This is a genomic window from Wenjunlia vitaminophila DSM 41686 (assembly GCF_000380165.1).
Classification (GTDB): domain Bacteria; phylum Actinomycetota; class Actinomycetes; order Streptomycetales; family Streptomycetaceae; genus Wenjunlia; species Wenjunlia vitaminophila.
Genome location: NZ_KB904670.1, coordinates 1 through 56,049 on the forward strand (window position 1 = coordinate 1; position 56,049 = coordinate 56,049).

A 56,049-nucleotide genomic window follows, 5' to 3' on the forward strand; every position below is an offset into this window, starting at 1 on the left:
CCAAGAACACCTGGCGCCAGACCTGCCACGACCTGGGCATCAGCCCCCGCTGGACCAAACCCTGGCGACCCCAGACCAACGGAAAGGTCGAACGCTTCCACCGCACCCTGCTCGACGAATGGGCCTACCACCGGCCCTACACCTCAGACCGCGAACGCCAGGCAGCGTTCCCCGACTGGCTGGACTGGTACAACTACCACCGACCCCACACCGGCATCGGCGGCCNCCCACCAGCCACCCGCGTCACCAACCTGCCCGAACAACACACCTAGCGGTCGCGGAGCGCCTCGACGGCGCGGTCGAGCAGACGGTGGACCGAGACGTCCGTCACGTCAGGCACCCGCGCGTATGCGAACCACCGCAGCTCCAGCGACTCCTCGCTGATCGCCTCGACCGCCCCGGGCGGAGCCACCGCTGCGTACTGCACGTCGAGGTGCCAGGCGCAGGGGGTGGTGTGCCGGTCCAAGGACACCGGACCACCGGGCAGCAGGGTGAGACCGCTGATCCCGGACTCCTCGGTCGCCTCCCGCAGCGCGGCGGCGCCCAGCGAGGTGTCGGCGGGCTCGCAGTGCCCGCCGGTCTGCAACCACATCCCGAGCTTGCGGTGGAGCGTCAGCAGCACCTGTCCCCGCGACGGGTCGACCACCAGGGCACTGGCGGTCAGGTGCCCCGCCGAGCACGCCTTCCACATGCCGTCCGGGTGCTCGGCGAGGTGGGCCAGGTAGTCCAGCCGGAGCCGGTCCTGCTGGCCGTCCGGCGCTGACCACTCCTTGAGCACCCGTTCGGCGTCCGCGTGCAGCGCCGGCCGGTTCACCCGTTGCCGCCGTCGCCCGGCCGTCCTCCGTCGCCCGGGGTGTCGCCGCGGTCGTCGTCCGTGCCCGGGCGTCCTCCGTCGGACCCGTCCCCGGGGTGCCGTTCCTTCCCGCTGCCCGCCGCCTCGCCGAGTATGCGGTCCAGTTCGGAGAAGTCCACCTGCTCCCGGTGGACGAAGCCGTCGGGGTCGTCGAGGTCCTCCGCGGTGGGCAGCATGTCCGGGTGGCCCCACAGCGCGTCCCGGCCGTCCGAGCCCCTGGCGTCGGTGAGCGAGGCCCAGAGCCTGGCCGCGTCCCGCAGCCGCCGCGGGCGGAGCTGCAACCCGATGAGCGTGGCGAAGGTCTGCTCCGCCGGACCTCCGGCCGCCCGCCGCCTGCGCAGGGTCTCCCGCAGGGCCGAGGCACCCGGGAGGTGCGGCTGCGCCGCCGCGTGCACCACGGCGTCCACCCAGCCCTCCACCAGGGCGAGCGCCGTCTCCAACCGGGCCAGCGCGGCCTTCTGCTCCGCCGTGTCCTCCGGCTGGAACATGCCCTTCTGCAGGGCGTCCTGCAACGCCTCCGGGTGGGCGGGGTCGAGCTGCCCCACCACGTCCTCGAGGCGGGCGGTGTCCACCTTGATGCCCCGGGCGTACCCCTCGACGGCGCCGAACAGGTGTGCCCTCAACCACGGCACGTGGGCGAACAGCCGGTGGTGGGCCGCCTCGCGCAGCGCCAGGTACAGCCGGACCTGGTCCTCGGGGACACCGAGCCCCTTGCCGAAGGCCGCCACGTTCACCGGGAGCAGCGCCGCCTTCCCCGCCGGCCCCAGCGGCAGGCCCACGTCGGTGGAGCCCACCACCTCGCCGGCGAGGGTGCCCAGCGCCTGACCGATCTGCGAGCCGAACATGGCCCCGCCCATGCTGCGCATCATGCCGAGCAGCGGGCCGGCCATGGCCTGCATCTCCTCGGGCAGCACGCCGCCCATGGCGGAGCTGACCCGCTCGGCGACCGGGTCCACCAGCTCCCGCCACGCCGGCAGGGTGGCCTCCACCCACTCGGCGCGGCTCCACGCGACCACGGTGCCGACTCCGGACGGCATCGAGGTGACGCCGTCGAGCCACAGGTCGGCGAGGCGCATCGCCTCGTCCACCACGGCGCGCTCCGCGGCGCCCACCGAGGCGTCCCGGACGCCGTCAGCGGTGCCCGCGGCCACGGTCTGCCGGGCGATGTCCTTGGCCATGTCCCAGTTCACCGGGCCGCCCTCGTAGGAGAGCATCTGGCCGAGCTGCTGGAACGCCGCCCCGAGGTCGCTCGGGTTCAGCGAGCCGAACATCGCGGCCAGGGGGTTGTCGCCGCCGAACGGGTTGCCCCCGAAGGGCGAACTGCCGAAGCCGAAGGGGTTCTGCGGCTGGCCGCCCTGCCCGGAACCACCCTGCTGCTTGCCCTCGTCCCCTTCCTCGGGCTCCTCCGGTGGGACTCCGAATCCGAATGGGATGTCACTCACGGGCTTCCTCGGCTCTGTCGGTCTGTGGACGGGACGGGCTGTCGGTGGCTGCGCTGCGGAGGAACTGGTCGGTCGCCCGGGCCGCGGTGTTGCCCGCCCGTGTGGCAACGCTGTTCTCCGGGTCCCAGCCTAGACACCTCGCGGCGTCAGGGACCTGGTTGCTCGTCCCTCGAGGCGTCTCGTGCAGGATGGGCGTTGCGCATCACACACAAGAATTAACCGCGGGAGACACCCGGTGAGTTCCCAGCCCCGTCAAGTTCGCTCACGGCAGACCGGCAGTGCCGCGTCCCACAGCCGCCCGGTGGTAGCCATCACCGGCGCGGCCTCCGGGGTCGGCCGCGGCCTCGCGCTGCGCCTGACCGAGTCGGAGGAGGTCAAGAAGGTCATCGCCATCGACGAACGCCGCGGCGACGTGCCAGGTGCCCAGTGGCGGGTCCTGGACGTGCGGGACCCGGTGATCGCCGAACGGCTCCGCGGCGCCGACGTCGTCGTCCACCTCGCCCTCGACCTGGGCCTCGAGTCCGACCCCGCCGCCAGGACCGCGTACAACGTGCGCGGCACCCAGACGGTGCTGACCGCCGCCGCGGCTGCCGGTGTCCGCCGCGTGGTGCTGTGCACCTCGGCGATGGTCTACGGCGCCCTGCCGGACAACGACGTCCCGCTCGCCGAGGACGCCCCGCTGCGGGCCACCGAGGAGGCCACCGCCGTCGGTGACCTGCTGGAGATCGAACGCCTCGGCCGGCGCGCCCCGCGGGCCCACCCCGGGCTCAACGTCACGGTGCTGCGGCCCGCCGTGATCGTCGGCGGGGTGGACACGGTGCTGACCCGCCACTTCGAGGCCCCTCGGCTGCTGGTGGTCGCCGGCAGCCGGCCCTGCTGGCAGTTCTGCCACGTCGAGGACCTCGTCTCGGCGCTGGAGTTCGCCGCGCTCGGCATGGTCGAGGGAGAGATGGCGGTGGGCTGTGACGGCTGGCTGGAGCAGGAGGAGGTCGAGGAGCTCTCCGGCATCCGGCGCATGGAGCTGCCCGCGTCGATAGCACTCGGCGCCGCCTCCCGGCTGCACCGGCTCGGTCTCACCCCGGCACCGGCGGGCGACCTGGCGTACACGATGCACCCCTGGGTGGTCTCCGGGAACAAGCTGCACGAGGCCGGGTGGCGGCCGTCGTGGACCAACGAGGAGGCGCTCGCCGAGCTGCTCGACGAGGTCGCCGGGCACCACGCGGTCGCCGGCCGTCGGCTGGGCCGCAAGGACGCTGCCGCCTCCCTGGGCGCCGCCGGCGCCACCGTGGCCCTGGTCGGCACCGCCGCCCTGGTCCGCAGGGCCCGCAAGAAGCGCCGGTACTGACCGGCGACCGGCTCCGGGACGCCCCTGACGGTGCCGCGTCACGGCGGTGCGCCATGATGGCGCCATGTCCCTGGACCTGTCTGACAACGGTGACCCGATCCGGCTGCTCGGCATCAGCGACCGGCCGCTCTCGGTGGACCAGGTGTTCTCCGCGGTCGGCGACGCGGCGGCGGGCGGTGTCGCGTTGTTCGTCGGTGCCGTCCGCGACCACGACGGCGGCCGGAGGGTCACCGCGCTCGAGTACTCGGCGCACCCCACGGCGGAGCGGGAGCTGCGCCGGGTGGCACAGGAGGTGGCCGCCAGGTACCCGGTGCGCGCCCTGGCCGCGGTACACCGGGTGGGCGAGCTGGTGGTGGGTGACCTCGCCGTGGTGGTCGCGGTCTCCTGCCCGCACCGCGCCGAGGCGTTCGAGGCCTGCCGCCGCCTGATCGACGACCTCAAGGCGGAGGTGCCGATCTGGAAGCGCCAGACCTTCGTCGACGGCGAGCAGGGCTGGGTCGGCGTCGAGTAGCGGGCTGCTCACCGAACGGTGCGATGTGACCGCCTGGACGGGCCGTTCGGCGTAACCGACGTGCGCGTCTCGCCGTTGTCCTATTGGGTTGGTAATCAGGTCATATATGACCGACTGTGAAAACAGTTGCCCTTTGCTGTACACATTGCGTGATCAGGAGGCCCAGATGGCGGCGCTCGCCTGGTTGATCATTCCGGTGGTGGCGGCCCTGCTGGCGGCCCTGTGGGGCGGCTGGGCCGCCCGGAACCGCGGCACGGGCGACGCCAGGTCGCTCGCCGGCTTCGACCGGTTCCGGGAGACCATGGAGCGGGCCCGCCAGTCGGAGTCGGACGCGGCCTGACCCCGGCGCGCTCCCGGCCCGCGGGGCCGGGCGGCCGGGACGTCCCGCTACTGTCGTGCCATGCCACGCCGCACCGCGACGATGCTCGCCTCCACCCTGCTGTTCATAGCACTGCTCTGCGCGGGGGTGCTGATGCCCGTCCCCTACGCGGAGCTGGGCCCCGGGCCCACGGTGAACACGCTGGGGGAGCACGACGGTGAGCCGGTGCTCAAGATCTCCGGCCACAAGACCTATCCGGCACGCGGCCACCTCAACATGACGACCGTGCGGGTCACCGGCGCCGACTACCGGATGAACATGGTCGAGGCCGTGGTCGGCTGGCTGGGCCACGACAAGGTCGTGGTCCCGCACGACACCCTCTACCCCGACGACAAGACCCCGGAGCAGGTGGACCAGGAGAACGCCGAGGACTTCAGTCTCTCCCAGGAGAACGCCAAGGTCGCCGCGCTGCGCGAGCTGGACATCGAGGTCGGCACCCGGGTGATCGTGGACTCCGTGGTCAAGGACGGCCCCTCGGACGGCAAACTGCACGCCGGCGACGTGATCAGGGCCGTGGACGGGCAGAAGGTGGACCGCGCGGAGGACATCCGCACGTTCGTCACCAAGCACAAGCCGGGGCAACAGGTGGTCTTCACGGTGGTCCCCGCCGGAGTCGCCAAGGGCAACGACGCGAACCGGGCACCCACCCGCGACGTGACGGTGACCGCCACCAGGGCCAAGGACGACGGCCGGGCGATGGTCGGCCTCCAGGCCGGGGTGGAGCACACCTTCCCGTTCACCATCGACATCAAGCTCGCCGACGTCGGCGGCCCCAGCGCCGGGCTGATGTTCGCCCTCGGCCTGATCGACAAGCTGGAGCCGGGGGACCTCACCGGCGGTGAGTTCGTCGCGGGCACCGGCACCATCGACGAGGACGGCAACGTCGGGCCCATCGGCGGCATCCAGCTCAAGACCATCGCCGCCCGCGACGAGGGCGCCACCTACTTCCTCACCCCCGAGGCCAACTGCGCCACCGCGGCCAAGGACGTGCCCGGCGGGCTGACCCTGGTGAAGGTGGGCACCCTGGACGACGCGCTCGCCGCGCTGGAGGACATCCGCGAGCACCGCACCGACGAGCTACCCTCCTGCGAGGGCTGAGCCCGGCCCGCCTCCGGCCGGGGACCACCTCGCCCCGCGGCCGTCGACGCCCTCCGGGTCACTCGCTGAAGGTCGCCTCCAGCGCGTCCGCGAGCCCGGGGACCAGGTCGGACCCGGTGAGCACCTCGGTCGGCGAGTCCCGGTCGCGCAGCCGCAGCGCCGACTCGCGGCTCCCGTCGCGGAGCACCGCCACGGTCATCCGGACCTCCTGCCGCGACGGGTGCGCCGCCACCCACTCGGTCAGCTCGGCGTCGTCGATGCCCTGGGGGACGTCGGTCTCGGCGCCGGCGGGCAGCATCAGCCGCTCCACGACCATGGCGCACCCGGAGACCGCGTCGGGCCACGCGATGGTGGCCAGGAACTCGTCCAGCGGCACCCCGCCGGGCAGCTCGTCCTGCTCCACCGGCGTCAACGAACCGGGCCGTGGGTCACCGTCGAGACCGAGCTGCCTCGCCAGGTCCGGTTCCTTGGTCTGGAGCTCAGCGGTGTTGACCAGGGCGAACAGCCGTGCCGGCTGGTCCCAGCCCAGGCCGGAGGCGTAGTCGTCGATCTCCAGGACCGCGCGCGTCAGGGGGGTGGCGGCGATCGGGTCGCCACCGTCAGTGGGCATGCTGCCGCTTCCGAGGTTGGACATGCTCCGTATCCTGCCTGGCACGGCCCCCGAGCGCACATTTGGTTGCGGTGCTCGGGAACTTGAGTAAAGGGTGGGTAAGTTCCACCGTTGGGTGCCGGGCCCGGTGCCTGTTTTGTTCTGTTGACTGATGTCTCGAGGTGCGCACCTTGGTGTTCCAGATGCCGGACCGCGGCGGCTCTCCGGGACCGCGGTTCAGAGTCGGCCGGCCGTCCCGCCGGGTCCGGACGTTGTTGATGACGTTGGGCGTGCTGGCGGTGCTCGTCATCGCCTTCGTCATCTTCGCCGGCTTCTGGACGGACTGGCTGTGGTACGACTCGATCAACTACTCCTCCGTCTACACCACGATGATGTGGACGAAGATCGGGTTGTTCTCCGTCTTCGGCGTGCTGATGGCGCTGGCCGTGGGTTTCAACATCTACCTGGCCCACCGGTTGCGTCCCCCGCTGAGTGCGATGTCGGTGGAGCAACAGAGCCTTGACCGGTACCGGATGGCGGTGGCGCCGTACAAGACGTGGCTGCTGGTCGGGATCTCCGCGTTGGTGGGCCTGATCGCCGGCGCCTCGGCATCGGGTCAGTGGCGCACCTGGCTCCAGTGGGTCAACTCCACCGACTTCCACGTCAAGGACCCGCAGTTCCACAAGGACGTCTCGTTCTACACCTTCGACCTGCCGTGGTACCGCTTCCTGCTGAGCTTCGGGTTCGCCGCGACCGTGCTCTGCCTGGTCGCCGCGGCGATCGTGCACTACCTGTACGGAGGGCTGCGGATCACCAGCCCCGGCGCCAGGGCGACCGCCGCCGCCACCAGTCACCTGTCGGTGCTGCTCGGTGTCTTCGTCGCGCTCAAGGCCGTCGCCTACTGGCTGGACCGGTACGCCCTGGCCGTGAAGTCCAGCGGGTTCAAGGCCACCGACGGCTGGACGGGCCTGCGGTACGTGGACGCCAACGCCTACCTGCCGGCCAAGACGATCCTGTTCTGCATCGCGATCGTCTGCGCCGGGCTGTTCTTCGTCACCCTGTGGCGGCGGACCTGGTCGCTCCCGGTGATCGGCTTCGGCCTGATGGTGCTCTCCGCCATCCTGATCGGCGGACTGTACCCGGCCATCGTGCAGAAGTTCCAGGTGCAGCCGAACGAGCAGGCCAAGGAGGCCCCGTACATCGCCAAGAACATCAAGGCGACCCGCGAGGCGTACGGGATCGAGGACACCGACGTCAAACCGTACAAGGGGGAGAGCGCCGCCTCGCAGAAGGAGCTCCGGGCCGCCGCGGACACCACCGCCGCCCTGCGCCTGCTCGACCCGAACGTGGTCTCGCCGACGTTCCAGCAGTTGCAGCAGGTCCGCGGGTACTACCAGTTCCCCAAGACCCTGGACGTGGACCGGTACAAGATCGGGGGCAAGGAGCAGGACACCGTCGTCGGCCTGCGTGAGCTGAACGTCGGCGGCATCACCGAGAAGAACTGGGTCAACAGCCACTTCAAGTACACGCACGGCTACGGCATGGTCGCGGCCAAGGGAACCACGACGCAGAGCGACGGCGACCCCTTGTTCACCGAGCGCAACCTCCCCCCCGAGGGTGACCTCGGCGAATACGAGCCGCGCATCTACTTCGGCGAGGAGACCACCCAGTACTCGATCGTCGGCGGCCCGACCAAGGAGATCGACTACTCCGACAACAGCGGCGAGAAGAGCTACACCTACCAGGGCAAGGGCGGCGTCAGCCTGGACAACCCGCTGACCAAGGCCGCCTACGCGGTCACCTTCAACGAGCCGCAGATCATGTACTCGGGTGCGATCGGCGAGGGTTCGCGGATCATGTACGACCGCACCCCCAAGGAGCGCGTGGAGGCGGTCGCGCCCTGGCTGACCATCGACCGTGACCCGTACCCGGCCGTGGTGGACGGCAGGATCCAGTGGATCGTCGACGCGTACACCACCACCAACGGCTACCCGTACGCGTCCAGGACCACGCTCGGCGACACCACGACCGACTCACTGACCGAGGGTGAGCAGCGGGAGTTGCTCACCCCGGACAACCAGGTCAACTACATCCGCAACTCGGTCAAGGCGACGGTGGACGCCTACGACGGCACCGTGAAGCTGTACCAGTGGGACACCGAGGACCCGGTGCTCAAGACCTGGATGAAGGCGTTCCCCGGCACCGTGGAGAAGCGGGACAAGATCAGCCCCGAGCTGATGGAGCACCTGCGGTACCCGCAGGACCTGTTCAAGGTGCAGCGGGAGCTGCTCACCCGGTACCACGTGACCAAGCCGGAGACGTTCTTCAGCGGCAGCGAGGCGTGGAAGGTCCCGGCCGACCCGACGATGGGCGACACCGTGGGCGCCAAGGACCTGCCGCCGTACTACCTGTCCATGAAGCTCCCCGGCCAGGATGCCCAGGCGTTCTCGCTGACCTCGACGTTCGTGCCGAACCAGCGGGAGAACCTGTCGTCCTTCATGGCGGTCAACGCGGACGCCTCGAGCAAGGACTACGGGACGATAAGACTGCTCAAACTCCCGTCGAACTCCACGGTGGACGGCCCCAAACTGGTGCAGAGCCGGTTCAACTCCAAACCCGCCATCGCGGACGAGATCAACATCCTGGCCCGTGGTGACTCCGAGGTGCAGTACGGGAACCTGCTGACCGTGCCGTTGGAGGGCGGACTGCTGTACGTGGAGCCGGTCTACGTCAAGGGCACCGGCACCACCCGCCTCCCGCTGCTGAAGAAGGTGCTGGTCACCTACGGTGAGGAGACCGCCTTCGAGGACACCCTGGAGAAGGCGCTCAACGTCGTGTTCGGCGTGGAGAGTCCCACCACCCCCACCGAACCGGAGAAGCCCGGCGAACCCACCAAGCCCACGACGCCCACCGACCCCACGGTGCGGCAGGCACTGGCGGACATCCAGAAGGCGATCGACGACGCCGAGGAGGCCAGGAAGAACGGGGACTGGAAGGCGTTCGGCGAGGCCCAGGACGACATCCAGGACGCGCTGCGACGAGCCCAGGACGCCGAGCGCAGGGCCGGCAACCAGAAGAACGGGGCGGAGGACACCTCCCGGGAGACGGAGAAGGCCACCCCGCCGCGGAGCCAGAAAGAGGAGTGATCACACCCCACCCCGCGTCGTGCTACGATGGTGTCACAACGACGCGGGGTGGAGCAGCTCGGTAGCTCGCTGGGCTCATAACCCAGAGGTCGCAGGTTCAAATCCTGTCCCCGCTACCAACCGAAGGGCCCACAGTCAGTGACTGTGGGCCCTTCGCCTTTCGGGCCCTCCGTGTCGCTGCACCGGCCCTGGCGCGCCGGCGTTGCCCACCGCGGCCTCCCGTGCGGCCCAGCCCCACCGGTCCCCAACGGCCATGGCCTCTCGTCGTGGTGATCCGGGGTTCCCCGTGGCTGGCGTCCCACCCGCTCGTTGTTCCCGTAGACGCCAACTGTCCGCAGAACGCGATGAGTTGCCCCGAACCGGGTAGGCGGTGGGGGGCGGGTTGGCCTCCCCTCAGTCGAGTCGGTGGTGACACGAGGTTTGGTCTGTCGTTGTGTCGGGAAATCGACAAAACGCTGAAGTGACCTCCAGGGCTGGGGTATACCAGATGTACGCGGGTTGCAGGTGGTGCGACGATGGACTCTATGGGGGACAGTGCGAAGCTTTTGAACAAACGTCTGGTTAGTAGAGGACAGGTCACGCGGACCCTTCTGAGGGATGGTGCCGCGCACGCGGTCCTGTCCGACGTGACCGGCCGGGTGCCCGGCGCGCGACGCCCGGGTGACGACCGGCTCCCCGAGTCCGGGCCCCTGATGGACCGGGGCGACGAGGACACCGAGGCCAACCCCCTGGAGTCGATGGCCTTCGAGGACGTGCTGGCACTGCGCGAGGAGGCCGAGCTGGAGTGCCGCTACCGGCGGGCGGTGACGGCGGGCGACACCGCCGCCATGAGCCTGCTGGGCGCGATGCTGCTGCGTCGCGGAGACCTGGAGGCCGCCGAGCCGCACCTGAGGAACGCCACCGCGGCCGGTGAGCGGGCCGCGGCCAACAACCTGGGCGTGCTGCTGCACCAGCGTGGCCACGCCGAGGAAGCCGCCGGCTGGTGGCGGATCGCCGCCGTGGCCGGAAGCGCCGCCGCGGCCCACGCCCTCGGCCGCCACCTGAGGGAGCAGGGGGACGAGCCGGGCGCCGAGTACTGGCTGCGGCAGTCCGCCGAGCAGGGCCACGCCCTGGGTGCCTACGCGCTCGCCGACCTGCTTGAGCACCGGCGGGACGTCGGTGCCGAGCGGTGGTTCCGTGCCGCGGCCGAGCGCGGCCACCGCGAGGCCGCCTACCGGATCGCCCTGATCCACACCGAGCGGGGCGAGCCCGAGCTCGCCGAGACCTGGTACCGGCAGGCCGCGGCGCGAGGGCACGGCCGGGCGGCGCTTCGCCTGGGCAGCGCGCTCGAGGAGCGGGGGGAGCTGGACGAGGCCGCCCGCTGGTACCTCCAGGCGGCCAAGGAGGGCGAGTCCGGTGCCGCCTGCGCGCTGGGCTTCCTGCTGCGCGACCGCGGCGATCTCGCGGAGGCCGCCGAGTGGTGGCGGCGGGCGGCCCTCGACGGGGACGGGAACGCCGCCAACGCCCTCGGTGCCCTGCACGCCCAGGCCGGCGAGCCGGAACAGGCCGAGCGCTGGTACCGGACGGCGTTGGACGCCGGTGACCACAACGGCGCGTTCAACCTCGGCCTGTTGTGCTCCGCGGCGGGCCGCACCGCGCAGGCGGAACAGTGGTACCGACGCGCGGCGTACGCCGGCCACCGGGAGGCCTGCAACGCGCTGGCCGTGCTGCTGTTGCAGCGCGGGGACCCGGCGGGCGCCGAGCCGTGGTTCTCCAAGGCCGCGGAGGCCGGGAGCGTGGACGCCGCGTTCAACCTGGGCATCCTGCACGCCGGGCGGGACGACGGGGCCACCGCCGTGCAGTGGTACGAGCGGGCCGCCGCGGCGGGCCACGTCGAGGCGGCGCTACAGGTCGGCATCGCCGCCCAGCGCGACGGCGACCACCACGTCGCCGAGCGGCACCTGCGCCGGGCCGCCGGGGGTGGCTCGGACGACGCCGCGTTCCGGCTCGGGGTGCTGTTGGAGCAGCGGGACCCGGTGGAGAGCGAGGAGTGGTACGAGCGCGCGGCCCGCAACGGCCACCGGCGGGCCCAGGTCCGTCTCGGCATGTGCGCCGCGCGCCGCGGTGACGTGGTCGAGGCGGCCCGGTGGTACCGCCAGGCCGCCGCGGCGGGCAGCAGCAACGGCGCGTTCAACCTGGGCGTGCTGCTGGCGAGGGAGGGCAGCGAGGCGGAGGCGGCGCAGTGGTGGACCAGGGCCGCCGACGCCGGGCATGGCCGGGCGGCGCTGCGGCTCGCCGTGCTCACCGCACGCCAGGGCGCACTGCAGGAGGCGGAGTCCTGGTGTGCCAGGGCCGCGGAGTGCGGGCCGGCCGAGGTGGCCGAGCGGGCCGCCCGGCTCCAGACGGCGCTCCACCGCGACCTGAGCGCGTGAGCCGCAGGCTGCCGAGCGCCGGCGTCGGGCCGCCCCCGATGCCGGCGGTCGGCAGCCGTTCGGCCCGCGGTTTGCGGTGCTGGCCGTGACCGCGTAGGGTTGAACCAACGACGCGGGGTGGAGCAGCTCGGTAGCTCGCTGGGCTCATAACCCAGAGGTCGCAGGTTCAAATCCTGTCCCCGCTACCAACCGAAGGGCCCACAGTCAGTGACTGTGGGCCCTTCGTGATCCTGTGCTCCCCTCCGTGCCTCCCGCTTCCGGGACGGCCCCTGGCCGTGAGGGGCGCGGCCCCCTCGTTCGTCATCGATCAGCCACGCTGGGTGCTGGTTTCTGGAACGCTCCTGGGGTAGGTCCATCCCGGCTGGATTTCCGGGGCCTTTCGGAGCGGGTGCCACAGGAAGAGCTGATCGCCGGGGAGTCGAGTGTCCGAGGGAGACGGCGTGCTGCGCGGACGGCTGGGGAGGGCGTTCGGGAAGGAGCGGGGGAGCGGGCCGATGCCCTGGCGGTACCTGGTCCTCGCTGCGGCCGGCGGCCGGGCAGGGGAGGCGGACGAACTGCTCGGTGCCCTGCGGACGGCGACGGGCACGGAGCGCGCCGCCGGGCTGCGGGCGCTGGTGGAGGCGCCGCCGGGGCTGTGGCCCGTCCTGGACCAGCGCACGCGGGCGCACCACTGGTTCGGCGGTGGCCCCGACGACCTGTTGGGGCTGGTGCTGCGGAGCATGGTGCGCGACGGGCGGGTTCGCGAGGACGCGGTGCGCGGGCTGACCGGCGTGCCGGGCCCCGCCGCCACCTGTGCCCTGGCCTTGCGCACCGTGGACTGGGTGGTGCCGGTGCGCCAGCGGGCGAGGGAGGCGCTGCGGGCCAGACTCGACCCGGACGAGGTGGTGGCCGCGGCCCGGTTGCTGCTGCGGCTGGGCGGCCGGGTCCGGGCGGGTGACGTCCTGGAGGAGTTCCGGGCGGCCCTCACCGTGCCCGCCCAGCGGCGTTCGGTGCGCCGCCTGGCCGGCGACACCGACCGCCGGACCCGCAGGTTCGGAGTGGAGCTGGCCCTCGAGCTCGGCGAGTACGTGCGCGGGGACCTGGTGCGCACCGCGCTCCACGACCGCGACCAGGTCTGTAGGCGGCTCTGTGCGCAACGGCTGCTCGAGCTCGACCCGGACCAGGCGGGGCGGTTGATGTGGGCCCGCTCGGCCGCGGTGCGGGAGCTCGCGGTGGACGCCCTGCCCGACGACGTCCCGGCGACCCGGCTGGTGGCCCCGCTGGCGGACCGTTCCCGGATGGTGCGCGCCCAGGCCCGGTGGAAGCTGTACAAGCGCGGTGAGCCGCCCGTGGAGGTGTACCGCAGGCAGGTGCGGCGGTGCGGCCGGACCACCCCGGCGCACCTGGTGGCCGGTCTGGCGGCCGGCCTCGGGGAGTGCGGGGACGCCTCGGACCTGCCCCTGCTGGCACGGCTCGCCACCCGCGAGCCCCACCCGTGGGAGCCGGAGGAGCGCGGCCCCGTCTGGCCACCGGTGGTCCGTCGGGCAGCGGTGCGCGCCGTGGGCCGGCTCGCCAGCCCCGACGACCGCTGCCGCCTGCTGCTGCCGCTGGTGGACGAGCCGGAGCCGAGCGTGGTCCGTGAGGTGCTGGACGCGTTGCGCCCGGTGGCCGGTGCGGTGCCCGTGGGGCCGGTCCGGGCCGCCGTGGACCGGCCGGAGCCGGCGGTGCGCCGGGCGGCGTTGCGCCTGCTGCGGGCCGCGGGGCCCTGGCAGCGGATGGAGATCGACCTGGAGCTGGCGGCCGGCCGCCAGCCGGAGGCGGCCGCGGAGGCCAGGGACGACCTGCGCGCCTGGCTGAGCCGGCAGGTCTACTCCCGCCCGGACCGGGACCGCCTGCCGCGGCTGCGGCGGCTGCTGGGCGACGCCGACCTGCCCGAGTCGATGCGCCGCGTCCTGGCCGTGGTCCTGCGTTAGCCCCGCCGGGCCCGTCCCCGCCACCGCGCCGCTCCCCGCGGTGTCGGTGTCGGTGGCGGCGGCTAGGTCGGGACCCGGACGCCCAGCCCGGACGACGGACCCCGACCGAGGTGACCAACCGTGCGCACACCGCTCCCGTCCACGGACTGCCCGCTCGTCGTCCGCGGTGCCCCCTCCGACGACCACGCGTGGCGGGATGTCCGTGCCGCGACGCTGACGCCGGACGAGCTGGGTAACGTGGCCCGTGTGGAGTTCCTCGACGACCCGGTCCACACGGACGTGCCCGGCGGCACGGTGCTCGCCGTGGCCGACCGCGCCACCATGACCTCGCCCGGTCTGCCGCTGCTCGTCACGGACCCGCGGGACGAGCCGGGGCGTCCGGCGGCGGCCGGGTGGTTCCCGGACACCGAGACCAACCTGTCGATATCCCCCGTGTCCCCGTGTCCTTCGTGGACTTCGCGGACTTCGTGGACTTCACGGACCACGTGGGGTCGGTGACGGCCGAACGGCGTCGTGCCCCGGACGACTGACGCGGGGTCGGGCCCGGAGCCCGGCGGAGCTCGGGCCGGGGGTCAGCCCCGGCAGGACGGGCACAGCCCCCGGTAGGTCACCTCGACCTGGGAGACGGCGAAGCCGAACCGCTCGTCGTCCGGCAGGTCCGCCAGCGGGTTGCCGCGAGGCTGCACGTCGCGGATGGTTCCGCACCGGGAGCAGATCAGGTGCTGGTGCGGGCGGTGGGCGTTGGGGTCGTAGCGCTTGGCCCGACCGTCGGTGCTGACCTCCAGGACCTCACCGATGCTGACGAGCTCGCCCAGGGTGTTGTAGACGGTGGCTCTGCTGATCTCCGGGAGCCGCTCCACCGCGTGGGCGTGCACTTCGTCCGCCGTGTAGTGCACGTGGTCCCCACTGAGGACCTCGGCGATGATCCGCCGCTGGGCGGTGAGCCGCCAACCGCGCTCGCGAAGTCGTTCCAGCAGGTCGGTCATGCGTTCCAGCCTAACAGCGTTTGGGTGATCTAGGCCTGATGTGGTATGGGATTGGTTCTGGTATTGACTTGGACATTGTCCATTGTAGGATCTCATCTGCCGTTGGCCAAGAGAACCAGGGAAGGTCAGGGAGGCGCACGTGACGGTGCAGGAAGACAAGGCGGCGGGAGCGCTCACCACAGAGGCGGGCGCGCCGGTTGCCGACAACCAGAACAGCGAAAGCGCGGGCATCGGCGGTCCGGTCCTGGTCCAGGACCAGCTCCTGCTGGAGAAGCTCGCCCACTTCAACCGTGAGCGCATCCCGGAGCGGGTGGTGCACGCCCGCGGCGCGGGCGCCTACGGCACCTTCACGGTGACGGCGGACGTGACCAAGTACACGCGCGCCAAGTTCCTCTCCGAGATCGGCAAGCAGACCGAGGTCTTCCTGCGCTTCTCCACGGTGGCGGGCAACCTCGGTGCCGCGGACGCGGTGCGTGACCCGCGTGGCTTCGCGCTGAAGTTCTACACCGAAGAGGGCAACTACGACCTCGTCGGCAACAACACGCCGGTGTTCTTCATCAAGGACGCCATCAAGTTCCCCGACTTCATCCACACCCAGAAGCGCGACCCGTACACCGGTTCGCAGGAGCCGGACAACGTCTGGGACTTCTGGGGACTGAGCCCGGAGTCCACCCACCAGGTGACCTGGCTGTTCGGTGACCGGGGCATCCCGGCCTCGTACCGTCACATGAACGGCTACGGCTCGCACACCTTCCAGTGGAACAACGAGGCGGGCGAGGTCTTCTGGGTCAAGTACCACTTCAAGACCGACCAGGGCATCAAGAACCTGACGGCCGAGGAGGCGGCGAAGCTCGCCGGCGAGGACCCGGACAGCCACCAGCGGGACCTGCGCCAGGCCATCGAGCGCGGCGAGTACCCGTCCTGGACGGTCCAGGTCCAGATCATGCCGGCGGCCGAGGCGGCGAACTACCGCTTCAACCCGTTCGACCTGACCAAGGTCTGGCCGCACGCGGACTACCCGCCCATCGAGATCGGCAAGCTCGAGCTCAACCGCAACCCGGAGAACATCTTCGCCGAGGTCGAGCAGTCGATCTTCTCCCCGGCGCACTTCGTCCCCGGCATCGGGCCCTCCCCGGACAAGATGCTCCAGGGCCGGCTGTTCGGCTACGGCGACGCGCACCGGTACCGCGTGGGCATCAACGCCGACCACCTGCCGGTGAACCGCCCGCACGCCACCGAGGCGCGCACCTACAGCCGGGACGGCTTCAACTACGACGGCCGGCACGGCGGGTCGAAGAACTACGAGCCGAACAGCTTCGGCGGCCCGGCCCAGACCGGCCGCCCGCTGTGGCAGCCGATCCCGGTCACCGGGGTCACCGGTGACCACGTCGCTCCCTCGCACGCCGAGGACAACGACTTCGTCCAGGCCGGCAACCTGTACCGGCTGATGTCGGAGGAGGAGAAGGAGCGCCTGGTCGCCAACCTGGCGGGGTCCATCTCCCAGGTCTCCCGGGACGACATCGCCGAGCGGGCCATCAACAACTTCCGCCAGGCCGACGCCGACTTCGGCAAGCGCCTCGAGGAGGCGGTGCGCACGCTCCGCTCCGCCTGACGCCCGAGGCCGAGTGGCGACCGCGGTGCCGCCAGGAGCAGCGCCGCGGTCGCCCGCCGGTCCGCGTCACGGCTGGGTGTGCCTCCGGCCGACGGCGTGGCAGGAGGTTGGTCGGGGGGCGGGTCCCACGTCGGACCCGCCCCCCGGCCGCTGTGCTCCCGGACGGCGCGGGCGGGGCTGCGTTCAGACGACCACGGCGGTGACCGGCTGGCCTGGGCGCTGGTGGTCGGTCCAGCAGCGGATGATGTCGCGGACCGAGACGATGCCCGCGGGACTGTCCTCCTCCAGCACCACCAGGTGCCGGAAACCCCCGTGCATCATGGCGCTCGCGGCGCTCTCCAGCGTCCACTCGGGGACGGCGAAGACCACCTCGGTGGTGACGTGGGAGCCGGCGACCTCCCGGTCCGGGTCCTGGCCCCGGCCGACCGAGGTCAGGACGTCGCGTTCGGTCAGGATTCCTATCCCACAGGTGTCGGGATCGAGCACGACGGCCGCACCGACCCGGCGGGCCGCCATCAGGCAGGCCGCCTGTCGCAGGGTGTGCGTCGGGCCGATGGTCAGCACCACCGTGCTCATGGCGTCGCGGACGAGCATGGGCTGGGCCACCTCCTGCGGCTGGGGAGAGCCCTCGATCTCCCTGTGACGCGGGCCCTTCCCATTGGCACATGCCGCATTGAGAAGCCGTTCACAAGTTCACAAGGGCAGGGATTTCCCATGTTCACACGCCCGCTGGACGGCAACAAGGCCCTGGGCTCAGTTCAGGAAGGTCAGCAACTCCTTGTGGAGCAGGCCGTTGGAGGCGGCGGCGTTGCTGCCCCCCGGGCCCGGAACACCGTCGAGGTCGGTGAAGAGCCCGCCTGCCTCGGTGACCACCACCGAAGGGGCGGCCATGTCCCACAGGGAGAGCTCCGGCTCCGCGCAGATGTCCACCGAGCCCTCCGCGACCATCATGTACGGCCAGAAGTCGCCGTACCCGCGGGTGCGCCAACAGGCCCGGCTGAGGTCCAGGAAACCGCCCAGTCGGCCCTGTTCCTCCCAGCCGCTGATCGAGGAGTACGCGAAGGAGGCGTCCTCGATCCTGCTCACCCTGGACACCCCCAGACGGCTGGCCGAGGCCAGGCTGCGGCCGGTGAACGCGCCCGAGCCCAGGGAGGCCCACCAGCGGCGGCCCAGCGCCGGGGCTGAGACCAGGCCGACCACTCCCTGAAGACCGCCCTGGGCAGGGACCAACAGCGAGATGAGGGTGGCCCACACGGGCACCCCGCGAACGTAGTTCTTGGTGCCGTCGATCGGGTCGATGACCCAGCGCCGGGCCCCCTGGCCCCGGCTGCCGAACTCCTCCCCGAGCACCGCGTCGCGGGGCCTGGCCCGCTGCAACGCGCTGCGGATCAGCTCCTCAGCCGTGCGGTCGGCCTCGGTGACCGGCGTCATGTCCGGCTTGGTCTCGACCTTCAGGTCGGTGGCCCGGAAGCGCTCCATGGTGGCGGCGTCGGCCACGTCCGCCAGCACATGGGCGAGGCGCAGATCATCGTCGTAGTCCGGCATGAGGCGAACAGTAGCGACAGGTCAGGCACCCGGCCACCAGGGTGGGCCGGTAGGGGGAGTACCTGCCAGTCGGTCGATTAACCCTTGACGGAGCCTGGCGTCGCGTCAAATTCTGTTTCGAACGGCCTTGCGTGAGCGCTGGAGATGACCATGCCTACTGCACGCGAGACACTCTTGGACTCCGCCCTGTCCGCGTTGGCCCAGCGGCCCTGGTCGGCGGTGCGGATGGTCGAGGTGGCCCAGTCAGCCGGGGTGTCCCGGCAGACCCTCTACAACGAGTTCGGCAGCAAGGACGGCCTTGCCAGGGCCCTGACCCGGCGTGAGGTGGACACCTTCCTCACCGGGGTGGACCTGGCCCTGGCCGGCGCGGAGCGGTCCGGAGCCGACGCGGGCGACTGCTTCGCCGCGGCGGCCGAGTGGACCCTGCGCAACGTACAGAGCAACCCGCTGGTGCGCTCGGTGCTCACCGGGGGCCGGGAGGACCGGCTCACCCTGGTTCCGGGGACGGTCCCGCTGGGCCCCACCGACATGGTGGCGGCGTTACGCAACCGCGCCGTCGGAGCCCTCGAGCACGGGTTCCCCACCCTGGAACTCGCCGAGATCGGTTCCGTCTGCGAGGCCGCCGTCCGGCTCACCGTCTCCTACGCGGTGGCCCCGGCGGGGACCATGGACGAGGCGTGCGCGGCGGTCGCGGGACTGGTCCGCGGCCTGCTCTGGCAGGGGTGGTGCGATGACGGGACGTAGTGTGTCCCCCATGGCGAAGGCACAGGACCAGCGTGACGGCAGGGACGTGTCGGACGACGAGTTGATCACTTGGTGGGGGCTGACGGTGGAGGCGTTCACCCGCACCTCCCGGCTGGCCGTCGCTGACCTCGGGGTGGACGTCTCGGTGCCCGGGCCGTGGTTCGACGTGCTGCTGCGCCTGCTGCGGACGCCGGGACACCGGATGACCATGACCCGCCTCGCCCACGAGGTGTCGCTCACCTCCGGCGGGTTCACCAAGTGCGCGGACCGCCTGGTCGCCGCGGGACTGATAGAGCGCCAGGGCTCCCCGGAGGACCGGCGGATCACCTATGTGGCGCTCACCGAGGAGGGGCTCGCCACGGCGCGCGAGGCGAGGTCGTGGCACGTCCGGTCGTTGCGGCGGTTCTTCCTCGAGCCGCTGGGGACGAAGGACGCGGAGCGGCTCGCCGAGTTGATGCGCAGGCTCAGGGACGCCAACACCCCGCCGGCGCCCTCCTGAGACGCCGGGGCCCCGAAGGCCGGGACACCCAGCCCGCGGACCCGCTCGGCGGGCGGGCCGGGCTCAGTGCGTCGAACCGCTCAACTGCAGGCCGATGACCCCGATGATGACCAGGCTGATGGAAATGATCTTCAGGACGGAGACCACGTCGTTGAGGAACACCATGCCGTAGATGGCGGTGCCGGTGGCTCCGATCCCGGTCCACACCGCGTAGGCGGGCCCCACGTCGAGCTTCTTCAGGGACAGGGTGAGGAGCCCGAAGCTGGCCAGCGCGAAGCTGGCGAAGGCGATGGTGGGCCAGAGACGGGTGAAGCCGTGGGAGAGCTTGAGGCAGACGGCGAAGCCGGTCTCGAAGACTCCGGCGACCACCACGAGCAGCCATGCCATCGGTCGGGCCTTTCGCATCGGGACTGAAGTGCAATGGAATCGCAAAGCCTAACGATGATCACACGGAAACCGGCGTGCGCGCCCGCCCCGGGAGCGGGTTCTTCCCTGACGCCGGGTCAGTCGCCGTCGCGACGCTCCCGGGTGGCCAGCAGCCGACGCAGGGACTCCAACCGGGTCGGTTCGGCGTGCCCCTCGGCCACCCACTGGTCCAGTGCGCAGTCGGGCTCGTCGTGGCTGCACGACCGGGGGCAGTTGGCGGTGCCCGGCTCCAGGTCGGGGAACGCGTGGACCAGCGTTGCGGGCTCCACGTGGTGCAGGCCGAAGGAGCGCACGCCAGGGGTGTCGATCACCCAGCCGGAGTCGTCGGGCAGGGCCAGCGCCAGCGCCGACGTGGTGGTGTGTCGGCCCCGCCCGGTGACCACGTTGACGGCCCCGGTGGCCCGCTGGGTCCCGCCCGGCACCAGTGCGTTGACCAGTGTGGTCTTGCCCACCCCCGAGTGGCCGACGAACACCGTGACCCGGCCGGTCAGCCGCTCGAGCACCGCCTGGGCGCCACCGGTCCCCAGGGTGTCGCGACGGGTCACCACGTGGGCCACCCCCAGCGGCGCGTAGGTGCGCAGCAGCGGTTCTGCCGGGGCGAGGTCCGCCTTGGTGAGCACGAGCAGCGGCTCCAGACCGGCGTCGTAGGCGGCGACCAGGCAGCGGTCGATCAGCCGGGGGCGTGGCTCGGGGTCGGCCAGCGCGGTGACCACGGCGAGCTGGTCGGCGTTGGCCACCACCACCCGCTCGTACGGGTCGTCGTCGTCCGCGGTGCGGCGCAGCACCGAGTCCCGGGGGTGCACCCGCACGATCCTGGCCAGCGAACCCTCGCTGCCGGAGAGGTCGCCGACCAGACCGACCCGGTCGCCGACCACCACTCCCTTGCGGCCCAGCTCCCTGGCCTTCATGGCCGTGATCTGCCGCCCCCCGACCAGACAGGTGCACCGCCCCCGGTCCACGGTGACCACGAACCCCTCGGCCGCGTCCTCGTGCTTGGGGCGGTTGCGGGTGCGCGGGCGGCTCCCCCGACGTCCCGGTCGTACCCGGACGTCCTCCTCGTCGCTCTCCGGCCCGTAGCGTCTCATGGTGCGGACTTCACGCCCCGGGGGTGGCGGGAGAGCCGCTCCGCTCGAGCATGGCGACCCACAGGTCGGGGAACTCCGGGAGGGTCTTGGCGGTGGTCGCCACGTTCTCCACCTCCACGCCGGGTACGACCAGGCCGAGCACCGCCGCGGCGGTGGCGAGCCGGTGGTCCTCGTAGGTGTGGAAGACCCCGCCGCGCAGCGGGCGGGGCCTGATGCGCAGGCCGTCAGCGGTCTCGGCGACGTCGCCGCCGAGCTCGTTGAGCTCCTTGGCGAGGGCGGCGAGCCGGTCGGTCTCGTGCATCCGCAGGTGGGCGATGCCGGTCAGCTCGGACGGGGAGTCGGCGAGCGCGGCGACCGCCGCGATCACCGGTGTCAGCTCGCCGACCTCGTGCAGGTCCGCCTCGATGCCGTGCACCCGCCCGCTGCCGGTGAACCGCAGGCCCTGCTCGGTCAGGGCGCAGGCGCCGCCCATCCGCGTGAAGACGTCCCGCAGCGCGTCGCCCGGCTGGGTGGTGTGGGCCGGCCAGTCGGGGATGGTCACCCGACCACCGGTCACCAGGGCGGCGGCCAGGAACGGCGCCGCGTTGGACAGGTCGGGCTCCACCACCAGGTCGCGGCCGAGCAACGCGGAGGGGGCCACCCGCCACACGTCGGGCTCGCCCCCGGACTCGGGGGTGTCCACCTTGGCGCCGGCCGCCCGCAGCATCTCCACGGTCATCCGGATGTGCGGCAGCGACGGCACCGGGCCGCCCACGTGCCGCACCTCCACGCCCTGGTTGAACCGCGGCGCGCTGAGCAGCAGGGCGCTGACGAACTGGGACGAGGAGGAGGCGTCCACCTCCACCGAGCCCCCGTCCACCGCGCCGCCGCCGTGCACGGTCAGCGGGAAGGTGCCCCGGCCCTCGTCCTCGATCCGGGCGCCGAGGCCGCGGAGGGCGTTGATCACTCCGTGCTGGGGGCGTTCCCTGGCCCGGGGGTCGCCGTCGAAGTGCACGGGGCCGTCGGCGAGCGCGGCCACCGGGGGCAGGAACCGCATCACCGTGCCGGCGTTGCCGACGTCCACGCGGGCCGGTCCGTGCAGTGCGGCGGGGATCACCCGCCAGGCGTCGCCGGGGCCGGCTCCCGCGCCGCTCGCGCTGTTGGGCACCGTCTCGATCCCGACGCCGAGATCCGCCAGGCCCTGGGCCATCAGCAGGGTGTCGCGGCTGCGCAGCGGCCGGCGCACCCAACCGGGTTCCGCGGCGAGCGCGGCCAGGACCAGAGCGCGGTTGGTGATCGACTTGGAACCGGGCACGATGACGGTCGCGTCCACGGGGTCGGACGCGATCGGAGCGGGCCAGTGCGGGTTGTGCGCGGGGATGCCGGTCATGTGCCACCACCTTAGTACCCCTCGGTAGGGGAAAAATCGGGAGGAATACGGCTATTGCCGCTTGGGGCTGCCGCGGTGGCCGTGGTTGGTCCGGACCCGCCGGGCAGCACTCACCTGGTCTACCACTGCTGTGTCTCCGGTACGCAACGAGCCGCGCGGCCCGACGCCCCGCCCAGCCGCCCGCGTCCCAGTGTCAGAGGCCCAGCAGCCAGCGTCCCCCGCCCAGCAGGCAGACCACGGCCACCGCGGCGAACGTCGCCACCCACACCCCGCCCGGCACGTGGGTCAGCCGACCCAACTGGTCGGCGTCGGAGTCCGTGGCCTGCCCCTGGCCGCGCTTGCGCTGGAGCTCGTGGACCGGCCGGGCACCGGCGAGCAGGAGGAACCACACGGCCGCGTAGCCGAACGCGGCCTGCACCCGGTCCGCCCCCAGCCAGGAGACCAGGAAGAACACCGTCCCGGTGAGCACCACGACCAGCGCTCCGTACGCGTTGCGGATCATCACCAGCATCCCCGCGAGCAGCCCGATCGCGGTCCACAGCAGCGCGGTGACGTGCCCCGACGCCAGCAGCCAGGCCCCGCCGAGACCGAGCAGCGGCGGCGCGGTGTACCCGGCCGCGGCGGTGAGGATCATGCCGAGCCCGGTAGGCCGGCCGCGGGAGACGGTGAGCCCCGAGGTGTCCGAGTGCAGGCGTATGCCCTCCAGCCGTCGGCCGCTGAGCAGCGCCACCAGGGCGTGGCCGCCCTCGTGGGCGATGGTCACCACGTTGCGGCTGACCCGCCACAGGCCGTTGGGCACGATGGCCCCCATGGCGATCAGGGCGGTGGCCATGACCAGCCAGGAGGGGGGGTCGGGCTGGGTGCCGACGACGCGGTCCCAAAGCTCGGAGATGCTCGTGGTTTCCATGGCCACCGTGTTATCACCCGCCTGGCCCCCCGCGGGACCGGCGGAGTGGAACGTCACTCCCGGTTCCGGCGGGAAGATCGTCGGACGATCGACGTCCGGCCGGAGTTTTTGGCAGGGTGGCTCCCATGTGCGGTCGTTATGTGGCAAGCCGTGGGCCGGAGGAGCTCGGGACCCTCTTCGACGTCGCGTTCCGGGCTCCGGAGGAGACCCTGGAACCGGACTGGAACGTCGCGCCCACCAAGAACGTCTGGGCCGTGCTCGAGCGGCCCCTGAAGGCCCCGGGCGCGACGTCCGACCCGGTCCGCCAGCTCCGGGTGCTCCGCTGGGGGCTGGTGCCGTCGTGGGCCAAGGGCCCGGAGTCGGCGGCGAAGATGATCAACGCGCGGGCGGAGACGGTCCACGAGAAGCCGTCGTTCCGACGCGCCTTCGCCACCCGGCGCTGCCTGGTGCCCGCCGACGGCTACTACGAGTGGCACACCGAGCCCGACGAGTTCGCCCACGAGCAGCGCGGCGCCCGCAAACGGGCCCGCAAGCAGCCCTACTTCATCACCCCGGCGGACGGTTCGGTCATGGCCATGGCCGCGATCTACGAGTTCTGGCGGGACCGGACGCTCCCTGACGACCACCCCCGGGCGTGGTGGTCCACCTGCGCGGTGCTGACCGTCGAGGCGGAGACCGAGCCGTTCGCCGGCGCGGAGCCCGCCCCCGGAGAGGGCACCGGCGCCGTTCCAGGGCCCCGAGACCCCGATCACCAGGACGCCGACCACGGTGACACCCCTCGGGCGGGCGCGGCCCCGGGCGCCCCGCGCTCCCTCGCCGACATCCACCCGAGGATGCCGCTGACCATCCCCCAGGACCGCTGGGCGGAGTGGCTGGACCCGGCCAACGACGACCCGGAGGCCCTGCGCGAACTCCTGGTCCCGCCCCCACCCGGGCTGATGCGGGCCTACCCGGTGTCCACCGAGGTCAGCCAGGTGCGGAACAACACGCCCGAGTTGATCGAGCCGCTTGCCCAGCGCACGGTGGAGACGCTGTTCTGATCCCGTGACCGCACTCGACCCCCCACGACTCGTCCCCACCCCCGCGGGCGACGCCCGGATCACCTCCGCCCCCGCGTCAGACGCCCGCGCCGTGCTGGCCCTCGGCCACGGGGCCGGAGGCGGCGTCGAAAGCCGTGACCTGCGGGCGCTGGCCGCCGCCCTGCCGGCGCACGGGGTGACGGTGGCCCTGGTGGAACAGCCCTGGCGGGTGGCGGGGAGGAAGCTGGCCCCGGCGCCGAAGACGCTGGACGCCGGGTGGACGGCGGTGTGGGGCGCGCTGCGTGCCCAGGGGCTGCCGGTGGTCGCCGGAGGGCGCAGCGCCGGGGCCCGGGTGGCCTGCCGGACCGCGCGGGAGCTGGGCGCGGTCGCGGTGCTGGCCCTCGCCTTCCCGCTGCACCCGCCGGGCCGGCCGGAGCGCAGCCGGGCCGGGGAACTGGCCGCCGCCGGGCTGCCGACCCTGGTGGTGCAGGGCGGGAACGACCCGTTCGGGCGTCCCGAGGAGTTCGTGGCGGAGTTCCCCGGGGAGTTCTCCGAGCGGCCCTCCCCGGGGCCGGGGCCGGGCGCCGGGGGAGCCGCCGGCGGCGTCGCGGAGCGGGAGCTGTTGGCGGTGCCGCACGCCGATCACGCCTTCGCCGTGCCCAAACGGGCGCCGCTGGACGAGGCCGCGGCCCTGCGGGTGGTCACCGACGGGGTGGCCGACTGGCTGGAAAGGGTCCTCCGGGGCGTCTGACCTGGTTGGGCGCGGCCCGGGAATGCCGCCGGGGGGCGTGGCGTTCTCCGGCTGTCGGCTCGTCGTCGTTCCCGGAAGGCCCCCTGGATGGTTTCTGCACCTTGCCAGCCACGCGCGCAGGTCTCACCCCTGACCTGGACCCAGTGGTCCGCCACCGGGCGGTCAACGGTGGGCGACCTGACCGCACGGCCTATATCCTCCGATTCGAGCGGACCCGTGAGGGGTTCCGGTTCGGTGATCGAGGAGGTGGGTCCGGTCGTAGGGACCGACGACAGCACGCAGGCCGAGGAGTCCTCCGTCGAGCGGAACGCCCGTTTCGAGCGGGACGCCCTCGGCTTTCTCGACCAGATGTACTCCGCCGCGCTGCGCATGACGCGCAACCCCGCCGACGCGGAGGACCTGGTGCAGGAGACCTACGCCAAGGCGTACGGCTCGTTCCACCAGTTCCGCGAGGGCACCAACCTCAAGGCGTGGCTCTACCGCATCCTCACCAACACCTTCATCAACTCGTACCGCAAGAAGCAGCGCGAACCCCAGCGCAGCGCCGCCGAGGAGATCGAGGACTGGCAGCTCGCACGGGCCGAGTCGCACATGTCCACGGGACTGCGCTCGGCCGAGTCGCAGGCCCTGGACCACCTTCCGGACTCCGACGTGAAGGAGGCGCTCCAGGCCATCCCGGAGGAGTTCCGGATAGCGGTGTACCTCGCCGACGTGGAGGGCTTTGCGTACAAGGAGATCGCCGACATCATGGGGACACCCATCGGTACGGTGATGTCCCGGCTGCACCGTGGGCGACGCCAGCTCCGCGGCATGCTGGAGGACTACGCCCGCGAACGCGGACTGGTCCCCTCGGACAATGGCGGGCGGGAGCCGGCGGGCCCGCGGGTGGGGGTGGCCGCGGGCGGACCCCCACCGCACGACCGGAAGGGCTCGGGCACATGAGCTGCGGAGATCCGCACGAGACAGAGTGCGCCGAGGTACTCGACCACCTCTACGAGTACCTGGACAACGAGATGTCCGACGATGAGCGCGCCAAGTTCCGGGAGCACTTCGACGAGTGCCACCCCTGCCTGGAGATGTACGGCCTAGAGCAGGCCGTCAAGAAACTGGTCAAGCGGTGCTGCGGTTCCGACCAGGTGCCGCAGGACCTGCGGAGCAAGGTGATGGGCCGGATCGACGCCATCCGGTCTGGTCAGACGGCCGGCGCCGGCTCGTCGAGGGACGAGGAGGACCCGGCCTGCCAGCCGGAGGCCGCCGCGGCCCAGCCCGACCGGAAGCCCGCGGCGGGCCAGGCCCCGGCCTGAGGAGCGCCGTCGCCCCACCACCACGCCGGCGTGGCCCCGCGCCACCCGGATTCTCACCCTCGGTAACCACGTGCGTGCCACGGCCCCGGAGCCCGTCTCCGGGGCCGACGTGTGTGCGGGCACAACCCGGGGAACCCGGCACAACCTGTGGACAACGCCGTAGGTGAGGAGCGCCGGTGGAGCCGGCCGTGGTTGGATGCGCTCACAGGCATCGCGCGGGGGACGCGGGGCAGGCCGGAGAAGAGGTCGGTGGACAGCAGTGGCAAGCGAGGTGGACCGCCAGGCAGCGGTGGGACCGCACGGCTCCGGTGACCCGCTGGTGACCCCGTGGACGACCGGCGCGGCCGGGTTCCGAGCACGCGGCCGGAGCCCCGGAGCCGGCGGCGAGCCGGGGTCGGCCCGGAACGACGTCGTCCAGGACGGGGATGTTCTGGCCGTCACCGGCTAGGGCAGCATCCCAGTAGCAGTCTCAGCCCGTACCGGCGGCATCGACCGGCGGTACCCGTACCCAGCCAGGCGGAATCGTGAGGATCTTCGGCAGAGCACGGCACCGGCCGTCCGCCACGTGGCGGCAGGCCACCGACCGCGCCTTCACGCTGATCCGCGACGGACGGTACGAGGACGCGGGCGCCCTGCTCACCCGCGCCGCCGACCTGGAGCCGTGGCTCTCGGAGTCCTGGTTCAACCTCGCCCTGCTGCACAAGTTCCGGCACGACTGGGAGCAGGCCCGCGCCGCCGGGCTGCGGGCGGTGGCCCTGCTCGACCGCGGCACCGGGGCACCCGACTGGTGGAACCTGGGCATCGCCGCGACCGCGTTGCAGGACTGGCCGCTGGCCCGCCGCGCCTGGCAGGCGTACGGGCTGCGGCTGCCGGACCAGGTCGGCGGGGAGGGGGCCGCCGTTGACGCCCCGCTCCAGGCGCCGTTGGGCAGCGCGGCGGTGCGGCTCTCCCCGGAGGGGGAGTCCGAGGTGGTCTGGGGGCGCCGGCTCGACCCGGCGCGGACCGAGGTCCTGAGCATCCCGCTGCCGTCCTCCGGCCGGCGCTGGGGCGAGGTGGTGCTGCACGACGGGGTTCCGCACGGGGAGCGGGTGGTCAGCCGGGGCGCGGTCTACCCGGTCTTCGACGAGATCGAGCTGTGGGCGCCCTCCCCCGTCCCCACCTACCTCGTGCTGCTGGAGGCCGCGACCCGGGAGGACCGGGACGCCATGGAGCGGTTGGCGGCCGACGCCGGCTACGCCGCGGAGGACTGGTCCTCCTCGGTGCGGCTGCTCTGCCGGACGTGTTCGGAGAGCCGGATGCCCGCCGACGACCGGCACTTCGAGCACCACGACCCCCACGACCAGGGCGAGCCGGGGCACCCCGGCCGGCTGAGCCACCGCAGCGCCAGCGGGCCCTGGGTTCCGGAGCGGGAGTGCGGCATCGCCGCCCCGGCGGGCCTGGTCCGCGGGCTGCTGGACGGCTGGGTCGCGGACAGCCCGGACAGCAGGGCCTACCGGGACCTGGAAGAGGTCTGCTGACCCGCGGCCCCTTTGGGACACCGGCCCCCTGCCGCCGTACCCTGGACGACGACATCGTCACCTTGGGTAGAAGAAGACGCAGGAAGGCCTGACCGAGACCATGGCGCAGCAGGAGCAGGACGAGACCGTCGAGTCGCGGTTCGTCGACGACACGACCGGTGCCGAGGAACTGGTGGCGGCCCACCGCGCCCGCGGCACGGCGCGGCCCATCACGGTGGTCGGCAACCCCGTGCTGCACCGGCCGTGCCGGACGGTCGAGACGTTCGACGACGAGTTGGCCGTGCTCATCGACGACATGTTCAAGAGCATGGAGGCCGCCGAGGGGGTGGGCCTCGCGGCCAATCAGATCGGTGTGGACCAGCGGGTCTTCGTCTACGACTGCATGGACGACGACGGGGTGCGGCACGCCGGCCACGTGATCAACCCGGTGCTGGAGGAGCTGGACCCGGCGCTTCGGGTGCTGGACGACTCGAACGAGGGCTGCCTGTCCGTTCCGACCGCCTACGCCCCCCTGGCCCGTCCCAACTACGCGGTCGTGCGCGGCCAGGACGTGCGGGGCAAGGACATCGTCGTCGAGGGCAGTGGGTACTTCGCCCGCTGCCTCCAGCACGAGACCGACCACCTCAACGGGTACCTCTACATCGACCGCCTCTCCAAGCGCGAACGCAAGGACGCCCTGCGCCAGATGGCCGAGGGCACCCCGCGCTACGCCACGGTGCCCAACGACTGATCCGCGGCGGGGCCCGGCGCGGGCCGGAGCGGACGTGGGGTGGGCCTCGGTGGCCCACCCCACGTTGTGTGTCCGCCGGGTTCAGCAGCAGCGGAAGCCCTTGCGCGGGTCGGCTTCCCGTTCGTCGGTCCGGTTGCGTTCGAAGTCGCGGCGGGAGAGCACCGGGGCCTGGGGGTCGCACGCGCGGGCGTGCGCGACGTAACGGTCGTAGACCGAGTCGCCGGCGACCTCGCGCACGTACCAGCGGACCCAGCGCGCCGCCCGCAGCAGTCGGCTCAGCGCGGTGCGGGGCAGGGAGGGCCGGGCGGCGAGCCCGTCACCGACGGCGGTCACGCGGGGCCGTCCCTGCGGATGCCCCCGTCGCTGCCGAGGCCGGCGGCGACGAGTTCGGCCTTCTCCTCCTTGGTGGCCAGCAGGCCGGCGGGGGCGACGAGTTTGGACTCCACGTAGGGAGTTTCCTTGAGCTGGGTGGAGGCGGGGTCGCGGATGGCCTTCACACAGATCCGGGTCGCGTCCAGGATGACGATGATGATCAGCAACGCGAAGATGACGGAGAGCACGCCGTCCACCGTGGCGTTGGTGACCACGGTGTGCATGTCGTCCATGTCCTTGGCCGGTGGCAGCACCTTGCCGGCGTCGATGGCGTCCTGGAACTGGTCACGCCGGGCGAAGAAGCCCACCGCGACGTCGTCGGAGAAGATCTTCTGCCAGCTCGCGGTGAGGGTGACCGCGACGTCCCAGGCCAGGGGGATGCCGGTGATCCAGGCCCACTTCAGTCGTCCCGACTTGATCAGCAGGGTGGTGGCGACGGTGAGGGCGACCGCGGCGAGGAGCTGGTTGGCGATGCCGAACAGCGGGAAGAGCTGGTTGATGCCGCCCAGCGGGTCGTGGACGCCGACCCACAGGAAGTAGCCCCAGGAGCCCACGACCACCGCGCTGGCCAGCCACAGGCCCGGCTTCCAGCTCACGTCGCGGAACGGCTTGTAGACGTTGCCCATCAGGTCCTGGAGCATGAACCGGCCGACCCGGGTGCCGGCGTCCACCGTGGTGAGGATGAACAACGCCTCGAACATGATGGCGAAGTGGTACCAGAACGCCTTGCCGCCGCCGCCGAACGCGTCGGAGAAGATCTCTGAGAGCCCGATCGCGAAGGTGGGCGCGCCGCCCGTCCTGGACAACAGGCTCTCCTCCTCGACGGCGTGCGCCGCCGCCTGGAGCTGTTCCGGGGTGATGCTGAAGCCGAGGCTGGCCACGGCGTCGGACGCGGCCTGCACGTTGTCCCCGACGAACCCCGCGGGGGCGTTCATCGCGAAGTAGAGGCCCGGGTCGATGATGGTGGCGCAGATCAGCGCGCACACGGCGACGAACGACTCCATGAGCATGGAGCCGTAGCCGATCATCCGCACCTGGGTCTCCTTCTGGATCATCTTCGGGGTGGTTCCCGAGGAGACCAGGGCGTGGAAGCCGGAGAGCGCGCCGCAGGCGATGGTGATGAACACGAACGGGAACAGCGACCCGGCGAAGACCGGACCGTCCCCCCGGGAGGCGAAGTCGGTGACGGCCTCCGCCTTCATCGTCGGCAGGGCGATCAGCACGCCGATCGCCAACAGCCCGATGGTGCCCGCCTTCATGAACGTGGACAGGTAGTCGCGGGGTGCCAGCAGCATCCACACCGGCAGCACCGAGGCGACGAAGCCGTAGATGATCATCCAGACGGTGAGCGCGCCCGGGCTCAGGGTGAACGCGTCGGCCCACGAGGACTCGGCGACCCAGTTGCCCGAGATGATGGCGAGCAGCAGCAGGGCCAGCCCGATCAGGGATATCTCGGTGACCCGGCCGGGGCGCAGCACCCGCAGGTAGAAGCCCATGAACAGGGCGATCGGGATGGTCATCGAGATGGAGAAGGTGCCCCACGCGGAGTCCGCGAGGGCGTTGACGACCACCAGCGCGAGCACCGCCAGCAGAATGATCATGATCAGGAAGACCGCGATCAGGGCGGCGACGCCACCGACGACGCCGATCTCGTCCCTCGCCATCTGGCCGAGGGACTTGCCGTCCCGGCGCATGGAGAAGAACAGCGTGACCATGTCCTGCACGGCGCCCGCGAAGATGACCCCGACGATGATCCAGATGGTGCCCGGCAGGTACCCCATCTGGGCCGCGAGCACCGGGCCGACCAGGGGCCCGGCGCCCGCGATGGCCGCGAAGTGGTGGCCGACCAGCACCCGTCGGTCGGTCGGGTGGAAGTCCACGCCGTTGTCGAGCCGTTCGGCCGGGGTGGCCCGGGTCTTGTCCACCTTGAGCACCCGGTGGGCGATGAACCGGGCGTAGAACCGGTACGCGATGGCGTACGAGCCCAGGGCCGCGGCCACCAGCCAGGCGGCCGACACCTCCTCGCCCCGGGACACGGCCAGTACCGCCCAGCCGGCGGCGCCGACGAGGGCGACCACCGTCCAGATGGCTATTGTGTGTGGTTTGACGCTCCGCACTGTGCCCGTCCTCCGTTCGCGTGCTGCTCCCAGCCCTGCCCTGTTTGGTGCCTACACGGATGGACGGAATGTAGAGCAGGGGCCGGACGACCGTCAGCACCAGCGCATAACGATGCGGGCGCGGACCGCGCACTCGAGTGGGGCTCCTCCGTTTCAGTCGCCGGGGCGCTGGAGCCGTGCGACGAATTTGTACCGATCGCCCCGGTACACCGAGCGAACCCACTCCACTGGCTCTCCGGTGGTGTCCAGCGAGTGCCGAGACAGCAGCAGCATCGGCAGACCGACGTCGGTGCCGAGCAGCCCGGCCTCCCTCGGGGTGGCCAGCGAGGTCTCGATGGTCTCCTCGGCCTCGGCCAGCCGCACCCCGTAGACCTCGGCGAGCGCCGCGTACAGCGAGTTGTGCCGGACCAGGTTGCGGCGCAGGGCCGGGAAGCGCTTGGCGGACAGGTGGGTGGTCTCGATCGCCATGGGCTCGGAGTTGGCCAGGCGCAGCCGCTCGATCCGCAGCACCCTGCCACCGGGCCGGATGTCCAGCAGGCCGGCGAGCCGGTCGTCCGCCGTGACGTAACCGATGTCCAGCAGTTGGGACGTGGGCTCCAGTCCCTGGGCCCGCATGTCCTCGGTGTAGGAGGTGAGCTGGAGGGCCTGGGCCACCTTGGGCTTGGCGACGAAGGTGCCCTTGCCCTGGATGCGTTCGAGTCGGCCCTCCACCACCAGTTCCTGGAGCGCCTGCCGGACGGTGGTGCGGGAGGTGTCGAACTCCGCGGCCAGGGCGCGCTCCGGGGGTACCGGGGTGCCCGGGGGGAGGGTCTGGGTCATCTCCAGCAGGTGTCGCTTGAGCCGGTAGTACTTGGGCACGCGCGGGACGCGCCCGTTGCCGTTGGTGGTGTCCGCCGCGCTGGTGCCCGCCTCGCCCGCCATCGTTGCCGGTTCCTCCTGTCGGTGGGGCCGTGTTCGACCCTTCTCCGGTCGGGTGCCGTTGGTTGATCAGTCACTTGTCCCCGCCCGGCCTTGGTCGGGTAAGTCCTTCCGACTGCTGCGCCCCACATCGTGGCACGGCCGGTGCCGGGTGGGGTGACCCCGTTCAGATGTCGGTCCGGTAACGGACACGTCGGGTGGAACGCCAACTCTTGACACCTGTAAAGGTCTAGGCCAAGCTCTCGATCACTGGTCTAAACCATTTCACCACATCCCAGGCCGCGGTCGACGTCCGCCGGCATCCGTGGAGCGCCCGAAGGCGCCAATCAGGGGGGTGGGGGCAGTTCACTGGAGGGTTGGCGTGAAGCGCAAGCGCAGCGCTGTGGTCGCTGGTGTAGTAATTATGGCACTTTCAGTAGGTTTGTCGGCCTGTGGCTCCGATGGTGACGGGGACGGTGACTCCGCCTCCGAGCCCGCGAAACCCGAGGACTTCGCGGGCAAGACCCTGACGGTCTGGTTCATGGACGGGTCCAACCCGGACCAGTGGACGAAGGACATCACCGCCGAGTTCGAGAAGAAGACCGGCGCCAAGCTCAAGATCGAAGTCCAGCAGTGGAACGGCATCCAGCAGAAGCTGACCACCGCCCTGTCCGAGTCGAGCCCGCCGGACGTCTTCGAGATCGGCAACACCCAGACCCCGTCCTACGCGGTCACCGGCGGCCTCGCCGACCTCACGGAGATCAAGGACGACCTCGGTGCCGGCCAGTGGACCGAGTCCCTGAGCGAGTCCACGGTCTACGAGGGCAAGCAGTACGCGGCGCCGTGGTACTTCGCCAACCGCATGGTGATCTACAACAAGGACATCTGGCGCCAGGCCGGGATCAAGGGGACGCCCAAGACCCGGGACGAGTTCTACGCCGCCCTCGACAAGATCAAGAAGATTGGCAAGGAGCCTCTCTACCTTCCCGGCCAGAACTGGTACGTCTTCGACGGCCTGATCATCGAGAAGGAAGCCGACCTGGTCAGGAAGGACGGCGACACGTGGGTCAGCAACCTCGGCGACCCCAAGGTCGGCGAGGCCATGGAGGTCTACCGCAAGCTCCAGTCCTACAGCAAGGCGCCCAAGGACAAGGACGAGGCGACCCCGCAGCAGAACGAGGTGTTCGCCAAGGGCGACGTCGGGGCCTTCATCGGCATGGGCTGGGAGGCCAACACGGCCATCGAGGCCAACCCCGCGCTGAAGGAGAAACTGGGCTACTTCACGCTGCCCGGTGAGACCGCCGACAAGCCGGCCGGCGTCTTCGTCGGCGGCTCCAACCTCGCCGTCGCGCACAACAGCAAGAACCCGGAACTCGCCCGCGAATTCCTGAAGCTCGCGGTGTCCAACACCTTCGAGAGCGCCCTGGCCAAGGAGAACGCGGTCATCCCGAACACGTCGTCGCTGAACTACGTGCTGGACGGCAACCCGGCGGCCAAGGCCGCGGCCCCGGCGGTCCCGTTCGGCGGCACCACCCCACTGATCCCCCAGTGGGCCGCGGTGGAGAACGAGCCGAACCCGATCAAGTCGTACATGACCGCCGTGCTCAACGGAAAGTCCCACGAGGAAGCGGCCAAGGACGTCGAGGACGAGATCAACAAGCGCCTCAGCCAGCAGCAGTGAGACGTCGCGGACCGGGGAGGCCGACGCCCCCCGGTCCGCGGTGCCGCGCCTCCGCCCACGGGCGAACGACCCACGGGCGAACGACCCACGGGCGAACGACCCGCGGGCGAACGACTCCACCCATCAGACAGCCCCTCGCCGAGCACACCGGTGCGGCCGGGGCACCGACGTTTCCTCCGGGAGTGGTGAACACAGACCATGGCGGTGCAGCCAGAACAGGTGACGCGCGGCCCCGGTGGTGGGGCCGGCGTGGCGGGAGGCCCCCCGCCGACCGGTCACCGCGCCCGCCGGCGGCGCGGCACCGGCCCCGTCCGACGCCGGCACACCGCGCTGGACCGCGGCCTCCCCTACCTCCTGCTGCTCCCCGCCACCGCGGTGACGGTGCTCCTGCTGGGCTGGCCCCTGCTGGAGAACGTCCTGCTGTCGTTCCAGAACCTCAACGCCCGGCAGTTGATCCAGCACCTGACCGAGTGGAACGGCGTCGACAACTACCGCGGGACCCTGACCAACGAGGACTTCTGGCGGGTCACCGGCAGGACCGTCGCCTTCACCGCCGTCAACGTGGCCGCCATCATGGTCTTCGGCGCCCTGGTCGGGCTGCTCCTCAACCGGCTGGGCAAGGGGATGCGGCTGCTGCTCTCCCTCGGCCTCGTCCTGGCCTGGGCGATGCCGGTGGTCGCCGCGACCACCGTCTACCAGTGGCTCTTCGACACCCGGTACGGCGTCGTCAACTGGTCGCTGGACGCCCTGGGGTGGCACTCCATGGCCGAGTACAACTGGTTCGGCGGCCAGTACTCCACCTTCTTCGTGATCACGCTGCTGATCGTCTGGTACTCGGTGCCGTTCGTGGCGTTCAACCTCTACGCCGCCCTGACCACCATCCCCGCCGAGCTCTACGAGGCCGCCCGGATGGACGGCGCCGGGGCCTGGAAGGTGTTCTCCCACGTGGTGCTGCCGATCCTCCGGCCGTTCTTCCTGGCCACCACGTTCCTCGAGGTCATCTGGGTGTTCAAGGCGTTCACCCAGGTGTACGCGATCAACCACGGCGGGCCCGACCGGCTCACCGAGACACTGCCGGTCTACGCCTTCGTCGAGGGCGTGGGCAACCAGCACTACGGCATGGGCGCGGCGATCTCCGTGCTCACCATCGTGGTGCTGCTGGTGCTGATGTCCTCCTACTTCCGTGTCGTCGCCCAGCAGAAGGACGAGCTGTGAGGCGTTCCCTGTTCAGCCGCGCCTGGCCCAACGTGGTCGCGGTCCTGCTCTTCGTGTTCTTCGCCTTCCCCGTCTACTGGATGGCCTCCACGGCGTTCAAGCCGAGGGGCGACATCATCGCGGACACGCCGGTCTTCGTGCCGCTCGACGCGACGCTGCACAACTTCGACACGGCGGTCTCGGCGGACCACTTCTGGACCCTGGTGCGGAACTCCCTCACCGTCACCATCGGCGCGGTGGTGCTCTCCCTGGTCATCGCGCTGTCCGCGTCGTTCGCCCTGGCCCGGATGCGGTTCCGCGGGCGCGGCGGGGTGCTGGTGACCGTGATGCTGGCGCAGATGGCCCCGTGGGAGGTCATGGTCATCGCGATGTACATGATCGTAAGGGACCAGGACATGCTCAACAGCCTGGTACCGCTGACCCTCTTCTACATGGTCATGGTCCTGCCGTTCACCGTCTGGACGCTGCGCGGCTTCATCGCCGCGGTGCCCAGGGAACTGGAGGAGTCGGCGATGGTGGACGGGTGCGGGCGCACCCAGGCGTTCCTCCGGGTGGTCTTCCCGCTGCTCGCCCCCGGTCTGATGTCCACCTCGCTGTTCGGCTTCATCACGGCCTGGAACGAGTACCCGCTGGTGCTGATCCTCAACAAGCAGGCCGACAAGCAGACGCTCCCGCTGTGGCTCACCCAGTTCCAAACCGCGTTCGGTGACGACTGGGGTGCCACCATGGCGGCGTCCACCCTGTTCGCCATCCCGGTCCTGCTCGTCTTCCTGGTCCTCCAACGCAAGGCCGTCGGCGGTCTCACCGCCGGCGCAGTGAAAGGCTGATCGCTCATGGAACCCGGTTCCCTGGGAGCACCCGGGTCCGTCACCCGACCGGCCCGCCGGTCGGGTGACGGGCTCACCGCCGACGCCCTCGCCGTCCTCCAACCCGGCTTCGACGGCACCACCCCACCCGACTGGCTGTGCCGCAGGCTCGCCGAGGGCCTGGGATCAGTTGCCCTGTTCGCCCGGAACGTCCGGGACCCCGAGCAACTCGCCGCGCTCACCGGGCGGCTGCGCCGGGAACGCCCCGAGGTGCTGGTCGCCATCGACGAGGAGGGCGGGGACGTGACCCGCCTCGAGGCCCGACAGGGCTCCTCCTTCCCCGGGAACCTCGCCCTCGGCGCGGTGGACGACCCCGAGCTGACCCGGTCCGTCGCCCGTGAACTGGGCCGTGCCCTGGCGAGCTGCGGGGTCAACCTCAACTGGGCGCCGTCGGCCGACGTCAACTCGGACCCGCGCAACCCCGTCATCGGGGTGCGCTCGTTCGGCTCGGAACCCGAACTGGTCGCCCGGCACACCGCCGCCTACGTCACCGGCATCCAGCAGGCCGGGGTCGCCGCCTGCGCCAAGCACTTCCCCGGGCACGGGGACACCACCGTGGACTCCCACCACGCGCTGCCCACCATCGACGTGGACCAGGACCTGCTCGCCGCCCGGGAGCTGCTGCCCTTCCGCGCGGCGCTCGCCGCGGGCAGCAAGGCCGTGATGAGCGCGCACATCGTGGTCCCCGCGCTGGACCCGGACCGCCCGGCGACACTCAGCCCCTCGGTGCTCACCGGGCTGCTGCGCGCCCCGGTGGAGGCCGGCGGGCTCGGCTACGACGGGCTCGTGGTCACCGACGGCCTCGAGATGGACGCCATCTCCGGCACCTACGGCCTCGAGCGGGGCGCGGTACTGGCCGTCGCCGCCGGTGCCGACGCCATCTGTGTCGGCGGCGGCCTCACCGACGAGGAGACGGTGCTGCGGCTGCGCGACGCGCTGGTGGACGCGGTCCGGTCGGGGGAACTGCCCGAGGCCCGGCTGGCCGACGCCGCGGCCCGGGTGCGGGCCCTGGGGGAGTGGACCACCGGTCAGGCCCCCGCCGTCCGCGACGGGGTGGTGCCGGACCTGGCCGTGGGGCTCGCCGCGGCCCGCCGCGCGGTGCGTGTCACCCCGGGCGAGGGCGCCTTCGAACCCGTCTCCGCCCCGCCGCACGTCGCCGCGCTCACTCCGGTGGCCAACGTCGCGGTGGGCGAGCAGACCCCGTGGGGGCTCGCCGCGGAGCTGGACCGGATGCTGCCCGGCACCACGGTGGACACCGTTCGTGCCGCTGAGGCCACCTCGGGGGATCTGCCGGCAATCATGGCAAATGTGCTTGCCAGGGCCAGGGACCGTAGGATCATCGTGGCGGTGCGCGACGTGCACCGGCACCCCTGGATGGCCGCCACGCTCGACGGTTTGGTGACTGCCCGCCCCGACGCGATCGTCGTCGAGATGGGAGTCCCGCAGGCGCACCCGGTGGGGGCCCTGCACATCGCCACCCACGGCGCCGCCCGTGTGTGCGGGCGGGCAGCCGCGGAGGTCATCGTCGGCGAGGGAACGGGGCGCTGAGCGCGGCCCGGCGGCCGGCGCCGCCCCCCGCGCCACCACACCGAGCCATGGAGGCCCCAGCATGACCGCCGTCAGTCCGACCCCCTCCGCCCCCCAGGGCGAAGACCCCCAGCCGGGCCGGATCATGTCCGGGGAGATGGCCGAGCAGCCAGCCGTGCTGCAACGCATCCTCGACACCGGGGCCCCCCGGATCCACGAGGTGGCCACCGCCATAGCCGCCCGCAACCCCCGGTTCGTCCTGCTCACCGCCCGCGGCACCTCGGACAACGCCGCCCTCTACACCAAGTACCTGATCGAGGTCGTGCTGGGGCTGCCGGCCGGACTGACCTCGATGTCCACCACCACCGCCTACGGCGCCGAGCAGGACCTGCGGGACTGCCTGGTGATCAGCGTCAGCCAGTCCGGCGGCTCCCCGGACCTGCTGGCCTCCACCCAGGCCGCCCGGAAGGCCGGCGCGATCACCCTGGCGGTCACCAACAACCCGGACTCGCCGCTGGCCGAGGCGGCCGAGTTCCACATCGACGTGCTCGCCGGGCCGGAGAAGGCCCTCCCGGCGACCAAGACCTACACCGCCGAGCTGCTGGCCCTGTACCTGTTCGTGCAGGGGATGCGGGGAAGTGACGGCACCGCGGCCAAGGCGCTTCCGGAACTCGCCGCGGGCGTGCTGTCCCGGCGGGACGAGGTGCGCGAGCTGGCCCAGCGCTACCGCTTCGCCCAGCGGCTGGTGATCACGTCCCGCGGCTACGGCTACCCCACCGCCCGGGAGGCCGCCCTGAAGCTGATGGAGACCACTTACATCCCGGCCACCCCCTTCTCGGGGGCGGACCTGCTGCACGGCCCGCTGGCGATGGTGGACAACGTCTCCCCGGTCATCGCCATCGTCCCCGAGGGGCGTGCCGGTACGGCCCTCCAACCCGTCCTCGACCGCCTCCGCGGGCGCGGCGCCGACCTGGTGGTGGTCGGGCAGCGGGAACAGGTCGCGGCGGCGAGCGGCGGCTTCGTGCTCCCCTCCGGCGTCGCCGAGGAGGTGCAGCCGGTCCTGGAGATCCTGCCGCTCCAGCAACTCGCCTACGAGGTGACGGTCGCCCGTGGCCAGGACCCCGACGCCCCCCGCGCACTGGCCAAGGTCACCGAGACCCACTGACGCCGAGCGTTCGCGCCCGTCCCCGGCACACCCCAGCGGGTGGGCACCGGGGACGGGCTCGAACGTTTCGGGGGCCACCACGGGTCCCGCGGCACGACGCCCCGCCCCGGGAACGGTCGCGGGCACGACAAAGGCCCGCCCCTGGGGGCGGTGAAGCACGATGAACGGCCCGCCCCTGGGAACGCTCGCGGGCACGGCGATGGCCCGCCCCTGGGACGGTCGCGGGCAACGGCGATGGCCCGCCCCTGGGGCGGTCGCAGGCACGGCGATGGCCCGCCCCTGGGGCGGTGGGCGGGGAGACGGGTGGGCGGGCGAACTACGGGCCGCGGCGCCGGAGCAGGACCCTCAACCTGCCCGGCACCGCAGCCCGGAGCCGACGCCGGCCGCCGCGTCCGCGGGGTGTGCGGGCCCCGCGGCGCGTGTGCGACCGACTGGGGAGGCAGGTGCGCGGTCAGGGCATGAGGCGCGCCCGCCCCCGATCCACCCGCCTGTGCGGTGGGGGTGGAGGTCAACGAGTCCATTGTGGACTAGACCAATTGGTGCTGTCCAGATGCCACGTGGCCGAATCCGAGTACCCTGGCGTTCCGTGCCATCCATGAACGACCTCGTGCGCCAGCACACCGCGCTCAGCGACTCCGACCTGGAGTGGCTGCACCTGCTGGTGTCCGAATGGCAGCTACTCTCCGACCTGTCCTTCGCCGACCTCGTGCTCTGGGTCCCCACCAAGGACGGCACCCGTTACGTATCGGTCGCCCAGATGCGGCCCAACACGGGCCCCACCTCCTACCAGGACGACATGGTCGGCCACCTGGTGCCCCGTGGCCGGCGCCCACTGCTCGACGCGGCGCTGGACGAGGGGCGGATCGTCCGCGAGGGCGACCCGGAGTGGCGCGAGGAGGTGCCCGTCCGGGTCGAGTCCATCCCGGTCCGCCGAGAGGGACAGGTGCTCGGCGTCATCGCGAGGAACACCAACCTGCTCACCGTGCGCACCCCGAGTCGGCTGGAGCTCACCTACCTCCAGAGCGCCTCGGACCTCGCCCAGATGATCGCTGCAGGATCGTTCCCCTTCTCCGGCGAGCAGGTGGACATGGACGCCTCCCCTCGGGTCGGCGACGGCCTGCTGCGCCTGGACGCCGACGGGCTGGTGCAGTACGCCAGCCCCAACGCGCTGTCCGCCTACCACCGCCTCGGGCTCGCCGCCGACCTGGTCGGCCAGCACCTGGGCCGGGTCACCGCGGAGCTCGCCCCCTCCCGGGGGCCGGTGGACGAAGCACTGGTCAAGCTGGCCAGCGGCTGGGCCCCGCGGGAGGCGGAGGTGGAGGGTCAGGAGTGCGTCATCCAGCTCCGCACCATCCCGCTGAAGCCCAAGGGGGAACGCATCGGCTCCCTCGTGCTCTGCCGCGACGTCACCGAGCTGCGCCGCAGGGAACGCGAACTGATCACCAAGGACGCCACCATCCGGGAGATCCACCACCGGGTGAAGAACAACCTCCAGACCGTCGCCGCGCTGCTCAGGCTCCAGGCGAGGCGGCTGGACTCGGCTCCGGCCAGGGCGGCCCTGGAGGAGGCGGTGCGCCGGGTGGGCTCCATCGCCATCGTCCACGAGACGCTCTCCCAGACCCTGGACGAGCGCGTGGAGTTCGACTCCATCGTGGACCGGCTCCTGGCCATGGTCACCGAGCTGTCCCCGGGGCTGGTCACCGGACGCCGCACGGGGAGGTTCGGGGTCCTCACCGCCGAGGTCGCCACGCCGCTGGCGATGGTCCTCACCGAGCTGCTGCAGAACGCCCTGGAGCACGGGTTCGCGCCGGGGGAGCCGGGGACCCTGGAGGTCGGCGCGGTGCGCGGCAGGGCGGCCGTCTCCGACGGACCCCAGGGGACGGCCCGGGACAAGCTGCTGATCACCGTCCGGGACACCGGGCGGGGCATCCCCGCCGGGTTCGACCCGCAGACGTCGGGCAGCCTCGGCCTGCAGATCGTCCGCACCCTGGTGGTGGGCGAGCTCGGCGGCAGCTTCCAGATGGTGCCGGACCCCGAGGGCGGCACCCGCGTCCTGCTGGACCTGATGATCGACGGGAGTTGACCCCCGGCCCGTCCCGGGTGCCCGCACCGGGCCCGGACACACCACCGGCCCCGACCTGGGGGGTCGGGGCCGGTGTGGCGGTACAGGTGCTACGTGTGCGTGGTGCTCGCGCTGCTGGCTCGGGGGTGGGGCATTCCGTGAGGTACGTCCCAGGCAAGCGCTGCGGGTGGCGACCGTTCGTCAGGCGCTGTTGCTGCGCGCCCGGTTGCGGGCGGCGCGGCGCTTCATCGCGCGACGCTCGTCCTCGCTCATGCCGCCCCACACACCGGCGTCCTGCCCGGACTCCAGTGCCCACTGGAGGCACTGGTCCATGACCGGGCAACGCCGGCAGACAGCCTTGGCTTCCTCGATCTGCAGCAGCGCAGGACCAGTGTTGCCGATGGGGAAGAAAAGCTCGGGGTCTTCCTCGCGGCACACAGCGCGGTGGCGCCAGTCCATAGCTGCTCCGTCTCCTCCTGCCGGCGGGGCCTGCCCACCAGCCTGCTTGTGAATGTGAACGCTTTCACGAATCCCCTCACAAGAGAAGGGCCAACAGCAGGGAACTACCCGCCGTGGTCCCGCGAGGGTGAGGTTGGATTCTGGCTCATCGGGGTCCCTGAGGGTGACGCCCCGATTGCCAAGTAGAGACTCGCAAACCTCGGCTGCGGATACAACCCCTTCGAGGAATGTTTTTTGGATTCATTGGTGTCGTCTAGCTCACACCCTTACTTCAATGGGGTGCATACCTGCGTATGAGTTCGAGTCCAAGGGCTTTGCCCCGTTCTACTCACACAATCACACGCAGTGCTTGCCTTACGCCTGTGAACCTGACGTTACTGCGGAGACCGAGGTGATCACCGTCTACCTGAAAGGGCAGCGGGGTCTGTGCGGTCAGTGTGAATTCGGACGCATCGTGGACGGACACCACATGCTTGCCCCGGGGCCCGCGGCCCGACGAGGACAACAGTTGGGAACCATAGCGGGCCACCGCGGCCGGCGACAGCCGAGTGAGCGCCATCACGTCCAGATCGGAGTCGAACGACGCGTCAGGCGAGGCCCAGACAGGGCGGTTACCCAGATACGTCCACGGTGAGGTGTTGGAGACGATCGCCACCACCAGACCGGACACCGGGTCCTCACCCGGCCGCTCCAGGGTTATCAACCCGTCCTTGCGGTTCGGGTCGCCCAGGAACTGCCGCACCACCTGCCGCACGTACAGCGGCCCGGTGGAACGCCTGCCCTCGGCGCGTTTCCCCTCCACCCGGCCGACCACCGCGGCGTCGAACCCCAGCCCCGCGCAGAAGGTGAACCAGCGGTCGGCCGCCGACGCCTCGGACGTGCCCGGGACGCCGGTCGCCAGGCCCAGGCCGACACTGCGCTCGCTGCCGGTGCGGAGCGCGTCGAGCAGCGCACCGGTCGCCTCGACCGCGTCGTTCGGCAGGCCCAGGTTGCGGGCGAACACGTTGGTGTGCCCGCCGGGCACCACCGCGAGCCGGGGCAGGTCCGGAGCGGGGCCGGCGTGCAGCAGCCCGTTGACCACCTCGTTGACCGTGCCGTCCCCGCCGAGCGCGACCACCAGTTCGATGTCGTCGGACTCCGCTGCCCGGCGGCCGAGGTCACGGGCGTGGCCCCGGTACTCCGTCGCCGCCACCTCCAACTTCAGGTCACTGGCGAGCGCATGGATCAGGACGTCCCGGGTCCGCGCGCTCGTGGTCGTTGCTGCCGGGTTCACCACGAGAAGTGCGCGCATGGGGGAAGCGTACCGCGACGGTCGGCCCACCCGGCGCCCCGCGACGTGGCCCGGCGCGGGCCGCGCCGGGGTGCTGGGGCGGGGCCAGGACGGGCGGGCTCTACCCTTGAGGGGTGAGCGCGAAGAAGCCCCAGCAGGAGACCCCCGCCCAGGACCGAGCCGTGCGGCCGCTGACCGTGACGGTGGCGTGTGCGGTGGCGGCCCTTGAGGGAGCGGTGCTCGCCGCGCTGGCGCTCTTCATGATGGTCGGGGGGATCACCGGGTACGCGGACGACCTACGGGCCGCGGAGGCCGGAGGGCTCGCCGTGCTGGCCCTCGCAGCGATGCCGCTGATCGCCGCCCGTGGTCTGTTCCTGGTCCGGAGCTGGAGCCGCGGGCCGGTCCTGGTCCTCCAGATCATCACGCTGCCGGTCGCCTGGACCATGGTCCAGAACGGCGGCGGCATGGTCGCGGCGGGGGTGGCCCTCGCCGTCGTCGGCCTCGTCGGCGCCGTGGCGTTGATCCATCCGATGACCACCGAGGCCCTCGGGCGGGCGCCGAGGCCTGAGTGAGCCGTCGGCGGCCCGTGCGCCCGCCGGCCGGCGGCGTCACTCCTCGACCAGCAGCCTCTCCCTGAGCTGGGCCAGGGTGCGGGCGAGCAGCCGCGACACGTGCATCTGGGAGATCCCCACTTCCTGGGCGATCTGCGACTGGGTCATGTTCCCGAAGAACCGCAACAGCAGGATCTTCTTCTCCCTGGGCGGCAGTTGCTCAAGCAGCGGCTTGAGGGACTCCCGGTACTCCACCCCCTCCAGCGCGTCGTCCTCGGCGCCGAGGGTGTCCGCGACGGCCGGCGACTCGTCGTCGGTGTCCGGCACGTCCAGGGAGAGCGTGCTGTAGGCGTTGGCCGACTCCAGCCCCTCCAACACCTCCTCCTCCGAGATGCCCAGGTGCTCGGCGAGCTCGTGCACGGTCGGGGCTCGGCCGTGCCGCTGCGAGAGCTCGCCGGTCGCCGAGGTCAGGGACAGCCGCAGCTCCTGGAGCCGGCGCGGAACGCGCACCGCCCAGCCCTTGTCCCGGAAGTGCCGCTTGATCTCACCGACCACGGTGGGGGTGGCGTAGGTGGAGAACTCCACCCCCCGCTTCGGGTCGAACCGGTCCACGGACTTGATCAGGCCGATCGTGGCGACCTGGGTGAGGTCGTCGAGCGGCTCCCCGCGGTTGCGGAAGCGGCGGGCCAGGTGCTCGACCAGCGGAAGGTGCATGCGCACCAGTCGGTTCCGTAGCTCGGCCCGCTCCGCGGAGCCCTCGGGGAGCCTGGCCAGCTCCTCGAAGAGCGCCTTGGCGCCGGTGCGGTCGTGCGCGTCGTGCTGTTCCATCGGCACCGCCCGCTCCACCCTGCCCACCGGGTCGGCCCTGCCCACCGGGTCGGCGAGGTCCGCCGGGTCACCGCGACCCGGCTGGTCCGGCTGCTCCGGTCGGCCCGGACGGGCCGCCGGCTCCTGCGCGGGTTGCGTCCGCCCCGTGGCCCGTGGCGGAGGAGTCCCACCACCCTGCCGGCCGACCGGGCGCCCGCCCGTCCCTGCCTGGGTGGGAAGACGACGCTCGTGACCGTAGGCGACGCGCTCGGCGCTCTGTTCCGTTTCGCTCACGGCGCTCCCCCGTTCCCCTCGGGTCGAACCGCCGCCCGGTCGGGCGGCGGTGTGGTCGGACACGGTGGTACCGCCGAACGGCGCCGGGCGGCCCCGGCGATCTTGGCGGTGGTCATGACGGTGGTCCTCACGAGTTCCCTGGGCCCGCACCACGTGTCTTGTGCAGGCTGATACTGACGGTTCGGTCCTCGGCCACGCTCGATTCCACCTCACCTGCCAGTGCGGACAGCACCGTCCAGGCGAAGGTGTCGCGCTCAGGAGCGCGACCGTCGGTGGTGGGTGCCGAAACGGTCACCCGCAGGGCGTTCCCGACCAGGCGGAAGACGCACGACAACACACTTCCCGGCACCGCCTGCTGGAGCAGGATGGCGCAGGCCTCGTCCACGGCGATGCGCAGGTCTTCGATCTCGTCGAGGGTGAAGTCCAAGCGGGCCGCGAGACCGGCGGTCGCCGTCCGCAGTACCGACAGATAGGCCCCTGCCGCGGGTAGCCGGACCTCAACGAAGTCCTGCGTCGCGGCCTCGCCTGCGATCTGGGACACCCTCACCTCCAAGGTGACGCATGGTGGTTGAGCTGTTCTGGACGGCCGCTGCCCTGGGACTCGGCGAACGCCGTCGGACTGACTGGCGGCCCGCCCGGTGCGCACCGCCCAGAGACGCTATCGCGATCCATGCTGCGGTGTCGCCCGGACGGAGCATGCTCCGTACCTGCGTCCTGTCACTCAGGGTACGTCAATGAGCGCGTACAGTCACAGGGGTTGGCTGACTTCAATTCCGCGTTCGTACTTCGACGCCGTGACACCGGCTCGTTCCGCCGGATCGCCGGCCGGTGCGGACCCCGGTCGCCGACGGCCCGCGCCGGTGACCGGGGACGGCGCGAAACCCCGCCAGAGGGGGAACGGCGGGGTTCCGGCTCGAGCGTGAACCGTTGTTCAGGGGCGGAACTCGCCCCGGCGGACCGCGTCCACGAACGCGGACCAGGCGACCGCGGGGAAGACCAGCGCCGGCCCCTCGGGGTCCTTGGAGTCCCGCACGGGGACCAGCCCCGAGGCGGCGTGGGCCGGTGCCCACTCGACGCAACCGCCTCCTCCGCCGTTGCTGTGGGTGGACTTGACCCACTCGGCGTCGGAGAGGTCAATCCTGCTGTTCATCGGTGAGTGCCTCCATTCGGTTCGGGAACGGGCTGCCCGCGCCGAGCCGCTCCGACGGCAACGGACCACCGTCCAGAGCAGGGCAGCGCGGGCCCGCCCGGGCGGTTTGGGCCCGGGCGGGGTCTGAGTCGGACGCGACCGCGGGGAACGGTGCCCGTCGTGCGGTCGCTCCGTCGGCGTGGGGACGTGCCCCACCGTGTGGGGAGGAACGGGGTGTTTCAGGAGGGGAGCGTCTCCATGGCGGAGCGGATGAACGCCACCGTTTGGAGTGGCGAGAGGGCGTAGGCCCGGAGCAGGTCGTAGGCGCGGTGGCGCGTGCTCACGCTCTCCGGGTCCTCGAGCAGTTGCCCGGTGTCGATGCTCTCCTCGTAGGCGACGCGGGTGTCGTCGTCCAGGGTCATCAGGGTCAGGGTGCCGCCGAGCAGGCCGTGCTCCCCGTGGGCGAACGGCAGCACCTGCACCACGCTGGTGGGGGTGTCCACCATGTCGATTAAGAGGGACAGTTGGGCGCGCATGACGTCGGGTCCGCCGACCGGCCGGCGGATGACCGCTTCGTCCAGGATGATCGAGACATCGGGCGCCGGGGACGACCTGAGCACTTCCTGGCGGCTCATCCGCGCCGCCACCCGCTCCTCGATGGCGTCCGCGGTGGCCTTGGGGTTGCTGGCCAGGAAGAGGGCGCGGGCGTACGCCTCGGTCTGGACGATCCCGGGAACGATGTGGCCGGCGTACTCCTCGATGATGCGGGCCCTCGCCTCCAGTTCCATCCGCCGTCGGTACTTGTCCGGGTGGACTTCCCGTCGAGCGATGCTGTAGAGGCGCCCGAAGAGGCCGTCAGTGTCGAATGCCGCGTCCAGTCGTGCGGGGAGATCGGGGGGCGGCATGTACTCGGCCAGTTCGATTCGCGCGAGGTGGCTCTTGCTGAAGTTGACCACATCGGCGAGCTGCTCGAGGCTCATGTTCGCCTGTTCGCGAAGCCGCCGCGCTTCCGCGCCGAACAAATGTCGGACGGAACGGTCTGGTGTAAGTGTTCGAGTTCTACGTGCCATGCGAAGACCCCCATTCCCAATAGCCGGGTTGGGATACCAACTGGCTTCGCATCGTACGGGGTTATCCGCAACTCTAGCGATACAGACGGTGATTCCGCTGCACCTGGGCCGAGCAGAGATGCAAGAGGTTCCCTCCATGGTAAGTATCCCCGAACACGTGCTCGCAGAAGCGCGGGAGCAGGCGAACGGAGAAGCCCCGCGACGCACCCACGAAGACGACCACCCGTCGGCTGCGCCGCGGGAGGAGCGCGGCGGCGTTCCGCCGCTGGTGGCCGGCCCGGGGGGCCCGGTGAAGCCCCGCCCCGCCGTGCGCCCGGTGGAGGGGCGGGTGTTCGTGATGCGCCACGGTTCCCGGGGCCCGGAGGATTCGGTGCTCGAGCGGGACGACCACCTCGCCAATCCGCTGACGTGGCCGCCCTGCAGGTGCGGGAACCCGATCTGCCCCGATCGCCCGGCCGGCGGACCGCGGCAGTAGGCGGCGCCGGGTGGGGAACCGGCCTCCCCGCGGAGAGGCCGGCGAGTGGACGCACGGAAACGGAAGAACGGTAATCAGGGCAGGCCCGGCCGGCTCGCGGTGGATTTGGTAGGCACGGATATCCGCCGGGCCCGCAATGGCAGAAACCCAAGGACGCCCGCCCTCGCCGGGGACGAACCATCCGATTTCCCCGCGGCAGTAACCCCGACCGGGGCGGGTTCAAACAATTTCCTGCTCCGGTCGAATAACGCGGGCCGGCACCGGGAATGGGCACCACAACAGGAAAACCACGACGCCGGAATTGCCCGGCGGCCCGGACGGGAACCGGCGGGCCCCCTCTCGCCGCACCCCGGCGGGACCGGCCCCGGCCGACCGACGTGCCCCCGTGGCGGTCGACCGGGGCCCTCCCGGTGTGGACGCGACGGGATGCCCTCGGTGCCGCTCAGCCCTCGCCGCGGGACGGGGCCAGGGCGGCCAGCTCCTTCAGGGCGTCGCCGCAGACCCGGTTCACCGTCCAGCCGTCCATGGGCTCCGCGCCGAGCGACCGGTAGAACTCCCGGGCCGGTGTGTTCCAGTCCAGGACCGACCACTCAAGCCGCTGGTAGCCGTGTGCCGCGCAGATCGCGGCGAGTTCGGCGAGCAGGGCCCGCCCGTGGCCGGCGCCACGGGCCTCGGGGCGGACGAACAGGTCCTCCAGGTAGACGCCGTGGGTGCCGGTCCAGGTGGAGAAGTTCCGGAACCACAGGGCGAAGCCCACGGGGACGCCCGTCGTGTCGTCCTGGGCGATCAGCCCGAAGACGGCCGGGTGCTCGCAGAACAGGGCCTCCCGCAACTGCTCGGGCGTGGCCTTGGCCTGGTCGGGCTCGCGCTCGTAGACCGCGAGCTCACGGATCATGGCGTGGATCTCGGAGACGTCCTCGACGGTGGCCGGTCGAATCATGCGGCCAGCCTACCGACCCGGCCCCCCGGCAACCGCCGGACCCGCGTCGTGCGACCGCGGCTAGGTCGACAGGAACAGCCCTAGTCGTCGCAGGGGGTACCGCGGGGGAGCTGGTAACGGGCTCCTATCCGGTACTCGCCGGGGCCGCTGGCGTGCAGCCGGGTCCACTCGCCCTCGGGGGCCAGGCAGCTCCCGTCGCTGTTGTCGTCGTCCAGGCTGAGCCAGGGGGACCACGGTATCCGCACCAGCACCGACCCGGCCGCCGGTATCTCCACGACCACCTCGTCCGGCCCGGCCCGCTCCACGTCCGCCGGGGCCTCCGCCAGCGGTACCGGTTCGGTGAAGCGGTAGAGCCGCCAGTTCTCGTCGCTCCACACCGGCTCGAGGAACGGCAGGCCGCCGCGGACCAGGTCGGCCTCCTTGGCCGCCCAGTCGTCCGGGGGGGCCTCCGGCAACACCACGTAGTGCACCGCCCAGCGGCGGAGCCACTGGCGGTACTTCTCGGCGGTGAGCGAGCCGTCGTAGAACAGCGGGTGCCGGGCGAGGTCGAGCTGCCGGTTCCAACCGCGCGCGAGGATCACGTACGGGGACAGCCCCGAGGCCTCGCGGTGGGAGCGTTCGGGCACCACCTCGACCCGTCCCCGGTCGGCGCCCACCCGCTTCAGTTCCTCGATCAGGGGAGCGGTCTGTGCGTTCCACGAGGCAGCGGGTCTCGTCCTGGCCAGGTCGTAGCCGGGCTTGGCCACGGCCCACACGGCGGCGACCGCGAACACCGCGTATATCGCCACCACCTTGGGGCGGGTGGCCGCCATGGCGAGCAGCACCACGCCGGCGAACAGCAGCGACAACCGGTCCACGTTGGTGCCGACCGGCGAGGGGATGACCCAGGCCAGGATCACGCCCACGGCGTATACCGCGGCGCCGACCCGGATGGTCTTCCAGCTCTTGGGGGCCAGCACCGCCACCGCGATCGCGGTCCCCGCCGGCAGGAACACCGACAGCACACTGATCGGCTGCATCCCGCGGAACGGGAAGAGCAGCATGGTCACGCCCACCACGGCCACCGGACCCACGGCCAGGGCGTAGGCCGGTGGCCGTCGTCTGGTGAGGAAGAGCGCCGCAGCGACCACCATCAGGAACATCCCGGCCACCGGACTCGACATGGTGGCCAGCGCGCCGAACGCGACGGTCCCGACGGCGCGGGCGCGTCGGGACCAGCGGACGGCGAACACCGCGGCCACCGCGGCGAGCGCCCACATCACACCGAGCGCGAAGGTGACCCGCCCGGAGGCGGCGTTGCCCGCCAGCGCGCAGGCCGCCCACAGGGCCGCCGGCATCGGCCTGGCCACCTTGGCCCGTAGCAACAGCATCGCGACCAGGCCGGCCGACACCGTCCCGGCGATCACCGCGACCGTGCGTACCCCGAGCACCGCCATCAGGTACGGCGAGATCACGCTGTAGTTGACCGTGTGCATGCCGCCGTACCAGGCGAGGTTGTAGGCGGAGCCGGGGTGCTTGGCGACGAAACCCGCCCAGGCGTCCTGGGCCGCCAGGTCCCCACCGCCGCTGGCCAGGAACAACGCCCACATGATGTGGAGCAGCCCGGCGAGCAGCACGGCCGCACCGACGGGATGGCGGGGGCTGAGCCACCGCCTCCCGCGCAGCCACTGCTGCCGCAGTGTGCGAGGGAACCGCCTCGACTTCACTCCGGCGGCAGAAGCCGGATCCAAAGTGGCCACTGACGACATCTCTTCCGGTTCGTCGGGTTCGGAGCCCGGTCAGAACATTTCTGTTCTGGAGCAGGATACGAATCCGCACACACAGCTCCGGAGGGTGAACGGCCCCTTTGACGCTAGCACGGGGTGCGAGCCGGCGGTCAAATGGAATTGACCGCCGGGCCAGGGCGCCCGGAGCACGTCGTGCACGGTCGCGTACCCGCCGTTACCGCGGAGTGCGCAAGTCGAGTCCTGGCCGCGTTCGCCTCGGGGCAAAGGTGGATCAGCCGGACGGGTGGGTAGACGTAGCTCGGGAGCGACTTGTCGCCCCCACCACCCCACGGGGACGAACGACACGCGATGAACAAACGGGGGTTTGACCATGCGTGGTGCCAGGAGCGGGCCGGCCTTGGCGGTCGGCATTGCCGACTCGGCCGATGCGGAGGGCGAATCCTTGCTGGAGAGCTACTGCCTCCCGTTGGACACGGGGTGTGGTAGCGCTGCCGCTCGGGTCTTCGCCCGGCGCTGCCTCAACCGATGGGGGCTCGGGGACGTCACCCCGTTCGGCCAGGACGCGGTGCTGGTGGTCAGCGAGCTGGTCACCAACGCGATCCTGCACGCCGACGTTCCGGAGGAGCTGCGGTTGAGCTGGCGCGCCCCCACCCTGGTGGTCGAGGTCCAGGACGTGGGGGAGGAGATGCCCGAGGTCCGCAGGGCCCTGGACACCGAGCCGGGGAGCCGTGGCCTGGAGATCGTCTCCCAACTGGCGTACCGCTGGCAGGTCCGCCCGGCTCCCGCCGGCCGCAAGACGGTGCGGGCCGAGCTGCGCAGGCTCGGGTGAGCCGCCGGGACGAGCGGCGGCTCACCCGGTACCCGGGCCGGTGGGGCCGGGGGCCGGCCGGGTGGCTCAGCGGCCCCGGGCGGTCCGGTAGCGCTGGACCAGCGTCCGGGTCGAACTGTCCAGGTCCTGCGGCGCCTCGGCCGCTCCGGGGCGCAGTTGCGGCTCGATCCGTTTGGCCAGGACCTTGCCGAGCTCCACGCCCCACTGGTCGAAGGAGTTGATGTTCCACACCGCTCCCTGGACGAACACCTTGTGCTCGTACAGCGCCACCAGCTCCCCCAGTGTCCGCGGGGTGAGTTTGCGGCCCAGGATGGTGGTGGTGGGGCGGTTGCCCGGGAAGGTGCGGTGCGGCACGAGCTCCGGGGGCACCCCCTCGGCGGCGACCTGCTCGGCGGTCTTGCCGAACGCCAGTGCCTGGCCCTGCGCGAACATGTTGGCCATCAACAGGTCGTGCTGGTCGTAGGGGTCGTCCACGGGCTGGGCGAACCCGATGAGGTCGGCCGGGACGGACCCGGTGCCCTGGTGCAGGAGCTGGAAGTAGGCGTGCTGACCGTTGGTCCCCGGGGTGCCCCACACCACGGGGCCGGTGCGCACCGGCACGGGCCGGCCCTCGCGGTCCACTGACTTGCCGTTGGACTCCATGTCCAACTGCTGGAGGTACGCCGGGAACTGCTCCAGGTACTGGCTGTAGGGCAGCACCGCGTGGCTCTGCGCGTCGAAGAAGCCCCCGTACCACACACCGAGCATGCCGAGCAGCAGCGGCAGGTTGGTCGCGGGCGGCGCGGAACGGAAGTGCGTGTCCATGGCGTGGAATCCGGCCAGCATCTCGTGGAATGCCTCGGGACCGATCGCCGTCATCAGCGAGAGCCCGATCGCCGAGGTGAAGGAGTACCGGCCGCCCACCCAGTCCCAGAACTCGAACATGTTGGCGGGGTCGATGCCGAAAGCGCTGACCTCCTCGGCGTTGGTGGAGACGGCGACGAAGTGCTTGGCCACCGCCGACTCGTCGCCGCCGAGGCCGTCCAGCAGCCAACGCCGGGCGCTGGTGGCGTTGGTGATGGTCTCCACCGTGGTGAAGGTCTTGGAGGCCACGATGAACAGCGTCTCGGCCGGGTCCAGGTCGCGGGTCTTCTCCTGGAGGTCGGCACCGTCCACGTTGGAGACGAAGCGCACGTCCAGGTTCCGGTCGGAGTAGGCCCGCAGCGCCTGGTAGGCCATGGCGGGGCCCAGGTCGGAGCCGCCGATGCCGATGTTGACGACGGTGCGGATGCGCCGGCCGGTGTGCCCGGTCCACTCCCCGGACCGCACCCGCTCGGAGAACCGCGTCATCCGCCGGAGCACCTCGTGGACGGCGAGCACGACGTTCTCCCCGTCCACCTGGATCACGTCACCCGGCTGGGAGCGCAGCGCGACGTGGAGCACCGCGCGGCCCTCGGTGGAGTTGATCGGCTCCCCGTGGAACATCGCGTCGCGCAGCGCGAGCACCCCGCGGGCGTGCACCAGGTCCAGCAGGAGCCGCAGCGTCTCGTCGGTCACCAGGTGCCGGGAGTAGTCCACGTACAGGTCGCCCACCTGGAGCGCGAACCGCTCCCCCCGTTCGGGGTCGGCGTCGAACAGCTCCCGCAACCGGGTGTCGCCCAACGCCTCCCGGTGGGCACGCAGCGCGTCCCACTGGGGCAACTGGTTCAGGGGCACGGGGGCCGGACTCATCGGCGACGCCTTCCTTCAATCTCGGTACATCCCAACGGCTAGACCAGAATCCCCCATGCCCCACCCGACCCCCAGCACCGCCACCCCCGAACCACCCGGCCGCGCGCAGGCCCGGCACCGCGGGTCCGGGCGCAGCACGTGCTGTCGTGCGCTCACCGGACTATCGCACGAGCACGTGTGGGTCATGGCGTCGTGGCTGCTGGCGGGTCCCGCCCTCGGCTCGGCACGGTGGCCGTCGAACCGCGGCTCGAGCCGCCCGGGGAGAGCCGGTCAGCCGTGCAGCCAGACCCGCAGCGGACCGACCGGTTCGAAGCCGTGGCGCACGGCGACCGCCAGGTCGTCGCCGGACTCGTAGCCCACCACCGGCAGGGTGGGGAACAGCCGGTGCACGGCGTCAAGGACGACGGGCCAGGCCTGGTCGGGACCGCCGTGCAGCGAGAAGACGTTGGAGACCCCCGCCACGTCGTCGCTGGGGCTCGCCACCGCTCCGGCGACCACCGCGCCGTCGGGGGAGCGTCCGGCGAGCACGAACGTCGCCGGTTCGGCGAGCAGTTCGGGGCGGAAGAGGTCCGCGTTCCCGTCCCCGTTGTCCCAGGCGAGCGCCCAGGCACGCAGCGCCTCCGGGGCGCGCACCACGTCCCAGGCAAGAGCCGGCGCGACGGCGGGTGCCCCCGCCGGGCGGTGTGTCCACTGTGCCTCGAACAGCACCTTGAAGCCAGCCTCCGTCAGGTCGAGGTCGGCGAAGCTGTCCTTGACGGAGGCGCCGGGCGCGTCGGTGTCGATCCGGGCCACCAGCACGGCCGGGTCGGCCCCTGGCGCCAGCGTCACCGCGTCGGGGTAGTACAGCGGCGTGCGGGCCGGGGCGGTCCAGGCCCACTCCCCGAACTCGCCCGCCAGGCCGTGCGATCGGCTCATCGCCGCGCACCACCGGGCGTTGTTGCGGGCGGCTGCGCGGACCAGTACCTGCCTCGGTATCGACATGAGGAGGAATCATCGCCTGTCCCCCTCGGCTGGTCGAACACGTTTCCGCTGCGCGCTGGACGGGCGCTTCGCCCTCGTCAGCGGCGGAGCGAGTGCCCGGCAGGTCCGTGCCCACTCGTGGCCGGGCGGGGAAAAGACCGCACCCGGTCCGCCGTGGACGCCGTGCGGCGAACTGCGGACCGGGTGCGGACGGACGCTGCAACCAAGGAACGTGCAGGTCAGATGGCATGCCCCAGAGTCAGGCCTTCTTGGTCTCCCAGAAGATCTTGTCGATCTCGGCGATCAGGTCGAGCAGGGTCTGGCCGGTCTTGGGGTCGTTCGAGCCCTTGGTGGCGCTCGCGGCCTTCAGGGCGTCGTTGAAGAGCTGGTGGAGCTGCGGGTACTTCTCGAAGTGCGGGGCCTTGAAATAGTCGCTCCACAGCACCGACAGGTGATGCTTCGCCAGCTCGGCGCGCTGCTCCTTGATGATCAGGGCCCGGGTGCGGAAGTCCGGGTCGTCGTTGCCCTGGTACTTCTCCTGGATGGCCTTGACGGACTCGGCCTCGATGCGGGCCTGGGCCGGGTCGTAGACACCGCAGGGGAGGTCACAGTGGGCGTGGACGGTCACCGTGGGAGCAAACAGACGGGCGAACATGGGAGTCCTTCCTCGTGATCGTCTTCTCACGTGCGAGATTACTCCGAGAAGTAGCGGATTTCTCGACCAGCCCTAGGGTCCTAGGACGAAAGTCTGGGCCACCCTGGGAGGAGTGCCCAACACGCACAGAGAGGAGCGTCGATGCGGACCGAGGACGCCACGCTGGCCGCGGCGCCGCCGTTTGGCTGGGCAGTGGTGCAGGGGCCGTCGATGGTGCCCACGCTGCGGGACGGGGACCGGCTGCTGGTCAGGTACTCCAGCCCGGTGCGGCCCGGTGACGTGGTGGTGGCCAGGCATCCGTTCCAGCAGGACCTGATCATGGTCAAGCGCGCGGCCCAGCGACGTGACGGCGGCTGGTGGCTGCTGGGGGACAACCCCTACGTGCCGAACGACAGCCGGGAGTTCGGCATGGTGCCCGACGACCTGGTGCTGGGCCGGGTGCTGGCGAGGTACCGGCCCAGGAACAGCTACTCCTCGACCGTCGGCTGGCTGTTCGGGGCGGTGCGCCCGGTACGGCTGCGCTTGTCGGCGGTGGTTGACCGCTCGTTCTCCCGGCGTCTGCGGGCGCGGTAGGCGGCGACGTTGGCCCGGGTGGCGCAGCGGTCCGAGCAGTAGCGGCGGGAGCGGTTGGTGGACGTGTCCACGTAGGCGTTCCGGCAGGGCGGGGCCTGGCAGGTGCCGAGGCGGTCCACGCCGAGGTCGGTGACCTGGACCGCCAGGCCCATGCACGCCAGGGCGGCGTAGGTGGCGGTGACCGTGGCGGCGTGCTCGGCCAGGTGGAGGTGCCAGCGCGGGCGGCCCTGGTCGTCCAGGAAGTCGTGGCCGGAGATCTGCGGGCTCACCGGGTACTCCATCAACAGGGCGTTGAGCAGGTCCACCGCCCGGACCTCGTCCCCCTCCCCGGCGGCCTCGAAGACCGCGCGCAACCGCGTGCGGACCCCGCGCAGCCGACTGGCGTCGGCGTCGGTGGCGCGGCGGGCCGCCTGCCGGCTACCGGGTCCGAACAAGTCCCGGACGGCCTCCACGGACGTCAGGGAGTCCTCCCCGCGGCCGGGCTGCTCGGTGTTGACCAGGCGCACGGCGAAGTCCGAGTAATAGGCCAGTTCCACTCGTAGTCCTTACATTCAGCGGTCTCGATGGTCTAGGGTGATGCTGCCCGGGTCTGGTAAGTGCCACCTGGGCATCAAGGGTATTACCGATCTCCGGGGGTGCGCCCCACGGTACGACTGAGGAGGGACGCCGATGGCCACCGGAACGGCGATGGTCGACCCGCAGGGCTGGGCGAGCTGGCAGCGGAGCTGGGACCGGCAGCAGGAGTGGTACCTGCCGGACCGGGAGGAACGCTTCCGGGTGATGCTGGACATGGTCCAGGCCCTGGTCGGGACGTCCCCCACGGTGCTGGACCTGGCCTGCGGCACCGGAAGCATCACGGACCGGCTGTTGCGCCGGTTCCCCCACGCGACCAGCACCGGCCTCGACCTCGACCCGGCGCTGCTGACGATCGCCAGGGGCACCTTCGCCGGTGAGCCGCGGGCCCGGTTCGTCACCGCGGACCTGCGGGACCCGGACTGGACCGCCGCGCTCCCGCACCGCCGGTTCGACGCGGTGCTCACCGCCACCGCGCTGCACTGGCTCACCGGTGACGAGCTGGCGACCCTGTACCGGCAGGTCGCCACCGTGGTGCGACCGGGAGGCGTGGTGATGAACGCCGACCACATGCCGGACCCCTCCACCCCGCTGATCAACGAGGCGGAGCGGGCCCACCGGCACGCCGAGCGGGAGCGGCAGCGGGCCGCCGGGACGCTGGACTGGGCGGGCTGGTGGGAGTCGGCAGCCGCGGACGAGCGGCTCGCGCCGCACGTGGCCAGGCGGTTCGAGATCTTCGGGTCGCACGCCGACGGCGAGCCCCACCCGGTCACCTGGCACCTTGCGCGGCTGCGTGAGGCCGGGTTCGGCGAGGCGCGCGCCGTGTGGTGCTCGGTCACCGACGCCCTGGTGCTCGGGCTGCGGTCCGGTGCCGGGGACGACCAGGAACGGGCGGGTTCGTGACACGGGCGGCGGCGACCCCCCGGACCAGGGGATCGCCGCCGCCATCGCCGTGGTCAGAGCACCTTGGACAGGAACGACTTGGTGCGCTCGTGCTGCGGGTTGGTCAGCACCTCCCGCGGGTGTCCCGCCTCGACCACCACCCCGTCGTCCATGAACACCAGCGCGTCGCCGACCTCCCGGGCGAATCCCATCTCGTGGGTCACCACGACCATGGTCATCCCGTCCTCTGCGAGGCCGCGCATCACGTCCAGCACGTCCCCCACCAGCTCCGGGTCGAGCGCCGAGGTGGGCTCGTCGAAGAGCATCAGCTTGGGTTCCATCGCCAGTGCCCTGGCTATGGCGACCCGCTGCTGCTGGCCACCGGAGAGCTGCGACGGGTAGTTGGGGGCCTTGTCGGCCAGACCGACCCGGTCGAGCAGCTTCATCGCCCGTTCCCGGGCCGACGCCTTGCTCTCCCGCTTCACGTGCACCGGCGCCTCCATGACGTTCTCCAGCGCGGTCATGTGCGGGAAGAGGTTGAAGCGCTGGAAGACCATGCCTATGTCCCGGCGCTTCGACGCGACCTCGCGGTCCTTCAGTTCGTACAGCTTGCCCCGGTGCTGCCGGTAGCCGACCAGCTCGCCGTCCACCCACAACCGCCCGGCGTTGATCTTCTCCAGGTGGTTGATGCACCGCAGGAAGGTGGACTTGCCGGAACCGGACGGGCCGATCAGGCAGAACACCTCGCGCGGCGCCACCTCCAGGTCGATGCCCTTGAGCACCTTGAGCGGCCCGAAGGACTTGTGCACCCGCTCGGCCCGGACCATGGGCACCGCGCCCGACGACTCACTCACTTGGCGACCTCCGGTCGGCGCAGGCTCCGCAGGTTCGCCCTGACCCGCTGGAACGGGGTCGGGGGCAGACGGCGGGCGGAGCCGCGGGCGTACCGCCGTTCCAGGTAGTACTGGCCGATGCTGAAGACCGTGGTGAGGATCACGTACCAGACCGAGGCGAGGAACAGCA

Annotated in this window: 55 protein-coding genes and 2 tRNA genes (1 of these 57 only partly in view); 30 read left to right on the forward strand and 27 right to left on the reverse strand. The window is 71.6% G+C overall.

Annotated features, from left to right (window positions below):
* A partial coding sequence (locus tag A3IG_RS29775; RefSeq protein ID WP_018384282.1) for an integrase core domain-containing protein occupies window positions 1–272 on the forward strand: 272 nt, incomplete at its 5' end.
* On the opposite strand, the gene A3IG_RS0114435 is transcribed toward A3IG_RS29775, so the two are convergent.
* Together A3IG_RS0114435 and A3IG_RS0114440 are read right to left on the reverse strand one after the other, a co-directional pair.
* Window positions 269–814, reverse strand: a complete 546-nt coding sequence (locus A3IG_RS0114435; protein ID WP_018384283.1) for an NUDIX hydrolase — start codon at window positions 812–814, stop codon at window positions 269–271. The genes A3IG_RS29775 and A3IG_RS0114435 overlap by 4 nt on opposite strands.
* On the reverse strand, window positions 811–2,295 hold the full coding sequence (locus A3IG_RS0114440; protein WP_018384284.1) for a zinc-dependent metalloprotease: 1,485 nt from the start codon (window positions 2,293–2,295) through the stop codon (window positions 811–813). Before A3IG_RS0114440 ends, A3IG_RS0114435 begins: the two co-directional genes overlap by 4 nt.
* Window positions 2,296–2,530: 235 nt before the next feature.
* Between A3IG_RS0114440 and A3IG_RS0114445 the strand changes: the two genes are divergently transcribed.
* The 4 genes from A3IG_RS0114445 to A3IG_RS0114460 all read left to right on the forward strand — a co-directional run bounded on the left by A3IG_RS0114445 (window position 2,531) and on the right by A3IG_RS0114460 (window position 5,628).
* Window positions 2,531–3,640, forward strand: a complete 1,110-nt coding sequence (locus A3IG_RS0114445) for an NAD-dependent epimerase/dehydratase family protein (RefSeq protein ID WP_040911491.1) — start codon at window positions 2,531–2,533, stop codon at window positions 3,638–3,640.
* A gap of 64 nt (window positions 3,641–3,704) precedes the next feature.
* On the forward strand, window positions 3,705–4,151 hold the full coding sequence (locus tag A3IG_RS0114450; protein WP_018384286.1) for a molybdenum cofactor biosynthesis protein MoaE: 447 nt from the start codon (window positions 3,705–3,707) through the stop codon (window positions 4,149–4,151).
* Between the two features lie 145 nt (window positions 4,152–4,296).
* The gene (locus A3IG_RS34265) at window positions 4,297–4,491 is read left to right on the forward strand and encodes a hypothetical protein (RefSeq protein ID WP_157862353.1); all 195 of its coding nucleotides are present in this window, start codon (window positions 4,297–4,299) and stop codon (window positions 4,489–4,491) included.
* Window positions 4,492–4,551: 60 nt separating this feature from the next.
* A complete protein-coding gene (locus A3IG_RS0114460; protein ID WP_018384288.1) occupies window positions 4,552–5,628 on the forward strand; it encodes a YlbL family protein in 1,077 nt (358 codons plus the stop codon).
* 58 nt (window positions 5,629–5,686) lie between these two features.
* Here the strand turns inward: A3IG_RS0114460 and A3IG_RS0114465 are convergent, their stop codons facing one another.
* Complete coding sequence (locus A3IG_RS0114465; protein WP_018384289.1) at window positions 5,687–6,262, reverse strand: PPA1309 family protein; 576 nt, start codon at window positions 6,260–6,262, stop codon at window positions 5,687–5,689.
* 158 nt (window positions 6,263–6,420) lie between these two features.
* Between A3IG_RS0114465 and A3IG_RS0114470 the strand changes: the two genes are divergently transcribed.
* From A3IG_RS0114470 to A3IG_RS0114495, 6 genes are all read left to right on the forward strand, one after another.
* Entirely contained in the window at window positions 6,421–9,363 is a 2,943-nt protein-coding gene (locus tag A3IG_RS0114470) for a UPF0182 family membrane protein (RefSeq protein WP_078500504.1), read from the forward strand.
* A gap of 42 nt (window positions 9,364–9,405) precedes the next feature.
* Window positions 9,406–9,482: transfer RNA gene (locus A3IG_RS0114475), tRNA-Met, on the forward strand.
* A 618-nt stretch (window positions 9,483–10,100) separates the two neighbouring features.
* Window positions 10,101–11,774, forward strand: coding sequence for a tetratricopeptide repeat protein (locus A3IG_RS0114480; RefSeq protein WP_026220267.1), 1,674 nt, complete (start codon window positions 10,101–10,103; stop codon window positions 11,772–11,774).
* Between the two features lie 111 nt (window positions 11,775–11,885).
* Window positions 11,886–11,962: transfer RNA gene (locus tag A3IG_RS0114485), tRNA-Met, on the forward strand.
* Window positions 11,963–12,196: 234 nt separating this feature from the next.
* The gene (locus tag A3IG_RS0114490; protein WP_018384292.1) at window positions 12,197–13,726 is read left to right on the forward strand and encodes a hypothetical protein; all 1,530 of its coding nucleotides are present in this window, start codon (window positions 12,197–12,199) and stop codon (window positions 13,724–13,726) included.
* A gap of 120 nt (window positions 13,727–13,846) precedes the next feature.
* A complete protein-coding gene (locus A3IG_RS0114495; protein WP_018384293.1) occupies window positions 13,847–14,224 on the forward strand; it encodes a DUF6924 domain-containing protein in 378 nt (125 codons plus the stop codon).
* A gap of 74 nt (window positions 14,225–14,298) precedes the next feature.
* On the opposite strand, the gene A3IG_RS0114500 is transcribed toward A3IG_RS0114495, so the two are convergent.
* Window positions 14,299–14,712 carry a Fur family transcriptional regulator gene (locus tag A3IG_RS0114500; protein WP_018384294.1) on the reverse strand — a complete coding sequence of 138 codons (414 nt, stop codon included), beginning with the start codon at window positions 14,710–14,712 and terminating at the stop codon, window positions 14,299–14,301.
* Between the two features lie 139 nt (window positions 14,713–14,851).
* Between A3IG_RS0114500 and A3IG_RS0114505 the strand changes: the two genes are divergently transcribed.
* Window positions 14,852–16,324: a catalase gene (locus A3IG_RS0114505; RefSeq protein ID WP_018384295.1), complete on the forward strand. Its 1,473-nt coding sequence runs from the start codon at window positions 14,852–14,854 to the stop codon at window positions 16,322–16,324.
* 183 nt (window positions 16,325–16,507) lie between these two features.
* Here A3IG_RS0114505 and A3IG_RS0114510 read toward each other — a convergent pair whose 3' ends face one another.
* Entirely contained in the window at window positions 16,508–16,918 is a 411-nt protein-coding gene (locus A3IG_RS0114510; RefSeq protein WP_018384296.1) for a CBS domain-containing protein, read from the reverse strand.
* 159 nt (window positions 16,919–17,077) lie between these two features.
* Complete coding sequence (hisN, locus tag A3IG_RS0114515) at window positions 17,078–17,869, reverse strand: histidinol-phosphatase (RefSeq protein ID WP_018384297.1); 792 nt, start codon at window positions 17,867–17,869, stop codon at window positions 17,078–17,080.
* Window positions 17,870–18,019: 150 nt separating this feature from the next.
* On the opposite strand from hisN, the gene A3IG_RS0114520 reads away from it, so the two are divergent.
* On the forward strand, window positions 18,020–18,613 hold the full coding sequence (locus tag A3IG_RS0114520) for a TetR/AcrR family transcriptional regulator (RefSeq protein WP_026220268.1): 594 nt from the start codon (window positions 18,020–18,022) through the stop codon (window positions 18,611–18,613).
* A gap of 10 nt (window positions 18,614–18,623) precedes the next feature.
* Window positions 18,624–19,112, forward strand: a complete 489-nt coding sequence (locus A3IG_RS0114525; protein WP_018384299.1) for a MarR family winged helix-turn-helix transcriptional regulator — start codon at window positions 18,624–18,626, stop codon at window positions 19,110–19,112.
* A 63-nt stretch (window positions 19,113–19,175) separates the two neighbouring features.
* Here A3IG_RS0114525 and A3IG_RS0114530 read toward each other — a convergent pair whose 3' ends face one another.
* The 4 genes from A3IG_RS0114530 to A3IG_RS0114545 form a co-directional block, all read right to left on the reverse strand.
* Window positions 19,176–19,499: a DMT family transporter gene (locus tag A3IG_RS0114530; protein ID WP_018384300.1), complete on the reverse strand. Its 324-nt coding sequence runs from the start codon at window positions 19,497–19,499 to the stop codon at window positions 19,176–19,178.
* Between the two features lie 116 nt (window positions 19,500–19,615).
* On the reverse strand, window positions 19,616–20,623 hold the full coding sequence (gene rsgA / locus A3IG_RS0114535) for a ribosome small subunit-dependent GTPase A (protein ID WP_018384301.1): 1,008 nt from the start codon (window positions 20,621–20,623) through the stop codon (window positions 19,616–19,618).
* 10 nt (window positions 20,624–20,633) lie between these two features.
* On the reverse strand, window positions 20,634–21,992 hold the full coding sequence (gene aroA, locus A3IG_RS0114540) for a 3-phosphoshikimate 1-carboxyvinyltransferase (RefSeq protein ID WP_018384302.1): 1,359 nt from the start codon (window positions 21,990–21,992) through the stop codon (window positions 20,634–20,636).
* Window positions 21,993–22,185: 193 nt separating this feature from the next.
* Window positions 22,186–22,899, reverse strand: coding sequence for a M50 family metallopeptidase (locus A3IG_RS0114545; protein ID WP_026220269.1), 714 nt, complete (start codon window positions 22,897–22,899; stop codon window positions 22,186–22,188).
* Window positions 22,900–23,024: 125 nt separating this feature from the next.
* Here A3IG_RS0114545 and A3IG_RS0114550 point away from each other — a divergent pair, with 125 nt between their 5' ends.
* From A3IG_RS0114550 to def, 6 genes are all read left to right on the forward strand, one after another.
* The gene (locus A3IG_RS0114550; protein ID WP_026220270.1) at window positions 23,025–23,939 is read left to right on the forward strand and encodes an SOS response-associated peptidase; all 915 of its coding nucleotides are present in this window, start codon (window positions 23,025–23,027) and stop codon (window positions 23,937–23,939) included.
* A gap of 4 nt (window positions 23,940–23,943) precedes the next feature.
* Window positions 23,944–24,669 carry an alpha/beta hydrolase family protein gene (locus A3IG_RS0114555; protein ID WP_018384305.1) on the forward strand — a complete coding sequence of 242 codons (726 nt, stop codon included), beginning with the start codon at window positions 23,944–23,946 and terminating at the stop codon, window positions 24,667–24,669.
* 246 nt (window positions 24,670–24,915) lie between these two features.
* Entirely contained in the window at window positions 24,916–25,611 is a 696-nt protein-coding gene (locus A3IG_RS0114560) for a sigma-70 family RNA polymerase sigma factor (protein WP_040911502.1), read from the forward strand.
* Window positions 25,608–25,973 carry a mycothiol system anti-sigma-R factor gene (gene rsrA, locus A3IG_RS29780; RefSeq protein ID WP_018384307.1) on the forward strand — a complete coding sequence of 122 codons (366 nt, stop codon included), beginning with the start codon at window positions 25,608–25,610 and terminating at the stop codon, window positions 25,971–25,973. The genes A3IG_RS0114560 and rsrA overlap by 4 nt, the downstream gene beginning before the upstream one ends.
* A 524-nt stretch (window positions 25,974–26,497) precedes the next feature.
* Window positions 26,498–27,490 (forward strand): tetratricopeptide repeat protein, encoded by a 993-nt coding sequence (locus tag A3IG_RS0114575; protein WP_018384309.1) that lies wholly within the window; start codon window positions 26,498–26,500, stop codon window positions 27,488–27,490.
* Between the two features lie 100 nt (window positions 27,491–27,590).
* Window positions 27,591–28,220, forward strand: a complete 630-nt coding sequence (gene def / locus A3IG_RS0114580; RefSeq protein ID WP_018384310.1) for a peptide deformylase — start codon at window positions 27,591–27,593, stop codon at window positions 28,218–28,220.
* 81 nt (window positions 28,221–28,301) lie between these two features.
* On the opposite strand, the gene A3IG_RS0114585 is transcribed toward def, so the two are convergent.
* From A3IG_RS0114585 to A3IG_RS0114595, 3 genes are all read right to left on the reverse strand, one after another.
* On the reverse strand, window positions 28,302–28,499 hold the full coding sequence (locus A3IG_RS0114585) for a YbdD/YjiX family protein (protein ID WP_026220271.1): 198 nt from the start codon (window positions 28,497–28,499) through the stop codon (window positions 28,302–28,304).
* A gap of 50 nt (window positions 28,500–28,549) precedes the next feature.
* Complete coding sequence (locus A3IG_RS0114590; protein WP_051087505.1) at window positions 28,550–30,709, reverse strand: carbon starvation CstA family protein; 2,160 nt, start codon at window positions 30,707–30,709, stop codon at window positions 28,550–28,552.
* 153 nt (window positions 30,710–30,862) lie between these two features.
* A complete protein-coding gene (locus A3IG_RS0114595) occupies window positions 30,863–31,630 on the reverse strand; it encodes a GntR family transcriptional regulator (protein ID WP_018384313.1) in 768 nt (255 codons plus the stop codon).
* A gap of 358 nt (window positions 31,631–31,988) precedes the next feature.
* On the opposite strand from A3IG_RS0114595, the gene A3IG_RS0114600 reads away from it, so the two are divergent.
* The 6 genes from A3IG_RS0114600 (at window position 31,989) to A3IG_RS0114625 (ending at window position 40,143) form a co-directional block, all read left to right on the forward strand.
* The gene (locus A3IG_RS0114600; protein WP_026220272.1) at window positions 31,989–33,287 is read left to right on the forward strand and encodes an extracellular solute-binding protein; all 1,299 of its coding nucleotides are present in this window, start codon (window positions 31,989–31,991) and stop codon (window positions 33,285–33,287) included.
* Between the two features lie 198 nt (window positions 33,288–33,485).
* A complete protein-coding gene (locus tag A3IG_RS0114605) occupies window positions 33,486–34,502 on the forward strand; it encodes a carbohydrate ABC transporter permease (protein ID WP_018384315.1) in 1,017 nt (338 codons plus the stop codon).
* On the forward strand, window positions 34,499–35,329 hold the full coding sequence (locus tag A3IG_RS0114610) for a carbohydrate ABC transporter permease (protein ID WP_018384316.1): 831 nt from the start codon (window positions 34,499–34,501) through the stop codon (window positions 35,327–35,329). Before A3IG_RS0114605 ends, A3IG_RS0114610 begins: the two co-directional genes overlap by 4 nt.
* 6 nt (window positions 35,330–35,335) lie before the next feature.
* Window positions 35,336–36,916: a glycoside hydrolase family 3 protein gene (locus A3IG_RS0114615; RefSeq protein WP_018384317.1), complete on the forward strand. Its 1,581-nt coding sequence runs from the start codon at window positions 35,336–35,338 to the stop codon at window positions 36,914–36,916.
* Window positions 36,917–36,977: 61 nt separating this feature from the next.
* Window positions 36,978–38,060: an SIS domain-containing protein gene (locus A3IG_RS0114620; protein ID WP_018384318.1), complete on the forward strand. Its 1,083-nt coding sequence runs from the start codon at window positions 36,978–36,980 to the stop codon at window positions 38,058–38,060.
* 595 nt (window positions 38,061–38,655) lie between these two features.
* Window positions 38,656–40,143 (forward strand): PAS domain-containing sensor histidine kinase, encoded by a 1,488-nt coding sequence (locus A3IG_RS0114625; RefSeq protein WP_018384319.1) that lies wholly within the window; start codon window positions 38,656–38,658, stop codon window positions 40,141–40,143.
* A gap of 180 nt (window positions 40,144–40,323) precedes the next feature.
* Here A3IG_RS0114625 and A3IG_RS0114630 read toward each other — a convergent pair whose 3' ends face one another.
* Window positions 40,324–40,581: a WhiB family transcriptional regulator gene (locus A3IG_RS0114630; RefSeq protein ID WP_018384320.1), complete on the reverse strand. Its 258-nt coding sequence runs from the start codon at window positions 40,579–40,581 to the stop codon at window positions 40,324–40,326.
* A 328-nt stretch (window positions 40,582–40,909) separates the two neighbouring features.
* Window positions 40,910–41,872, reverse strand: a complete 963-nt coding sequence (locus tag A3IG_RS0114635; protein ID WP_018384321.1) for a diacylglycerol/lipid kinase family protein — start codon at window positions 41,870–41,872, stop codon at window positions 40,910–40,912.
* 113 nt (window positions 41,873–41,985) lie between these two features.
* On the opposite strand from A3IG_RS0114635, the gene A3IG_RS0114640 reads away from it, so the two are divergent.
* Window positions 41,986–42,423: a hypothetical protein gene (locus tag A3IG_RS0114640; protein ID WP_018384322.1), complete on the forward strand. Its 438-nt coding sequence runs from the start codon at window positions 41,986–41,988 to the stop codon at window positions 42,421–42,423.
* A 36-nt stretch (window positions 42,424–42,459) separates the two neighbouring features.
* Here A3IG_RS0114640 and A3IG_RS0114645 read toward each other — a convergent pair whose 3' ends face one another.
* The 6 genes from A3IG_RS0114645 to A3IG_RS0114675 all read right to left on the reverse strand — a co-directional run bounded on the left by A3IG_RS0114645 (window position 42,460) and on the right by A3IG_RS0114675 (window position 48,733).
* A complete protein-coding gene (locus tag A3IG_RS0114645; RefSeq protein ID WP_078500503.1) occupies window positions 42,460–43,503 on the reverse strand; it encodes an RNA polymerase sigma factor SigF in 1,044 nt (347 codons plus the stop codon).
* A 127-nt stretch (window positions 43,504–43,630) separates the two neighbouring features.
* Window positions 43,631–44,044, reverse strand: a complete 414-nt coding sequence (locus A3IG_RS0114650; protein ID WP_018384324.1) for an ATP-binding protein — start codon at window positions 44,042–44,044, stop codon at window positions 43,631–43,633.
* 390 nt (window positions 44,045–44,434) lie between these two features.
* A complete protein-coding gene (locus A3IG_RS0114655) occupies window positions 44,435–44,653 on the reverse strand; it encodes a DUF397 domain-containing protein (protein WP_018384325.1) in 219 nt (72 codons plus the stop codon).
* Window positions 44,654–44,871: 218 nt separating this feature from the next.
* Window positions 44,872–45,702 carry a helix-turn-helix domain-containing protein gene (locus A3IG_RS0114660; protein ID WP_026220273.1) on the reverse strand — a complete coding sequence of 277 codons (831 nt, stop codon included), beginning with the start codon at window positions 45,700–45,702 and terminating at the stop codon, window positions 44,872–44,874.
* A gap of 917 nt (window positions 45,703–46,619) precedes the next feature.
* Complete coding sequence (locus A3IG_RS0114670) at window positions 46,620–47,117, reverse strand: GNAT family N-acetyltransferase (RefSeq protein ID WP_018384328.1); 498 nt, start codon at window positions 47,115–47,117, stop codon at window positions 46,620–46,622.
* A gap of 80 nt (window positions 47,118–47,197) precedes the next feature.
* The gene (locus tag A3IG_RS0114675) at window positions 47,198–48,733 is read right to left on the reverse strand and encodes a hypothetical protein (RefSeq protein ID WP_018384329.1); all 1,536 of its coding nucleotides are present in this window, start codon (window positions 48,731–48,733) and stop codon (window positions 47,198–47,200) included.
* A gap of 508 nt (window positions 48,734–49,241) precedes the next feature.
* Between A3IG_RS0114675 and A3IG_RS35225 the strand changes: the two genes are divergently transcribed.
* Complete coding sequence (locus A3IG_RS35225; RefSeq protein WP_018384330.1) at window positions 49,242–49,673, forward strand: ATP-binding protein; 432 nt, start codon at window positions 49,242–49,244, stop codon at window positions 49,671–49,673.
* 66 nt (window positions 49,674–49,739) lie between these two features.
* On the opposite strand, the gene pgi is transcribed toward A3IG_RS35225, so the two are convergent.
* The 3 genes from pgi to sodN form a co-directional block, all read right to left on the reverse strand.
* Window positions 49,740–51,383: a glucose-6-phosphate isomerase gene (pgi, locus tag A3IG_RS0114685; RefSeq protein ID WP_018384331.1), complete on the reverse strand. Its 1,644-nt coding sequence runs from the start codon at window positions 51,381–51,383 to the stop codon at window positions 49,740–49,742.
* A 270-nt stretch (window positions 51,384–51,653) separates the two neighbouring features.
* On the reverse strand, window positions 51,654–52,364 hold the full coding sequence (locus A3IG_RS0114690; RefSeq protein WP_018384332.1) for a hypothetical protein: 711 nt from the start codon (window positions 52,362–52,364) through the stop codon (window positions 51,654–51,656).
* Between the two features lie 238 nt (window positions 52,365–52,602).
* On the reverse strand, window positions 52,603–52,998 hold the full coding sequence (gene sodN / locus A3IG_RS0114695) for a superoxide dismutase, Ni (RefSeq protein WP_018384333.1): 396 nt from the start codon (window positions 52,996–52,998) through the stop codon (window positions 52,603–52,605).
* Between the two features lie 93 nt (window positions 52,999–53,091).
* Between sodN and sodX the strand changes: the two genes are divergently transcribed.
* Window positions 53,092–53,571, forward strand: a complete 480-nt coding sequence (gene sodX, locus A3IG_RS0114700) for a nickel-type superoxide dismutase maturation protease (protein WP_407701026.1) — start codon at window positions 53,092–53,094, stop codon at window positions 53,569–53,571.
* Here the strand turns inward: sodX and A3IG_RS0114705 are convergent.
* Complete coding sequence (locus tag A3IG_RS0114705) at window positions 53,466–54,107, reverse strand: CGNR zinc finger domain-containing protein (protein ID WP_018384335.1); 642 nt, start codon at window positions 54,105–54,107, stop codon at window positions 53,466–53,468. The genes sodX and A3IG_RS0114705 overlap by 106 nt on opposite strands.
* A 133-nt stretch (window positions 54,108–54,240) precedes the next feature.
* On the opposite strand from A3IG_RS0114705, the gene A3IG_RS0114710 reads away from it, so the two are divergent.
* Complete coding sequence (locus A3IG_RS0114710; RefSeq protein ID WP_018384336.1) at window positions 54,241–55,047, forward strand: class I SAM-dependent methyltransferase; 807 nt, start codon at window positions 54,241–54,243, stop codon at window positions 55,045–55,047.
* Between the two features lie 53 nt (window positions 55,048–55,100).
* On the opposite strand, the gene A3IG_RS0114715 is transcribed toward A3IG_RS0114710, so the two are convergent.
* Both A3IG_RS0114715 and A3IG_RS0114720 read right to left on the reverse strand, forming a co-directional pair.
* Complete coding sequence (locus A3IG_RS0114715; protein WP_026220274.1) at window positions 55,101–55,853, reverse strand: amino acid ABC transporter ATP-binding protein; 753 nt, start codon at window positions 55,851–55,853, stop codon at window positions 55,101–55,103.
* Between the two features lie 23 nt (window positions 55,854–55,876).
* Window positions 55,877–56,049, reverse strand: partial view of an amino acid ABC transporter permease gene (locus tag A3IG_RS0114720; RefSeq protein ID WP_018384338.1) — the end only. The gene runs 763 nt beyond the window's last position; 173 of the gene's 936 nt are visible here — the last part of the coding sequence; its start codon lies off the right edge, out of view; its stop codon occupies window positions 55,877–55,879.

What these genes read in the sequence shown, in the direction of transcription:
- sodN (WP_018384333.1), bottom strand. Translation starts at nt 52,998, where the DNA reads ATGTTCGCCCGTCTGTTTGCTCCCACGGTGACCGTCCACGCCCACTGT.
- A3IG_RS0114545 (WP_026220269.1), bottom strand. Translation starts at nt 22,899, where the DNA reads ATGGAAACCACGAGCATCTCCGAGCTTTGGGACCGCGTCGTCGGCACC.
- A3IG_RS0114460 (WP_018384288.1), top strand. Translation starts at nt 4,552, where the DNA reads ATGCCACGCCGCACCGCGACGATGCTCGCCTCCACCCTGCTGTTCATA.
- A3IG_RS0114595 (WP_018384313.1), bottom strand. Translation starts at nt 31,630, where the DNA reads ATGGCGGGCGAGGCGGGCACCAGCGCGGCGGACACCACCAACGGCAAC.
- A3IG_RS0114630 (WP_018384320.1), bottom strand. Translation starts at nt 40,581, where the DNA reads ATGGACTGGCGCCACCGCGCTGTGTGCCGCGAGGAAGACCCCGAGCTT.
- A3IG_RS0114530 (WP_018384300.1), bottom strand. Translation starts at nt 19,499, where the DNA reads ATGGCATGGCTGCTCGTGGTGGTCGCCGGAGTCTTCGAGACCGGCTTC.
- A3IG_RS0114655 (WP_018384325.1), bottom strand. Translation starts at nt 44,653, where the DNA reads ATGAACAGCAGGATTGACCTCTCCGACGCCGAGTGGGTCAAGTCCACC.
- A3IG_RS0114710 (WP_018384336.1), top strand. Translation starts at nt 54,241, where the DNA reads ATGGCCACCGGAACGGCGATGGTCGACCCGCAGGGCTGGGCGAGCTGG.
- A3IG_RS0114635 (WP_018384321.1), bottom strand. Translation starts at nt 41,872, where the DNA reads ATGCGCGCACTTCTCGTGGTGAACCCGGCAGCAACGACCACGAGCGCG.
- A3IG_RS0114520 (WP_026220268.1), top strand. Translation starts at nt 18,020, where the DNA reads ATGCCTACTGCACGCGAGACACTCTTGGACTCCGCCCTGTCCGCGTTG.
- A3IG_RS0114620 (WP_018384318.1), top strand. Translation starts at nt 36,978, where the DNA reads ATGACCGCCGTCAGTCCGACCCCCTCCGCCCCCCAGGGCGAAGACCCC.
- A3IG_RS0114660 (WP_026220273.1), bottom strand. Translation starts at nt 45,702, where the DNA reads ATGGCACGTAGAACTCGAACACTTACACCAGACCGTTCCGTCCGACAT.
- A3IG_RS0114670 (WP_018384328.1), bottom strand. Translation starts at nt 47,117, where the DNA reads ATGATTCGACCGGCCACCGTCGAGGACGTCTCCGAGATCCACGCCATG.
- hisN (WP_018384297.1), bottom strand. Translation starts at nt 17,869, where the DNA reads ATGCCGGACTACGACGATGATCTGCGCCTCGCCCATGTGCTGGCGGAC.
- A3IG_RS0114500 (WP_018384294.1), bottom strand. Translation starts at nt 14,712, where the DNA reads ATGACCGACCTGCTGGAACGACTTCGCGAGCGCGGTTGGCGGCTCACC.
- A3IG_RS0114525 (WP_018384299.1), top strand. Translation starts at nt 18,624, where the DNA reads ATGGCGAAGGCACAGGACCAGCGTGACGGCAGGGACGTGTCGGACGAC.
- A3IG_RS0114615 (WP_018384317.1), top strand. Translation starts at nt 35,336, where the DNA reads ATGGAACCCGGTTCCCTGGGAGCACCCGGGTCCGTCACCCGACCGGCC.
- aroA (WP_018384302.1), bottom strand. Translation starts at nt 21,992, where the DNA reads ATGACCGGCATCCCCGCGCACAACCCGCACTGGCCCGCTCCGATCGCG.
- A3IG_RS0114450 (WP_018384286.1), top strand. Translation starts at nt 3,705, where the DNA reads ATGTCCCTGGACCTGTCTGACAACGGTGACCCGATCCGGCTGCTCGGC.
- A3IG_RS0114510 (WP_018384296.1), bottom strand. Translation starts at nt 16,918, where the DNA reads ATGCTCGTCCGCGACGCCATGAGCACGGTGGTGCTGACCATCGGCCCG.
- A3IG_RS0114470 (WP_078500504.1), top strand. Translation starts at nt 6,421, where the DNA reads ATGCCGGACCGCGGCGGCTCTCCGGGACCGCGGTTCAGAGTCGGCCGG.
- A3IG_RS0114715 (WP_026220274.1), bottom strand. Translation starts at nt 55,853, where the DNA reads ATGGTCCGGGCCGAGCGGGTGCACAAGTCCTTCGGGCCGCTCAAGGTG.
- rsrA (WP_018384307.1), top strand. Translation starts at nt 25,608, where the DNA reads ATGAGCTGCGGAGATCCGCACGAGACAGAGTGCGCCGAGGTACTCGAC.
- A3IG_RS0114605 (WP_018384315.1), top strand. Translation starts at nt 33,486, where the DNA reads ATGGCGGTGCAGCCAGAACAGGTGACGCGCGGCCCCGGTGGTGGGGCC.
- pgi (WP_018384331.1), bottom strand. Translation starts at nt 51,383, where the DNA reads ATGAGTCCGGCCCCCGTGCCCCTGAACCAGTTGCCCCAGTGGGACGCG.
- A3IG_RS0114465 (WP_018384289.1), bottom strand. Translation starts at nt 6,262, where the DNA reads ATGTCCAACCTCGGAAGCGGCAGCATGCCCACTGACGGTGGCGACCCG.
- rsgA (WP_018384301.1), bottom strand. Translation starts at nt 20,623, where the DNA reads ATGAGACGCTACGGGCCGGAGAGCGACGAGGAGGACGTCCGGGTACGA.
- def (WP_018384310.1), top strand. Translation starts at nt 27,591, where the DNA reads ATGGCGCAGCAGGAGCAGGACGAGACCGTCGAGTCGCGGTTCGTCGAC.
- A3IG_RS0114690 (WP_018384332.1), bottom strand. Translation starts at nt 52,364, where the DNA reads ATGTCGATACCGAGGCAGGTACTGGTCCGCGCAGCCGCCCGCAACAAC.
- A3IG_RS0114480 (WP_026220267.1), top strand. Translation starts at nt 10,101, where the DNA reads ATGGCCTTCGAGGACGTGCTGGCACTGCGCGAGGAGGCCGAGCTGGAG.
- A3IG_RS0114625 (WP_018384319.1), top strand. Translation starts at nt 38,656, where the DNA reads ATGAACGACCTCGTGCGCCAGCACACCGCGCTCAGCGACTCCGACCTG.
- A3IG_RS0114550 (WP_026220270.1), top strand. Translation starts at nt 23,025, where the DNA reads ATGTGCGGTCGTTATGTGGCAAGCCGTGGGCCGGAGGAGCTCGGGACC.